The organism is Mycobacterium saskatchewanense, from assembly GCF_010729105.1.
GTDB lineage: Bacteria > Actinomycetota > Actinomycetes > Mycobacteriales > Mycobacteriaceae > Mycobacterium > Mycobacterium saskatchewanense.
Genome location: NZ_AP022573.1, coordinates 1,767,214 through 1,824,884, shown reverse-complemented (window position 1 = coordinate 1,824,884; position 57,671 = coordinate 1,767,214). Strand labels below are relative to the sequence as shown.

The following is a 57,671-nucleotide window of genomic DNA, read 5'->3' as shown; positions in this document are numbered from 1 at the left end:
CTGCGCCACGGCTCCTACTTCCCGGACTGGCTGCTGGAACGCCGCAAACGCGCCGAGCGCGCCCTGACCACCGTGGTGGCCACCTGCTATCTGCTTGGGGTGTCCTATCTGCTTGGGGTGTCGACGCGGCGGATGGACAAACTCGTCGAGACCCTCGGGATCACGTCGCTGTCGAAGTCGCAGGTGTCGGTGATGGCCAAAGAGCTCGACGCCGCCGTGGAAGCCTTCCGGACCCGACCGCTCGATGCCGGTCCCTACACGTTCATGGCTGCTGACGCCCTGGTCCTCAAAGTCCGCGAGGCCGGCCGGGTGGTCAACGTGCACGCCCTGATCGCGACCGGGGTCAACGCCGAGGGCTACCGCGAAATCCTGGGCATTGACGTCACCACCGCCGAGGACGGGGCCGGCTGGTTGACGTTCCTGCGGGCGCTGACCGCCCGCGGTCTGTCCGGAGTTCGACTGGTCACCTCTGACGCCCACGCCGGGCTGGTCAGCGCGATCGGCGCCACCTTGCCCGGAGCGTCGTGGCAGCGGTGTCGTACCCATTACACGACCAATCTGATGGCGGTTACTCCGAAGAGCTCCTGGCCGTGGGTGCGCACCCTGGTGCACTCGGTGTTCGACCAGCCTGACGCCGACTCTGTTGCCGCGCAATACGATCGGGTCATCGACGCACTGGTCGACAAAATGCCCAAGGTGGCCGCGCACTTGGAGGACGCCCGCGACGACCTGCTGGCGTTCACCGCCTTCCCCAAACAGATCTGGCGCCAGATCTGGTCGAACAATCCCCAGGAACGGCTCAACAAAGAGATCCGACGTCGCACCGACGTTGTCGGCATCTTCCCCGATCGCAACGCCCTGATCCGCCTCGTCGGTGCGGTGCTGGCCGAACAACATGACGAATGGGCCGAATCGCGGCGCTACCTCGGACTTGAGGTTCTCAGCAAATCCCGTGTCGACCACACACCATCGACAGAACAGGAGGACACCCCGGCGGCACTGACCGCCTGAACCATTACCTCGAAGAATCACACGACGACGTCGTACACCACGTCCCAGGACTTGACCGGCCATGTCGCCGGGGGCGTGTCCGCAGTCAGGTCACCGACCTGCTGGATCGCATCGTTACGGACATCAACGATGACCCGAACTGCGGCGGCCCCGAAATACCCTCTGACCAGTGCCCCCGGCACGACTCGAACGTGCGACCTAGGGATTAGAAGGCCCTTGCTCTATCCACCTGAGCTACGGAGGCAATGCGCAGGTCAGTCTATCGAACGACACGCCCGGCGAACTTTTCGCAACGCGCCACGCCCGAAATATGTTCCGCCACCGGCCTTACCGGCTATGGTGTGAACCTCGACACACGTACAACAACGGTTGATAAACAGCCGTTCACCGCAACGGAGCGTGTGCCTGACGTCGAGGGGTGGCGTTGCTATGAGCGTGGCCATGAACCTGACTTCGCGATGCTCGCGAGCAGGTATCGAGGCGCTTTTGTCCGATGCCAAGGACACCTACCGGGCCGGCGCGCTGTTGCTGCGCGGCTCCCCGTTCGCGCTCGGCTGGGTCGCCGGCTGGCTCGTCGCCGAGTTCCCACCGCACGTCGTGACCGGGCACGCGCTGTCCCGCGTGGCGCACCCGTCGATCGGACGTGTTGCCAACACATGGGCCGCGCAGCGGGCGGACCACGCGCTCACCGCCGCGCTCGAGGATTCGTTCGGGCCGGATTACCGCGACCAGGTCTCGCACCCGGCCTGCGCCCAGTCCGGATGCGCCCCGCGCGGCGGACTGTTGAACAGGCCCGGGCCGCGCCGCCGCTACGCCGCGCAGACCTCCGACATCCCCTACGGTCCCGGCGGGCGCGAACACCTGCTCGACATCTGGCGCCGCGACGACCTGGCCCCCGGCCGCCGCGCGCCCGTACTCATCCAGGTGCCGGGAGGCGCGTGGGCCGTCAACGACAAACGCCCCCAGGCGTACACGCTGATGAGCCGGATGGTCGAACTCGGTTGGATCTGCGTCTCGATCAACTACAGCAAGAGCCCGCGTTGCGCCTTCCCCACCCACCTCATCGACGTGAAGAGGGCGATCGCCTGGGTACGCGAGAACATCGCCGACTACGGCGGCGACCCCGACTTCATCGCGATCACCGGCGGGTCCGCGGGCGGGCACCTGGCTTCGCTGGCCGGCCTGACCCCGAACGACCCGCAGTTCCAGCCGGGATTCGAGCACGCCGACACGACGGTGCAGGCCGTCGCGCCGTACTACGGCGTGTACGACTTCACCGACTTCGAGAACATGCACGAGCTGATGTTGCCGTTCCTCGAGCATTTCGTGCTGAAGGCCCGCTACGACGACGACCCCGAGCGGTTCAGGGCCGCGTCGCCGATCTCGTACGTGCACAGCGGGGCGCCGCCGTTCTTCGTGCTACACGGCGACAAGGACGAACTGGTGCCCAGCGCCCAGGGCCGGACCTTCTGCGCGGCGCTGCGCGCGGCCGGCGCGCCCACGGTGGCCTTCGCCGAGCTGGCCAACGCCCACCACGCGTTCGACATCACCCCGACCGTCCGCTCGCGGCTGGCGGCCGGTGCGGTCTCCGACTTCCTCGGAGTCGTCTACGGACGCCGCACCACCTCGCTCATGGACGCGTTCTCGCTGGCCGCGGCCCCGGCGAGCTGAGCTCACTGGACGCTCGGCCCAGGGTGTCGGCACCCAAGCCACTGCTTTCACCGGCGCGGCAACCCGACTAGCGTTGTGGTGGCGACTGGACGGGCAGTCCGAGGAGGAGGCTTGATCGACGGTGACAAGGTTGACGCGTCGGAACAACGACCATGACTGAGTCCACCGGCACCATCAAGCTGTCCGACCAGCTCGGGCCGGTCGATTACCTGATGCACCGCGGGGAGGCGAATCCCCGCACGCGCTCGGGAATCATGGCGCTGGAACTGCTCGACTTGACGCCCGATTGGAACCGCTTCCGAACGCGGTTCGAGAACGCCTCCCGGAAGGTGCTGCGGCTACGGCAGAAGGTGGTCGTACCGACGCTGCCGACGGCGTCGCCGCGCTGGGTGGTCGACCCCGACTTCAACCTCGACTTCCATGTGCGGCGGGTGCGCGTCGCCGAGCCCGGCACCCTGCGCGAGGTCTTCGATCTCGCCGAGGTGATCCTGCAGTCCCCGATGGACATCTCCCGGCCGCTGTGGACGGCCACCCTGGTCGAGGGTCTCCCCGAGGGCAGGGCCGCGACGCTGCTGCACGTCAGCCACGCCGTCACCGACGGCGTCGGCGGGGTGGAGATGTTCGCCGAAATCTACGACCTGGAGCGCGAACCGCCGGCCAAGCCGACGCCGCCGCTGCCAATCCCGCAGGATCTGACGCCCAACGATCTCATGCGGCAGGGCCTCAACCGCCTGCCCATCGCCATCGTCAACGGCGTCGTCGGCGCGGTGGCCGGCGCGGTGTCGGTGGCCGGGCGGGCCGTGCTGGAGCCGGCATCGACGGCGTCGGGCATCGTCAGCTACGCCCTGTCCGGGATGCGGGTGATGAACCGGGCCGCCGAGCCGTCCCCGCTGCTGCGCCGGCGCAGCCTCGCCACCCGCACGGAGGCGATCGACATCCCGCTCTCCGACCTGCACAGGGCCGCGAAGGCGGGCGGCGGATCGATCAACGACGCCTACCTCGCGGGCTTGTGCGGCGCGCTGCGGCGCTACCACGAGGCCTGGGGCGTGCCGATCAGCACGCTGCCCATGGCGGTCCCGGTGAACCTGCGCGCCGACGCGGACACCGCCGGCGGCAACCGGTTCACCGGCGTCAACCTCGCGGCGCCGGTGGGCACCGTCGACCCGGTCTCGCGGATGAAGAAGATCCGTGCGCAGATGACGCAGCGCCGCGACGAGCCGGCGATGAACATCATCGGCTCCATCGCGCCGGTGCTGAGCGTCCTGCCGACCGCGATCCTCGAGGGCATCACCGGCTCGGTGATCGGCTCGGACGTGCAGGCCAGCAACGTCCCGGTGTACCCGGGAGACACCTACATCGCCGGTGCAAAAGTGCTGCGCCAGTACGGCATCGGCCCACTGCCCGGCGTGGCGATGATGGTGGTGCTGATCTCGCGCGGCGGCTGGTGCACCATCACCGTGCGCTACGACCGGGCGGCCGTGCGCAACGAGCCGCTGTTCGCCCAGTGCCTGCTCGACGGCTTCGACGAGATCCTGGCGCTCGCCGGCGACCCGCCACCCCGCGCAGTGCCCGCTTCGTTCAGCGAACCGGCTACCTCGACGCGGCCGGCGGCGGGCTCATGAGCGCCTCAGAAGAAAGCGCCCGCGAAACGACCAACCAGTCAACGGATATGCGGCTGCCCGGCTCGGTGGCCGAGATCATGGCCAGTCCGCCCGGACCCCAAATCGGGGCCTTCTTCGACCTCGACGGAACGCTGGTGGCCGGCTTCACCGCCGTCATCCTCACCCAGGAGCGCCTCCTGCGCCGCGACATGGGTGTGGGCGAGCTACTCAGCATGATTCAGGCCGGCCTGAGCCACACGCTCGGGCGCATCGAGTTCGAAGACCTGATCGGCAAGGCCGCCGCGGCGCTGGCCGGACGGCTGATCGACGACCTGGAGGAGATCGGCGAGCGGTTGTTCGTCCAGCGGATCGAGTCGCGCATCTACCCCGAGATGCGCGAACTGGTGCGCGCGCATGTCGCGCGCGGACACACCGTCGTCCTGAGCTCGTCGGCGCTGACCATCCAGGTCAACCCGGTGGCGCGATTCCTCGGCATCTCCAACATGCTCACCAACAAGTTCGAGACCACCGAGGACGGGCTGCTCACCGGCGGGGTGGAGAAGCCGATCCTGTGGGGACCGGGGAAGGCCGCCGCGGTGCAGCGATTCGCCGCCGAGCACGGCATCGACCTCAAGGACAGCTACTTCTACGCCGACGGCGACGAGGACGTCGCGCTGATGTACCTGGTCGGCAATCCCCGGCCGACCAACCCCGAGGGCAAGATGGCCGCCGTCGCCAGGCGCCGCGGCTGGCCGATCCTGAGGTTCAACAGCCGCGGACCCGTGGGCCTGCGCCGGCAACTGCGGACGCTGGCCGGTTTCGGTTCGCTCTTCCCGGTCGCGGCCGGCGCGGTCGGGATCGGCGTCCTGACCCGCAGCCGGCGCCGCGGCGTCAACTTCTTCACCTCCACGTTCTCGCAGATGCTGCTGGCGACGACCGGCGTGAACCTCAACGTCATCGGCAGAGAGAACCTCACCGCGCAGCGCCCCGCGGTCTTCATCTTCAACCACCGCAACCAGGTCGACCCGGTGATCACCGGCGCCCTCGTGCGCGACAACTGGACCGCGGTGGGCAAGAAGGAACTGGCCAAGGATCCGATCATGGGCACGATCGGCAAGGCGATGGACGCCGCGTTCATCGATCGCGACGATCCGGTCGCCGCGGTGGAGTCGCTGCACCAGGTCGAAGAGCTCGCCCGAAAGGGGCTGTCGATCGTGATCGCCCCGGAGGGCACCCGGATCGACACCACCGAGGTGGGGCCGTTCAAGAAGGGCGCGTTCCGAATCGCGATGGCGGTCGGGATCCCGATCGTGCCGATCGTCATCCGCAACGCGGAAATTGTCGCGGCCCGCAACTCGACCACGATCAACCCCGGCACCGTCGACGTCGCCGTCTTCCCGCCCATCTCGGTGCAGGACTGGACGCTCGAGGACCTGCCCGAACGCATCGCCGCGGTCCGCCAGCTGTATCTGGACACGCTGGCCAACTGGCCCGTCGACGCGCTGCCCGAGGTGAACCTGTACGCCGAGAAGAAGGCGGCGGCCAAAGCCAAGGGCCAGAAGACGCCCGCGAAGAAGGCTGCCCCCAAGAAGGCACCGGCCAAGGCGGCCGCCAAGGCCCCGGCGAAGAAGGTCACGCCGAAAACAGCGCCAGCCCAGGCCGACCTGCCCAGTGCCGAGTCGGCGGGCTCGCCGCCATGACCCAGCCGGCCGCGGACACCAGCGCAGTCCTGACCGCCCAAGACTCGCTGGTGTTGGCGTCCATGACCTCGCCGGTCGAAAAAGAGTTGGTGACGGCCTGGTTGGCCCGGCAACGCGCCGCCAACCCGGCGGCGCATTTCGACGTGATCGAGCTGCCGCAGCCCGACGCGCCGCCCGCGGTGCTGACTGCGCTGGCGGCGCAGTTCGAATCCGGGGACGACCGCTCGATCGTCCCGGTGCGGGTGTTCTGGCTGCCGCCCGCGGACCGGGGCCGGGTCGCCAAGGTGGCCGGGCTGCTGCCCGGGCGTGACCCCTACCACCCCAACGAGCGGCGGCAGCGACAGATCCTGCGCAGCGCCCCGTACCGTGCCCGGGTGGTGGCCGGCGAGTCCGCCAAGGTGTCTGAACTCCGCCAGCAGTGGCGCGACACCACCGTCGGGCAGGAGAAGAGCGACTTCGCCCAGTTCGTCATCCGCCGCGCCATCCTGGCGATCGAACGCGTCGAGTATCGAATCCTGGGGCCGCAGTACAAGTCCCCGCGGCTGGTGAAGCCGGAAATTTTGGCATCGGCCCGGTTTCGCGCCGGCCTCAAGAAGATTCCCGGCGCCACCGTCGAAGAGGCCGGGCGGATGCTCGACGAGCTCTCCACCGGCTGGAGCCGGGTGTCCGTCGACCTGGTCGGCGTCCTGGGCAGGGCGCTCAGCCGCGGATTCGACCCCGAATTCGACTACGACGAATACCAGGTCGCGGCGATGCGCGCCGCCCTGGAGACGCACCCGGCCGTGCTGCTGTTCTCCCACCGGTCCTACATCGACGGCGCGGTGCTGCCGGTGGCGATGCAGGAGAACCGGCTCCCGCCGGTGCACGTGTTCGCGGGCATCAACCTGTCGTTCGGGGCGATGGGACCGCTGCTGCGCCGTTCCGGCGTCATCTTCATTCGCCGCAACATCGGCGACAACGCGCTCTACAAGTACGTCCTGCGCGAGTACGTCGGCTACATCGTCGAGAAGCGGTTCAACCTGAGCTGGTCCATCGAGGGCACCCGGTCGCGCACCGGAAAGATGTTGCCGCCCAAGCTCGGTCTGTTGGCCTATGTGGCCGACGCCTACCTGGACGGCCGCAGCGAAGACATCCTCTTGCAGCCGGTGTCGATCAGTTTCGACCAGTTACACGAGACCGCCGAGTACGCCGCGTACGCCCGCGGCGGGGAAAAGACTCCCGAGGGCCTCGGCTGGCTGTACAACTTCATCCGGGCGCAGGGGGAGCGCAACTACGGCAAGATCTATGTCCGCTTCCCCGAGGCGGTCTCGATGCGCCAATACCTCGGTCCACCGCACGGCTCGTTGGTCCATGATCCTGACGCCAAAAAGCTTGCGCTGCAGAAGATGTCGTTCGAGGTGGCTTGGCGGATCCTGCAGTCGACGCCGGTCACGGCCACCGGTTTGGTGTGCGCGCTGCTGTTGACCACCCGCGGCGCGGCGTTGACGCTCGGTCAGCTGCACCACACCTTGCAGGACTCGCTGGACTACCTCGAGCGCAAACAGATCCCGATGTCGACGAGCGCGCTGCGGCTCCGTACGCGCGAGGGCGTGCGCGCGGCGGTCGACACCCTGTCCAACGAGCACCCGATCACCCGCGTCGACGGCGGCCGGGAACCGGTGTGGCTGATCGGGCCCGACGAGGAACACGCCGCGGCGTTCTACCGGAACTCGGTCATCCACGCCTTCCTCGAGACCTCCATCGTCGAGCTGGCTCTGGCGCACGCCAAACGGGCCGGCGGTGACCGCATGGAGGCGTTCTGGTCCCAGGCCATGCGGCTGCGCGATCTGCTGAAATTCGACTTCTACTTCGCCGACTCGGCGGCGTTCCGCGCCAACGTCGCCGAAGAAATGGCGTGGCACGACGATTGGGAGGCGCACGTCACCGCCGGCGGCGACGAGATCGAGGGGCTGCTGCTCGCCAAGCGTCCGCTCATGGCAGACGCGATGTTGCGCGTGTTCTTCGAGGCTTACGAGATCGTCGCCGACGTCTTGCGTGATGCGGCGGCGGATGTCAGCCAGAAGGAGCTCACGAAGGCGGCACTCGGCGTCGGCCGGCAATACGTGGCACAGACCCGGGTGCGCAGCAGCGAATCCGTGTCGACGCTACTGTTCACCACCGCCTATCAGGTGGTGGCCGACCAAGACCTGATCGCGCCCGGGCCCGGCCTGCCCGAGCGGCGCGCCGCCTTCCGTCGGGAGTTGCGCGACATCCTGCGCGACTGTGACTACGTGGGCAAGCTCGCCCGCGCCCAGTTCGTCGCCCGCGAGGCCGAGGCGCGACGGAGCCGACCGGACGGCCAGGCTCCGTAGTTGCCGCTCGCCGCCCATACCCTGGGTGCATGACCGTTACCCGGCCCGTCGGTGAGAACGCTGACCGGGCCATCGAAACGGCGCCGACCGGGCGCCGCGCGCCCGTATGGCCGCTGCTGCTCGGCGTCGCGATCCTCGCCGGCTGCACGGCGGCCGGCGTCGGGGCGCTGTCGCTGGCCGACGCGCTGACCGCCACCGGCCTGCCCGACCCGGGACCGGCCACCACCCTGGGGCTGCCGTTCGTCCGCGCGGCGGGGGAGATCGCGGCGGTCCTGGCGGTCGGGTCGTTCCTCTTCGCGGCGTTCCTGACACCGCCGCAACGCAGCGGCGTCCTCGACGCCGGCGGGTACCGAGCGCTTCGCGTGGGCACGGTGGCGTCGGGGGCGTGGGCGGTGTGCGCCGCCCTGCTGGTCCCGCTGACCGTGTCCGACGTCTCGGGCCAGCGCCTGAGCGATCACCTCAACCCGGTGCAAATCTGGTCGCTGGCCGGCCTGATCAACACCGCCTCAGCCTGGCGCTGGACCGCGGTGCTGGCCGCCGTGGTCACGCTGGCCAGCCTGTCGGTGCTGCGCTGGTCCTGGACGCCGCTGCTGCTCCTGGGATCGCTGGTGACTCTCATTCCGCTCGGGCTGACCGGTCACTCGTCGGCCGGCGGTTCGCACGACCTGGGCACCAACGCCCTGCTGATCCACCTGGTCGCCGCCAGCCTGTGGGCCGGCGGCCTCCTCGCACTGCTCGCGCATGCGCTGCGCGGCGGCGACCACCTCGGCCTGGCGGCCCGGCGATTTTCCGCGCTCGCACTGTGGTGCTGGGTCGCGATGGCGCTCAGCGGCGTCGTCAACGCACTGGTGCGCGTGGTGCCGTCGGACCTGCTGACCACCGACTACGGCCGGCTCGTGGTGGCCAAGCTCGCCGCGCTGTGCGCGCTCGGCGTGCTCGGCTGGCGCCAGCGGCGCACCGCGGTGGCCGGGTTGCAAACCAACCCGGGACGCGCCGCCGCACGACGCGCCCTCGTCCGGCTCGCGCTGACCGAGGCGGCGTTATTCGGCGTCACGTTCGGCGTCGCCGTCGGGCTGGGCCGCACGCCACCGCCACCGCCTCGCAACCGGTTGCCGTCGATCCCCGAGGCGGAGATCGGATACGACTTCGACGGACCGCCGACCGTGGCCCGCATCCTCTTCGACTGGCGCTTCGACCTGATCTTCGGCACGGCCGCGATCGTCTTTGCCGTGCTCTACGTGGCGGCGGTCGTACGGCTGCGCCGCCGCGGCGACAGTTGGCCGCGGGGCCGGATCCTGGCCTGGCTGCTCGGCTGCTTCGCGTTGCTGTTCGTGACGTCGTCGGGCGTCGGCCGCTACATGCCGGCGATGTTCAGCGTGCACATGGTCGCCCACATGGGGCTTTCGATGCTCGTCCCGATCCTGTTGGTGCTCGGCGCCCCGGTCAGCCTGGCGCTGCGGGCCCTGCCGGCCGCCGGCCGTGACGACCCGCCCGGGATGCGCGAATGGCTGCTGGCCGCACTGCACAGCCGGTACTCGAGATTCGTCACGAACCCGGTGGTGGCCACCGTGCTGTTCGTCTCCGGGTTCTACGGGCTGTACCTCTCGAACCTCTTCGACACCGCGGTCAGCAGCCACGCCGGACACGTGGCGATGAACGTGCACTTCCTGCTCAGCGGCTACGTGTTCTATTGGATCGTGATCGGGGTCGACCCCACACCGCGGCCCATCCCGCCGCTGGCCAAGGTGGGCGTCGTGTTCGCGTCCCTGCCGCTGCACGCGTTCTTCGGGGTGGTGCTGATGGGCACCCGGAAGGTGCTCGGCGCCGACTATTACCGGTCGCTCGGATTGAGCTGGCACACCGACCTGCTCGGCGACCAGCGCTTGGGCGGCGGCATCGCCTGGGCGGCGGGGGAGGTGCCGCTGGTCATCGTGATGCTCGCGCTGCTGGTGCAGTGGGCGCGCAGCGACGAGCGGACCGCCCGGCGGCTCGACCGCGCCGCCGACCGCGACGACGACGCCGAGCTGGCGGCCTACAACGCGATGCTGGCCGAGCTGGCGCGCCGGGAGACATCTGGTCCCACCGCAGGCCAACCCAACGGGAATCCGCGAGCGTAACGCCACCGCGCTTTCGGCGACCGATTCTCGCGGCGACGTTACGCCCGCGGTTCCGCGATCCATCCACAGTCGCGGGTTTCTGCACAGGCTTCGAGCGTCCTGACCACGATCCGGTTCGGTTTGTCGGTGGTCTGGCGCCCAATGGGCACCAGACACATGCAACACGAAAGGAATGAGTCCATGTTCGAAACCCCGCTTACCGTCGTCGGCCACATCGTCACCAACCCCGAGCGCCGGCAGGTCGGCAACCAGGAGGTCATGAAGTTCCGGGTGGCCAGCAATTCCCGACGACGCACCGCCGACGGCGGCTGGGAGCCGGGCAACTCCCTGTTCATCAACGTGAGTTGCTGGGGGAGGCTGGTCACCGGAGTGGGTGCGGCGTTGGGCAAGGGCGCCCCGGTGATCGTGGTGGGCCACGTCTACACGAGCGAGTATGAGGACCGCGACGGCAATCGTCGGTCGTCTCTGGAGATGCGCGCCACGTCGGTGGGGCCGGATGTCTCCCGCGCGATCGTGCGCATCGAGAAGCCCGGCTACACGGGTCCCTCCCCGGAGGAGGCTCCCACCCGGACGGTCCCCGCAACGTCCGACGCCGGCGCTGACGAGGGGTCGGGCGGCGAGGCCGACCCCACTCAGGCCGCTCGGCTGCCACTGTCGGCTTAGGCGCTGGCCCGGCACCCCCGCGGTGGTGCCTAGGATGGTCCGCGAGATCACTCTGCAGACCAGAAAGGCGATACCGCGGCATGGCTGAGTTCATCTACACGATGAAGAAGGTCCGCAAGGCGCACGGCGACAAGGTGATCCTGGACGACGTCACGTTGAGCTTCTACCCGGGCGCGAAGATCGGCGTCGTCGGCCCCAACGGTGCCGGCAAGTCGAGCGTCTTGCGGATCATGGCCGGATTGGACAAGCCGAACAACGGCGAGGCCTTTCTGGCGACGGGTGCCACTGTCGGCATCCTGCAACAGGAACCGCCGCTGAACGAGGAGAAAACCGTTCGCGGCAACGTGGAGGAGGGCCTGGGCGACATCAAGGTGAAGCTGGACCGCTTCAACGAGGTCGCCGAGCTGATGGCCACGGACTACTCCGACGAGTTGATGGAGGAAATGGGCCGACTCCAGGAGGAGCTCGATCACGCCGAAGCGTGGGACGTCGACTCGCAGCTCGAGCAGGCGATGGACGCGCTGCGCTGCCCGCCACCCGACGAGCCGGTGAAAAACCTGTCCGGCGGTGAGCGCCGCCGGGTGGCCCTGTGCAAGCTGCTGCTGTCCAAGCCCGACCTGCTGCTGCTCGACGAGCCGACCAACCACCTGGACGCCGAAAGCGTGCAATGGCTCGAACAGCACCTGGCCGCCTACCCGGGCGCCGTGCTGGCGGTCACCCACGACCGCTACTTCCTGGACAACGTCGCCCAGTGGATCCTCGAGCTCGACCGCGGCCGCGCCTACCCCTACGAGGGCAACTACTCCACCTACCTGGAGAAAAAGGCCGAGCGGCTGTCGGTGCAGGGCCGCAAGGACGCCAAGCTGCAGAAGCGGCTGGCCGAGGAACTGGCCTGGGTGCGGTCCGGCGCCAAGGCGCGCCAGGCCAAGAGTAAGGCGCGCCTGCAGCGCTACGAAGAGATGGCCGCCGAGGCGGAGAAGACGCGCAAGCTTGACTTCGAGGAAATTCAGATTCCCGTCGGGCCCCGACTGGGCAACGTGGTCGTGGAGGTCGAACACCTCGACAAGGGCTACGGCGGACGCACTCTGATCAAGGACCTGTCGTTCACCCTGCCGCGCAACGGCATCGTGGGCGTCATCGGCCCCAACGGGGTGGGCAAGACCACCCTGTTCAAGACCATCGTCGGGCTCGAACAGCCGGACAGCGGCACGGTCAAGGTGGGGGAGACCGTCAAGCTCAGCTACGTCGACCAGGCGCGCGCAGGCATCGACCCCAAGAAGACGGTGTGGGAGGTGGTCTCGGACGGGCTCGACTACATCCAGGTCGGCCAAACCGAGGTGCCCTCGCGGGCCTACGTGTCGGCGTTCGGGTTCAAGGGCCCCGACCAGCAGAAGCCGGCCGGCGTGCTCTCAGGCGGCGAGCGCAACCGGCTCAACCTGGCGTTGACGCTCAAGCAGGGCGGCAACCTGATCCTGCTGGACGAGCCCACCAACGACCTGGATGTCGAGACGCTGAGTTCGCTGGAGAACGCCCTGGTGAACTTTCCGGGCTGCGCGGTGGTCATCTCGCACGACCGCTGGTTCCTCGACCGGACCTGCACGCACATCCTGGCCTGGGAGGGCGACGACGACAACGAGGCCAAGTGGTTCTGGTTCGAGGGCAACTTCGGGGCATACGAGGAGAACAAGGTCGAACGGCTCGGAGCCGAAGCCGCGCGTCCGCACAGAGTCACCCACCGGAAGCTGACACGAGACTAAGGTCAGCTGTGCCGCGCTCCGCGAACGCCGTGGAGTGTCGGCGGATGGGGCAGCGTCGCACCGTCGTGAGTTGGGAGCAGTCGGCATGACGATCGATCCGGGGGCTAAGCAGGATCTCAAGCCGTGGACCGCTTTCAGTCACTTCGAGGACATTCCCGAGTGGATCTCGAACGCCTACATCGAGAGCTACCGCGGTCCGCACAGTGACGAGCCCGGCACCGCGACCGGACCCGTCGATCTGACGGTCCCCGCCACCATCGTGAGTCCCGGGATGCTGGGCGCGCACTATCGGCTCGGCGAGCGCCGCCCCGCCGGTGAAAGCCGTGTCGCCGTCTACGCCCCGGACGACCCCGCCGGGTTCGGGCCCGCTTTGCAGGTCGTCACCGATCACGGTGGCATGTTGATGGACTCCGTCACCGTGCTGCTGCACCGGCTCGGCGTCGCCTACGCCGCGATCATGACCCCGGTCTTCGATGTGCGGCGCGATCCGGCGGGCGATCTGCAGAGCGTCGAACCGAAGCCGGCGGACGCGTCGCAATACGTCGGCGAGGCGTGGATCCACGTGCAGCTGGAGCCTTCCGTCGACAGCAAGGGCCTCGTCGAGGTCGAGCGCCTGCTGCCCAAGGTGCTGTCCGACGTGCAGCAGGTCGCCAGCGACGCGTCGACACTGATCTCCACCCTGTGCGACCTGGCCTCGGAGGTCGAGGCCAATGCCGGCGGGCGCTTCTCGGCGCCCGACCGCGACGACGTCGCCGGGCTCCTGCGCTGGCTGGCCGACGGCAACTTCCTCCTGCTGGGCTACCAGCGTTGCCGCGTGCACGACGGTCTGGTGTCCGGCGACGGATCACCGGGCCTGGGCGTACTGCGTACCCGCGCCGGTTCGCGGCCCCGGCTGACCGACGACGACAAGCTGCTGGTGCTGGCGCAGTCGGTGGTGGGCAGCTACCTGCGCTACGGCGCGTACCCGTATGTCGTCGCGGTTCGCGACGACGTCGGCGGTGACGACGGCGTCATTGAGCACCGGTTCGTCGGGCTCTTCACCGTCGCCGCCATGAACGCCGATGTGCTTGAGATTCCGACGATTTCGCGGCGGGTCCGCGAGGCGCTGACGATGGCCGAGAGCGACCCGATTCACCCCGGGCAGCTGTTGCTCGACGTCATCCAGACCGTCCCGCGCTCGGAGCTGTTCACGCTCAGCGCCGAACGGCTGTTGAAGATGGCCAAAGCGGTGGTGGACCTGGGATCGCAGCGGCACGCGCTGTTGTTCCTGCGCGCCGACCGGCTGCAGTATTTCGTCTCCTGCCTGGTCTACCTGCCCCGCGACCGCTACACCACCCAGGTGCGGCTGCAGATCGAGGACATCCTCGTTCGCGAATTCGGCGGTACCCGACTGGAATTCACCGCCCGTGTGAGCGAATCACCTTGGGCTCTCATGCATTTCATGGTCCGCCTGCCCGAGGATGCGGACGCGGTCGATGTCTCCGAAGGCAACCGGCTCCGGATTCAGGGTCTGCTGAGCGAGGCGGCGCGCACCTGGACCGACCGGCTGATCGGCGCGGCCGCCGACCTTCCGGACGGCTCGGTCTCCCACACCGATGCCGAGCACTATGCCGCCGCCTTCTCTGAGGTCTACAAGCAGGCCGTCACTCCCGGCGAGGCCATCGATCACATCGCGATCATCAAACGGCTGCAGGACGATTCGGTCAAGCTGGTGTTCTCCGACCGGGCCGAGGAGGGGGCCGCCCAGCTGACCTGGTTCCTCGGCGGCCGAGCCGCCTCGCTGAGCCAGCTGCTGCCCATGCTGCAGAGCATGGGCGTCGTGGTGCTCGAGGAGCGGCCATTCACGGTCACCCGCGCGGACGGGCTGTCAGTGTGGATCTACCAGTTCAAGATCCAGCCCCACCCCACCATCCCGGCAGCGTCGACGGCCGAGGAACGCGAGTCGACCGCCCAGCGTTTCGCCGACGCGGTCACCGCCATCTGGCAGGGCCGCGTCGAGGTCGACCGGTTCAACGAACTGGTCATGCGCGCGCGGCTGACGTGGCAGCAGGTGGTGCTCCTGCGGGCGTACGCGAAATACCTTCGGCAGGCAGGCTTTCCGTACAGCCAGTCGTACATCGAGTCGGTGCTCAACGAGCACCCAAGGACCGCCCGGTCACTGGTCACGCTGTTCGAGGCCCTCTTCGACCCCGAACGGTCGTCCACGAGCCGCGACGCGCAGGCCGCCGCTACGGCGGTCGCGCAGGACATCGACGCGCTGGTGAGTCTGGACACCGACCGCATCCTGCGCGCGTTCGCGTCGCTGGTGCAGGCCACGTTGCGCACCAATTACTTTGTGACGCGCGAGGGTTCGGCCCGCCGCCGCAATGTCTTGGCGCTCAAGCTCGACGCACAGCTCGTCGACGAGCTGCCGCTGCCGCGCCCGAAGTACGAGATTTTCGTCTACTCCCCGCGGGTGGAGGGCGTGCACCTGAGGTTCGGTCCGGTGGCGCGGGGCGGCCTGCGCTGGTCGGACCGCCGCGACGACTTCCGCACCGAGATCCTGGGCCTGGTCAAGGCGCAGGCGGTGAAGAACGCCGTCATCGTGCCGGTCGGGGCCAAGGGCGGTTTCGTCGTCAAGCGACCGCCGCTGGCCACCGGCGACCAGGCCGCGGACCGCGACGCCACCCGCGCCGAGGGCGTCGCGTGCTATCAGCTGTTCATCTCCGGGCTGCTCGACGTGACCGACAACGTCGACCACGGCACCGGGAAGGTCAGCCCGCCGCCCGGCGTGGTGCGGCGCGACGGCGACGACGCCTACCTGGTGGTGGCTGCGGACAAGGGCACCGCGACGTTCTCCGACATCGCCAACGACGTCGCGAAGTCCTACGGCTTCTGGCTGGGTGACGCGTTCGCGTCCGGCGGATCGGTCGGCTACGACCACAAGGCCATGGGCATCACCGCCAAGGGCGCGTGGGAGGCCGTCAAACGGCACTTCCGCGAAATGGGCGTGGACACCCAGACCGAGGACTTCACCGTCGTGGGCATCGGCGACATGAGCGGCGACGTGTTCGGCAACGGCATGCTGCTGAGCGAGCACATCAGGCTGATCGCCGCGTTCGACCACCGGCACATCTTCCTCGACCCCAATCCCGATGCCGCCGCGTCGTGGGCGGAACGCCGGCGCATGTTCGACCTGCCGCGGTCCAGCTGGGACGATTACGACAAGTCGTTGATCAGCGAGGGCGGCGGGGTCTACAGCCGCGAACACAAGGCCATCCCGGTCAGCCCTCAGGTTCGCGACGCGCTCGGCATCGACGACGACGTGAGCGACATGTCCCCGCCCAACCTGATCAAGGCGATCCTGCAGGCGCCGGTGGACCTGCTCTTCAACGGCGGCATCGGCACCTACATCAAGGCCGAATCGGAGTCCGACGCCGACGTCGGCGACCGCGCCAACGACCCGGTGCGCGTCAACGCACATCAGGTGCGCGCCAAGGTGATCGGCGAAGGCGGGAACCTGGGCGTCACGGCGCTGGGCCGCGTCGAGTTCGACCTGTCGGGCGGGCGGATCAACACCGACGCGATGGACAACTCGGCGGGGGTGGACTGCTCGGACCACGAGGTCAACATCAAGATCCTGATCGACTCGCTGGTGACCGCCGGGAAAGTGCGGGCCGACGAACGCAAAGCGTTGCTGGAGTCGATGACCGACGAGGTTTCCACGTTGGTACTCACCGACAACGAGGAGCAGAACGACCTGATCGGCACCAGTCGCGCCAACGCGGCCAGCCTGTTGCCCGTGCATGCGCGGCTGATCCAGAACCTGGTCGACGAACGCGGGCTCAACCGCGAACTGGAAGCCCTGCCGACGGAGAAGGAGATCCACCGGCGCTCGGAGGCCGGCATCGGCCTGACCTCGCCGGAGCTGTCCACGCTGATGGCGCACGTCAAGCTGGGGCTCAAAGAGGAGATGCTCGGCACCGAGCTGCCCGAACAAGACGTCTTCGCCTCCCGGATACCGCTCTACTTCCCGACCCCGCTACGGGAGCGGTTCACCCCCGAGATCCGCAACCACCAGCTACGCCGCGAAATCGTCACCACCATGCTCATCAACGATCTGGTGGACACCGCCGGCATCAGCTACGCCTTCCGGATCACCGAGGACGTCGGGGTGAAGTCGGTCGATGCGGTGCGCACCTACGTCGCCACCGACGCGATATTCGGGGTCGGGGACATCTGGCGCCGGATCCGCGCGGCGAACCTGCCTGTCGCCGTGTCGGACCGGCTCACGCTGGACACCCGGCGGCTGATCGACCGGGCCGGCCGCTGGCTGCTCAACTACCGCCCCCAGCCGCTCGCGGTCGGCGCCGAGATCAACCGGTTCGCCGCCAAGGTAGGGGATTTGACGCCGCGGATGTCGCAGTGGCTGCGCGGTGACGACAAGGCCATCGTCGAGAAGGAGGCGGCGGAGTTCGCGTCGCAGGGCGCGCCCGAAGACCTGGCCTACACTATCGCCGCCGGCCTCTACCGCTTCAGCCTGCTGGACATCATCGACGTCGGCGACATCACCGAGATAGACGCCGCCGAGGTGGCGGACACCTATTTCGCCCTGATGGACCGGCTCGGCACCGACAGCCTGTTGACCGCGGTTTCCGAGCTGCCCCGTAACGACCGCTGGCATTCGTTGGCGCGCTTGGCGATTCGCGACGATATCTACGCCTCGCTGCGCTCCTTGTGTTTCGACGTGCTCGCCGTGGGGGAGCCCGACGAAAGCGGCGAGCAGAAGATCGCCGAATGGGAGCACATCAGCGCGTCCCGCGTGGAGCGTGCCCGCCGCACGCTGTTGGAGATCCAGGAGAGCGGTGAGAAGGACCTCGCGACGTTGTCGGTGGCGGCGCGCCAGATCCGGCGCATGACCCGCACCAGTGGACGGGGGTCGTCGAGTTGAGCGCCGGCTTCGTCGCCCCGGTGCCCGTCCGGTGGTCCGACATCGACATGTATCAGCACGTCAACCACGCGACCATGGTGACCATCCTGGAAGAGGCGCGCGTGCCCTTTCTGCGCGAGCCGTTCGCCGCGGACATCACCACCATCGGCCTGCTGATCGCGGACGTCCGGGTCACCTATAAGGATCAGCTGCGGCTGGTCGATTCGCCGCTGCAGGTGACCATCTGGACCAAGCGGCTGCGGGCGGTCGACTTCACGCTGGGCTACGAGGTGCGGTCCGTCCTCGCCGACCCGGATTCGAAACCGGCCGTCATCGCGGAATCGCAACTGGCCGCCGTCCATATCGAGGAGCAGCGGCTGGTGCGGCTCAGCCCCCAGCATCGGGAGTATCTGCAACGGTGGATCCGGTAACCGAGCGCGGGCTGTGGGTCGGCCCGGAAGCCAGGGCCGCCCACCGCGGCGATCTGGCGGCCTTCGTCGACAACGCGCTGCGGATGGACGACTCCGCCGTCATCCGGCTGCGCACGCGGTCCGACGGGTTACTGACGGCCTGGGTCGCAACGGGTTTCGACGTGCTCGCCAGCCGGGTGGTGGGCGGCACGGTCCGCCCCGGCGACATGACGGTGGCCGCGGAGGCGCTGGCGCGCGGCCTGTCCGCGATGGACGCCTCCGGCTACGTCGATCCGGGGTTCGCCATGGACTCCGCGTGGCGAGGCGCGCTGCCCCCGGAATCCGGCTTCACCTACCTCGACGACGTCCCCGCGCGGGTGCTGCTCGACCTGGCGCAGCAGGGCGGCCGACTTGCCAAGGAGCACAGCGGCGCCCATGGCCCTCCCGTCTCGCTGCTGGACCAGGAGGTCGTCCAGGTCAGCTCGGCCGACGCCAGCGTGGGACTGCCCCTGCGGTGCGTGTTCGCCTTGACCGCAATGGGTTTCCTGCCGCAGTCGCCCGAAGGCGCCGACGAGATCATCCGCGTCCGGATATCGCCGACGTGGCTGCGGGTCGACGCGCGCTTCGGCTCGGTGTACCGGCGGCGCGGCGATCCGGCGCTGCTCCTGAGCTGATCGGCAACGGCGTGTCAAAAAGCGAGGCGCAGAAGGTCTTCGGCGTTGCGATGGGCGATGCGGTGGCGGTCGTCGTCCCCGATCGGAAGCTGCTCGAGAAAGCTGCGGGTCCCGTCCAACGTGAGGTACGGGTAGTCCACGGACCAAATCAGTTGGTCAAGACCGACTGTCCGTGCGATGAAGTCGAATTGGGCCGGATAGAACATTCCGCTGGGGGTGATCCACACGTGCTGGAGGTAGGCGTCGGAAATGGTCGTGGCCAAGCCGGTGACGTGTGGCGGCATGACGTCGTCGAGCCGCGGTAGATAGAACGGCACCATTTCGCCCCAGTGGCCGCTGACGATCTGCAACTGCGGGAAGCGCTCGAACGCTCTGGACAGGATCAGGCGCAGCACATGGATGCCGGCTCCGTGGTGCCAGCCCCACCCCCCCAAGCGAGACTTGCGCCGTGACCTCCGGGGCAAAGCCGCCGTAATAGGCGCTTTGCACCGCCGGGATCGGATGAAAGGGGTGCATGTACAACGGGATCCGAAGGTCGTTGAGCTTCTGAAGCACGGGGGCATAGCGCGGGTGGTCGAGGAAATCGGCGCCCGGCCGTCCCACAATGAGGACGCCGCAGAGTCGTAGATCGTTGACCGCGCGGTCAAGCTCGTCGACGGCGCCCTGCGGCGCCTGCCAGGGCAACAGGGCGAATCCGCCGAACCGGTCGGGATATTGGGCGACGGCGCCAGTTCGTCGTCACACCGCAGACCATGAACAGCACCGTGAGCCGACTGGGCGCGTCTACGCCAAAGCTGACGTCGATATGGTCGCGCTCGACGAGCAACTGGCCGCCGATCTCGCGCCGGCCGACTTGCGCGCGTTGCGGCACGGGTTGGCCCGCGTCACCGCATTGGCCGACGGGGCTTCCCAGGCGCAGCCGGATAAAGAATCACGTTGAGTCGTGGGCTGCGGCCCGGCGATCAGGTGCCGTACATCAACCACAGCGGGAGAACGGCGTTGAGGTAGTCCATGAACTTCTTGAGGCCCACCCGGAACTGCCCGTAGCCGAAGGGATCTTCCGCGTACTCCGGGAAAGCGATGCCGAGGCCGAACAGGCCGGGAGCGATGATTCCGTTGATGCGGTTGTAACCCAGCTCGCCCCACTGCGGCGTCGCGGGGAGTTTCCTGCGCTCGAAGCCGACGGTGTAGACGACGCGGTCGCACTCGTCGAGCTTCGCCGCGAAGTCCGGGCTGGAGACCCAGCACCTCTCCAATCGGTCCGGGTACACCCCGTCGATGTTCTCGCGAGCCCATTGCGCCGCTCGGCCCTTGAGGCCGGTGTCGTCGAAGAGGATCCAATCATCCAGGTAGACGGCGTATTTGAGGGGGCTGCGGTAGAAGTTGATCACTTTGGCGACCGGTTGGTGCAGGAGGTTGGGCAGGACGATCATCGACGAGTGCGACGAGCCGAAGACCGCCACCGTCGCACCGTCCAGCGGCTGCTCCGCGAGCCTTTCTGGATCGAGGGCGATCTCCACGGGGATCTCGGTCAAGTGCGGATACGAGAGCCGCTTGGGGACGGCGCCGACGGCCAACACCACGTTCTTCGAAAGGAGTTCTCGCAGCTCGGTTTCGATTCGCCACCGCCGTCTCTCCAGGAAGAGGGCGGTCGCCGTCGTCTCGTGGATGTGCACCCGTTCGCGCAGGTGCCCGGTGACCCACGCGAGGGGCTCCGCCACCAGGGCCAGGGCGCACGTCTCGTCGGGGTCGATCTCCCGCAGCGGCATGGGCGGCGCCTCGTCGAACCTGAACGCCGCCGAGCCCTGCAGGAAGCTCAGGAAGGTCCCGGCGATGGTGTTGCTCGACACCGACCGCCACTTCCGGCCGAGGTCGCCCGCCGCGAAGGCGGGGTCTATCCAGGCGATCTCGTCGGGGGCGATCCCGCGATCGAGGAGCCTGCCCACCGCCGCGATTCCCGCGGGACCCGCCCCGACCACCGCCCACTCATAGGGTGTCACGTAATTACATATAGAGCAGCGGGCGGCGAAGCGCTTGCCACGTGGTCCCGCCTAGACCAGCCAGGCCGCGGCGTCCGGGGGAAGTTCGCCGTCGCTCAGCGGCGCGCTGGCTGCGATCACCTCGCCCGGCGGGAGCGGGATCGGGTGGGTGCCCGCGTTCAGCGCGCAGACGAGACCGCCGCCGCGCCGCCGGAACACCAACGCGCCGGCCGGTGCGGCCAGCCAGTCGATCTCGCCGCCGTCGAATTCCGGCCTCTCCCTGTGCAATTGGATGATGCGCCGGAAGAAGGACAGCGTCGAGCCGGCGTCGGCATCCTGCTTTTCGATGGTGAGCGCCGCCCATTCGGGGGGCATCGGCAGCCAGGTGTCGGGGTTGGCCGAGAAGCCGAAGGGCGGCTCGTCGCCCGACCAGGGGAGCGGAACCCGGCAGCCGTCGCGGCCGCGTTCGGTGTGCCCCGAGCGCTCCCACGTGGGGTCCTGCAGCACCTCGTCGGGCAGGTCGACGTCGGCCAGGCCCAACTCCTCGCCGTTGTAGATGAACACCGCGCCCGGCAGGGCGAGCATCACCATGGCCATGGCCCGCGCCCGGCGCAGCCCGACCTCGCCGCCGCCGTACCGGGTGACCTCCCGGCCCACGTCGTGGTTGGACAGCGTCCAGGTCGGGGTGGCGTCGACGATCGCGGCGGCCGCCAGCGAGTTCTGGACCGCGTCGTGGATCTCGTCGGCGTCGAAGTCGGTTCGGGTGAGGCGGAAATTGAACCCCAGGTGCAGCTCGTCGGGCCGCAGATACTCGGCCCACCGATGATTGTCGGTGACCCACACCTCGCCGACGGTCACCGCGCCCGGGTAGTCGTTGACGACCGCGCGGATGTCGCGGTGGATGGCGTGCACGTTCGGGTTGTTGAAGCGCGGGTCATCGTCGGTGTGGCGCAGCACCGTGCTGTCGTCCGTCGAGTCCGGCAGGCCCGCCGGCTTGGCCATTCCGTGCGCCACGTCGATGCGAAACCCGTCGACGCCACGCTCCAGCCAGAACCGCAGCGTCTTCTCGAAGTCGTCGAACACCTCGGGGTTGTCCCAGTTGAGGTCGGGCTGCTCGGTGTCGAAGAGGTGCAGGTACCACTGGCCGGGGTTGCCGTCGGGCTCGATCACGCGCGTCCAGGCGGGGCCGCCGAACACCGACTCCCAGTTGTTCGGCGGCAGCTCCCCGCGAGGGCCCCGCCCGTCTCGGAAGAAGTAGCGGTCACGCGCCTCCGTGCCGGGTCCCGCGGCCAGCGCCGCCTGGAACCAGGGGTGTTGGGAACTGGTGTGGTTGGGGACCACGTCCATGGTGACCTTGATGCCCCGCTCGTGCGCCGCGGCGACCAGCCGCTCGAACGCGGCCAGCCCCCCGAAGAGCGGGTCGATGTCACGCGGGTCGGCGACGTCATAGCCGTGGTCGGCCATCGGCGACACCGTGACCGGATTGATCCAGATGGCGTCGACGCCGAGCCGTTCCAGGTAGTCCAGCCCGCCGGCCAAACCGTCCAGGTCGCCGACGCCGTCGCCGTCGCTGTCGGCGAACGACCGCGGATAGACCTGGTAGAACACGGCGTCCGACCACCACGCCATCGGGTCCGCCATCACAGGGCCGCGTTCACGAGGGAGTGGGCGGCCATCTCGAGGTAGTCGAGCAGCTGGCGCCGGTGCTCGTCGTCGAGGGTCTGCGAGTCGATCGAGGCGACCGCGGTGTGCATGCACCGCAGCCAGGCGTCGCGCTCGAGTGGGGTGATCCGGAAGGGCATGTGGCGCATCCTCAGCCGCGGATGCCCGCGCTGGTCGGAGTAGGTCCGCGGGCCGCCCCAGTACTGCTCGAGGAACATGCGGAGCCGGTCTTCGGCGCCCGCGAGGTCGTCCTCGGGGTAGATCCTGCGCAATATCTCGTCCTCGGCGACTTGCGTGTAGAAGCGGGACACGATCGCGTTGAAGGTTTCGGCGCCGCCGACGGCGTCGTAGAAAGTCACTTGATCCATCGCCCTCCATTGTGGTGCATGGCCCGGGCGGCAAACCGCGGCGGGCCGAAGCTGTGCCGGGTGTTCACCGTTTCGACACGGCGCGCACCAGCAATAGGCGTGCGGTCGGCGGCGAATCATGGTGGACTGTCCCCGGAGGATCTATGGCGCAGGGCAAGAGACGCCGCACCCACCGCAGTACCGGTGCCGCGGCAGGGTTAACCGGGCCCCCAACCGCGTCGTCCCTGCACAGCTTCGAGAGTCATCCCCGCGCCGACACGCACCCGCTTACCCGCAGCGACACCGCCTCAATCTGGAGTCGCCGACGGGTGCTGCTGCTGAATTCCACCTACGAGCCGCTGACCGCGCTCCCGATGCGGCGCGCGATCGTCATGGTGATCTGCGGCAAGGCCGACGTGGTGCACCACGACCCGGCCGGGCCCGTGATCCATTCGGCGAGCAAGTCCATCGTCGTGCCGTCGGTGATCCAGCTGCGGACGTATGTCCGGGTGCCCTACCGCGCCCGCGTCCCGATGACCCGCGCCGCGCTCATGCACCGCGACCGATTCTGCTGCGCCTACTGCGGGGCCAAGGCCGACACGATCGACCACGTGGTGCCGCGCAGCCGCGGGGGCGACCACTCGTGGGAGAACTGCGTCGCGTGCTGCTCGACCTGCAACCACCGCAAGGGCGACAAGCTGCTCGCCGAGCTCGGCTGGGCGCTGCGCCGCACGCCGCTGCCCCCGACCGGGCAGCACTGGCGACTGCTGTCGACGGTCAAGGAGCTCGATCCCGCGTGGGCCCGGTATCTCGGCGAAGGCGCCGCATAAGCCGATCACGTGTATCGGTGAAGCATCCCGTGGGATACCGTTTGCGTCGTGAGCATGCTGGAGATCCACCTGTACTTGATCGGCATACCGTTGCTGCTGGTGGTCGTGCTTTCGGTGCTGATCTGGTCCCGCAAGGGGCCGCACCCCGCGACCTACAAGCTGGGCGAGAAGTGGACACACCCGCCGATCCTCTGGGCCGCGGTCGATGAGGACGTCTGCCATGGCCACGGGGGACACGGCAAGTCGGAGTTTTCGGTGGGAGGTGGCGCCAGTGGCAAGTGGTGACGTAGCGACAATCGACCCGGCGGAACTGCCCCCGGGCTCGGTGATCACGACCAGCGGCCGGATCTCGGGGGTCACCGAGCCCGGCGAGCTGTCCGTGCACTACCCCTTCCCGATCAAGGACCTGGTGGCCATCGACGACGCCCTGAAGTATGGGTCGCGGGCCTCGCATGCGCGGTTCGCCGTGTACCTGGGCGACCTCGGCGCCGACACCGCCGCACGCGCGCGCGAGCTGCTGGCCAGGGTTCCCACGCCGGACGACGCCGTGCTGCTCGCCGTCTCGCCCGACCAGCGCGCCATCGAGGTCGTCTACGGGTCGGCAGTCCGCGGACGCGGCGCCGAATCGGCCGCGCCGCTCGGGGTGGCCGCCGCGTCGGCGTCCTTCGAGCGCGGTGACCTGGTCGACGGGCTGGTCAGCGCCATCCGCGTCATGAGCGCGGCGATCTCCCCGGCGTAGTTTCCGCGGCCTGGATTTCGGGGGCGCCACCGTCGCGGGCGTCTCGATGAGGCGCTGATGGCGCGGAGGGCGTCGAGCCGGGCCCGCCCGCTACTCGGTGCTGTCGAACTTGCGCGCCCGCAGCGACCGCTTCACCCCGGCCTGCCCCTCGAGCACCAGGCGCCGCAATGCCGGCGGCACCTCCGAATCGGGCGCGGACAGGAACTCGTCCGCCGCTGCGACGGCTTCGTCGCTGATATCCCAGTGCGGATACAGGCCGATCACCACCGTTTGGGCGACCTCACTGGATCGCCGCGTCCAGACGCCGGGAATCGCCTCGAAGTAGCGGCCGGTGAATGGCTTGAGCAGCTCGTGCTGACCGGGCGCCGCGATGCCCGCGATGATCGCCCGCGCGGTGGTGTTGGGCAAGGTGTCGTCCTCGACCACCGTGGCCCACGCCTGCTCCTTGACCGCCAGTTGTGGGCGCGCCGCCGCGGCCTGAGCACCGTGCCGCTTGCCCGCGGCGGTCGGGTCGCGCTCCACCTCGGCATCGATGAACGGTGTCGCGGCCCCGTCGGCGTCGATGTGTCCGGCGGTGGCCAGCGCGGTGACGATGCGCCACCGCAGGTCGGTGTCGATCACCAGCCCGGCCAGCCCCGACTCCGCGGGATCGTGGTCGAGGAGGTCGGCGAGCATCACAACATGGCGGGTCGAGAGCACCGACGAGCACAGGGTGTTGACGAACGCGAGCTGGTGATCGGATCCGGGCTCCGCCCCGCGCGCCAACTCCAGTAGCCGATCGGCGAATTCCGGCCAACCGCGCTCGCGGGCCCAGCCGGGCTCGGCGTAGGAACCCAGCGCGGTCTGCGCCTGAAGCAGCAGCCGCTGCGCCACGCCGACCTCGGTCTCGGCCTGCACCCCGCCCGACACCAGCGCGACGAAGTCGCGGGCCCGGAGCTCGGCCGCGCGGGTCATCTCCCACGCCGCCGACCACACCAGCGTGCGCGGCAGCGGCTCGGCGATGTCGGCGATGCGCCGCAGCGCGGTCCGCAGCGACTGCGGATCCAGCCGCAGTGAGCAATACGTGAAGTCGTCGTCGTTGACCAGCACCAGCTGCCCACGCGAAACTCCAGTCAGCGCGGGCACTTCCGTGACAGGTCCCTCGACGTCGAGTTCCTCGCGGTGCACCCGCACGAGCTTGCCGGCCGCGTCGTCGTCGTAGATGCCGACCGCAAGCCGATGCACGCGCGTCTCACCGGCACCCGGCTCCGCGCCGCCCTGCGTCACCGTGAACCGGGTGAACTTGCCCTCGGTGTCGACGTCGAACTCGGGGCGCAGCGTGTTCAGCCCGGTGGTCTTCAGCCACTGCTGCCCCCAGTCGGACAAATCGCGCCCGGACGCCTTCTCGAGCGCGGCGACCAGGTCGTCGAACGTGGCGTTGCCGAACGCGTGGGTGCGGAAGTAGTCCCGCAGGCCGGCCAGGAAGTGCTCCAGCCCGACGTAGGCCACCAACTGCTTGAGCACCGACGCGCCCTTGGCATACGTGATGCCGTCGAAGTTGACCTCGACCGCGGCCAGGTCGGGAATGTCGGCGGCGATCGGATGGGTGGACGGCAGCTGGTCCTGGCGGTACGCCCACGACTTCTCGACCGTCGCGAAAGTCGTCCATGCCTCGGTGAATTCGGTCGCCTCGGCCTGGCACAAGACCGACGCGAAGGTCGCGAAAGACTCGTTGAGCCACAGGTCGTCCCACCACGTCATGGTGACCAGGTCGCCGAACCACATGTGCGCCATCTCGTGCAGCACGGTCTCGGCGCGCCGCTCGTACGACGCGCGGGTGACCTTGCTGCGGAACACGTAGTCCTCGAGGAAGGTCACCGCGCCCGCGTTTTCCATAGCTCCGGCGTTGAACTCGGGGACGAACAGCTGGTCGTACTTGCCGAACGCGTACGGCAGTCCAAAGTTCTTGTGGTAGAACCCGAATCCCTGCTTGGTCTGGGTGAAGAGCCGCTCGGCGTCCATGAACGGGGCCAGCGAGGCCCGGCAGTAGATGCCCAGCGGGATCTCGCCGTGCTCGTCGGTGTAGGTGTCCAGCCACCTCTCGTACGGCCCGGCGATCAGCGCCACCAGGTAGGTGCTCATCCGCGGTGTGGTGGCAAAGGTGTGCACGGCGGCCCCGTCCGCCTGGGAGACCGACACGGTGGCGCCGTTGGAGACGACCTTCCAGTGCCTGGGCGCGGTCACCGTGACGTCGAACGTCGCCTTGAGGTCGGGCTGGTCGAAGCAGGCGAACATCCGCTTCGCGTCGGCGGTTTCGAACTGCGAGTACAGGTAGGTCTCGTTGTCCACCGGGTCGACGAACAGGTGCAGTCCCTCCCCGGTGTTGGAGTAGCGGCAGTCGGCTTCGACGACGAGGACGTTGTGCTCCTCGAGCCCGCGCAGCGGGATGCCGGTCGATTCGTCGTATTCGGACACGTCGAGCTCGCGGCCATTGAGCGTGGCGCTGCGCACGGTGTCGGCGGAGAGGTCGACCATCGTGTCGGCGCCGGGGAGCGCGTCGAAGGTGACGGTCGTCTTCGACCGGAACGTTCGCCTGCCCGGGGCGCCACTGCCGTCAGTGACGTCGAGGTCGATCCGGTAGCTGTCGACGGTGATCAGGGCGGCGCGCTCGACGGCCTGGTCCCGGGTGAGGTTAGGAAGGGCCACGCGTCCAACTTACGTGCTGGGTCCGCGCGGTTCTCGCGCACAGTGGGAACACCTGCGGGAAGCCTACGGTTGTGCTGGACGGTGTCTTGACCGACGAAAGGACTGCGCTATGCCCGAGAACGCTACCGGGAAAAACCAAGCCGACTTCTGGTTCGATCCGCTGTGCCCGTGGTGCTGGATCACGTCGCGCTGGATCCTCGAGGTCGAGAAGGTCCGCGACATCGAGGTGCACTTCCACGTGATGAGCCTGGCGATCCTCAACGAGAACCGAGAAGGCCTGCCCGACAAGTACCGGGAAATGATGAAGCACGCCTGGGGGCCCGTGCGTGTGGCCATCGCGGCCGAGCAGGCCCACGGCGCCGGTGTCCTGGCGCCCCTGTACACCGCCATGGGCACCCGGATCCACAACGAGGACAACAAGAACCTCGAGGAGGTCATCAAGTTGTCGCTCGCCGACGCCGGACTGCCCGCGGAGCTGGCCGAGGCCGCGCACAGCGAGGCCTACGACGACGCGCTGCGTAAGAGCCACCACGCGGGCATGGACGCGGTCGGCGACGACGTCGGCACCCCGACCATCCATGTCAACGGTGTGGCGTTCTTCGGTCCGGTCATCTCGAAGATCCCGCGGGGCGAGGAAGCGGGCAAGCTGTGGGACGCCTCGGTGACCTTCGCGTCGTACCCGCACTTCTTCGAGCTCAAGCGGACCCGCACCGAGCCGCCGCAGTTCGACTGACTCGGCGGGGGCGGTCCGCGGCATGCAAGGATGTCGGGCATGCGCGTCTACCTGGGTTCAGACCACGCCGGATACGAGCTCAAGCAGCAGATCATCGAGCACCTGAAGCAATCCGGGCACGAGCCCATCGATTGCGGCGCGTTCGGCTATGACCCCGAGGACGATTACCCGGCTTTCTGCATCGACGCGGCCACCCGCACGGTGGCCGACCCCGAGAGCCTCGGCATCGTGCTGGGTGGATCGGGCAACGGGGAGCAGATCGCGGCGAACAAGGTGCCGGGGGCCCGCTGCGCGCTGGCTTGGAGCGTCGAGACGGCGAGCTTGGCCAGGCAGCACAACAACGCGCAGCTGATCGGAATCGGTGGTCGCATGCACACCGTCGAGGAGGCGCTGTCCTTCGTGGACGCGTTCCTCACCACACCGTGGTCGAAAGCCGAACGGCATCAACGCCGTATCGACATCCTCAGCGAATACGAGCGCACGCACCGGGCGCCGCCGGTCCCCGGCGCCCCGGCCTGACCCATGCCCGAAGGGCATACGCTGCACCGGCTGGCCCGGCTGCACCAGCGCCGGTTCTCCGGCGCACCGGTCGCGGTCTCCAGCCCGCAGGGCCGCTTCGCCAGCGACGCGGTGGACGGCCGGGTGCTGCTGCGCACCAGCGCCTGGGGCAAGCACCTCTTCCACCACTACGCCGGCGGGCCGATCGTGCACGTGCACCTCGGTCTCTACGGCGCCTTCACCGAGTGGCCCCGCGAGGACGGTGCGGTGCTCCCGGAACCCGTCGGGCAGGTGCGGATGCGGATGGTCGGTGCCGACCACGGCACCGACCTACGCGGCCCGACGGTGTGCGAAGTCGTCGACGAGGCGCAGGTCAGCGACGTGCTGGCCCGGTTGGGTCCCGACCCGCTGCGTCGCGATGCCGACCCGTCGTGGGCTTGGACGCGAATTGCAAAGTCCCGCAGGCCGATTGGCGCGCTGCTGATGGACCAGGCCGTCATCGCCGGCGTGGGCAATGTGTACCGCAGCGAGTTGCTGTTCCGCCATCGAATCGACCCGTACCGGCCGGGCCGGGGGATCGGCGAAGCGGAGTTCGGCGCGGCCTGGACCGATCTGGTCGCGCTGATGAAGGTCGGCTTGCGGCGCGGCAAGATCGTTGTGGTCGAGCCCGAACACGATCACGGCCCGCCGTCATACCGCCCGGGACGGCCCCGTACCTACGTGTACCGGCGCGCCGGCGAGCCGTGCCGGGTGTGCGGGGGGCCGGTCAGCACCGCGGTGTTGGAGGGCCGCAACGTGTTCTGGTGCCCGACCTGCCAGAAGTGACCGAAGTCACCGCCGGCCAGCCCCCGGTAATGGCTGGTGCACGCTTCCCAGGAAACTGCCAGCAAGAAACGCTGACGTCTATTGTTTGATCGCGGTGGGCGTGCGGGTAGTAGTAACCACCGTGACAACTATTTCTCGTTTAGCTGCAACGTTTTTCGCCATAGTTATTGGTCTTGGGGTGGTCGGAGCCGGGCTAGCAACCGAAGCCCGGGCGCAGCCGGGTCCGTTTCCGCAATGGTGCCCCGGCGACTTCTGGGATCCCGGCTGGGGCGACAACTGGGACGGGGGGCACTGCCACGACAATTGGCGTGGACCGGGCCCCAACCCACACCCGGAACCGTTCCGAGGGCCAGGCGGCCCGGGCGGTCCCGGCGGTCCGGGATGGCATCGCTGATCCACTCGCATCGACACGCGCCGCACCCTGCCGACGTCGTTCGGCAGGGTGCGGCGCGGTGAGCGTCGGGCGTGGAAGTTTGGCCGGCGTTCCCGACGGGGTACCGACACCTCTGTGATGACGCTTCCACGTTTAGCCGCAACAGCGGTCGCAATCGGCGGACTGGGATTGGCGGGCTTGGGCATCGCAACTCAGGCGCAAGCGCAGCCGGGTCCCTTCCCGCAATGGTGCCCCGGCGAGTTCTGGGACCCGGGTTGGGGGAACAACTGGGACTGGAACAGCTGCCATGACTGGCGCGGGGGCCCGCCGCCACCACCGGGATGGGGTGGTCCACCGCCACCGCCGGGTGGTCCCTGGGGTCCGCCGCCGCCACCGGGTGGCCCGTGGGGCCCGCCCGGACCGCCACCGCCCGGCTGGCATCCCTGATCCCGTCCACGCGACCGAACGCGCCCTGCCATCCGGCAGGGCGCTTATTCGGGGGCCACTCCCAGCGCCGCATACACCTCGCTGCTGAGGGCGACGCTGCGCGGGTCCGCGTTGGCCTTGGTGGCGTCGAAACGGTTCATCACGTACGCGTAGCCGATCCGGTGCTCCAAGTCGACGAACCCGAATGAGCCGCCCAGGCCGCCGTGCCCGAAGATGCCCGGGTTGGGCCCGTTGACGCACCGCTGGTTGAGCATGTAGCCCAAGCCCCACCCGTGGTCGGCGACCCTGGGACCGAGCACCAGGTCGGGCTCGAATCCGCCCTGGCATACCCGCACGAGATCCATGTGCTCGCGGCTGAGCAGCTTCTCCTGGGCGAGCGCGTTGTAGAACGTCGCCAGCCCCAGCGCCGAGACCTGGCCGTTGGTGCCCGGGAACTCGAGTTGGCGCCACAGTTGCAGGTCGTGGGAGCTGAGCTCGTCGTCGCCCGCGAATCCCATCGAGACCGCGAGCCCGGCCTTGGGGTGCTCGTCGAGGCTGGTCGGATAGCCGGGGGCCTGGGCGTCGGCCAGCAGGTCCCGGGCATGCGGCTTGTTCACCCGGTCGGCGCAGCGGCGCTGCTCGGCCGCGGACAGCCCGATGTGGACGTCGGCGCCGATCGGTTCGGCGATCTCGGTGCGCAGGTAGTGCCCGACCGTTCGACCCGTGACGCGGCGGAAGACCTCGCCGAGGATGAAGCCGAACGTGGTCATGTGGTAGCCCTGGGCGGTGTTCGGCCGCCACCAGGGCTCGGCGGCGGCCAGCTGCTCGCAGACGAAATCCCAGTCGGCGACGTCTTCCCAGCGCATCCGCCTGTTCGGCCCGATGACCCCGGACCGGTGGCCCATGACCATGGCCAGGGTGATGCCTTCCTTACCGGCCTGCCCGAATTCGGGCCAATAGCGTGCCACCGGCGCGTGCAGGTCCACCTCGCCGCGATCGGCCAACTGGTGAATGCAGGTGGCCGTCAGCGCCTTCGTGCCGGAGAGCACGGTGGTGAGGGTGTCCTGACGCCAGGGACGGGTGCGGGCCGCGTCGGCGCTCCCGCCCCACAGGTTGACCACGAGGGCGCCGTCCACCCATACCGCGACCGCCGCGCCGACCTCCCGGCGGAGCGCGAAGTTGCGCTCGAATGCCTTACGCACACCGGCGAACTCGGATGCGCATGAGCCGTGGATCGTGGTGCTCGTCTCCGCGGTTGTTCGGGCGTCGTTCATGGCGCCTTTCTATCGAGCAGACACTTAGCTCCGAGCGGGCGACGGGAATCGAACCCGCGTAGCTAGTTTGGAAGACTAGGGCTCTACCATTGAGCTACGCCCGCATGTGTTAGTCGAGCGTGACTGTAGCTGGCGGCGAAGATCAAATCTAATCGACGCGGTCTCGTGATCGCCCCGTGAGGTCCTCGCGGTCGCGGCAAAGCCGGTGGCCAGCCCGGTACCGGGGCGCCGTAGGATCGCGAGGTCAGCGCGGGGTGTAGCGCAGCTTGGTAGCGCATCCGCTTTGGGAGCGGAAGGCCGCAGGTTCAAATCCTGTCACCCCGACCAGCACTGCACCGCAGATGCGGCCATCAGAACCGACCACCGAGGAGCACACCCGTGAAGAGCAGCGTCGAGCAGTTGAGCCCCACCAGGGTGCGGATCAACGTGGAGGTGCCGTTCGTCGAACTCGAGCCCGAGTTCAAGAGGGCCTACAAGGAGCTCGCCAAGCAGGTGCGGCTGCCCGGCTTCCGGCCCGGCAAGGCGCCCGCGAAGTTGCTGGAGGCCCGGATCGGGCGGGAGGCGATGCTCGACCAGGTCGTCAACGAGGCGCTGCCCGCCCGGTACGGACAGGCCGTCGCCGAATCGGCGGTCCACCCGATCGGTCAGCCCGACATCGAGGTCACCAACAAGGAGTACGGACAGGACCTCGCTTTCACCGCCGAGGTGGACATCCGCCCGAAGATCATCTTCCCGCCGCTGAGCGAGCTGCAGGTCACCGTGGACCCAATCGAGGTCGGGGACGACGACGTCGAGGCCGAATTGCAGTCCCTGCGGGAGCGGTTCGGCACCCTCACCGGCGTCGACCGGCCGGTCGCCGACGGTGACTTCGTCTCTATCGACCTGTCCGCGACCGTCGACGGCGAGGAGGTGCCCGGCGCGGCCGCGCAGGGGTTGTCCCACGAGGTCGGCTCCGGCCGCCTCATCGCGGGCCTCGACGAGGCGCTCATCGGGTTGTCCGTCGACGAGTCGCGTGAGTTCACCGCGAAGCTCGCGACCGGTGAACACGCCGGCCAGGACGCCCAGGTGACGGTCACGGTCAAATCGATCAAGCAACGCGAACTGCCGGAGCCTGACGACGAATTCGCCCAGCTCGCAAGCGAGTTCGACACCATTGACGAGCTGCGGGCCAGCCTGCGCGATCAGGTGGCGCGGGTCAAGCGCGCCGAACAGGCCGAGCAGATCCGCGACGCGACGCTCGAGGCCCTGCTCGAACGGGTGGAGGTGCCCGTGCCCGAGGCCGTCGTGCAGGCCCAGGTCGAAGGCACGCTGCACAACGCGCTGCACAGCTTCGACCACGACGAGGGCAAGTTCGAAGAGGCGCTCGCCGGCCAGGGCAAGTCGCGGGAGGACCTCGAGACCGAGGCGCGCGCGGCCGCGGAAGCCGACGTCAAGCGTCAGCTGCTGCTCGACTCGCTGGCCGACGAGCTTCAGGTCCAGGTCGGCCAGGACGACCTGACGGAACGATTGGTGATGACGTCTCGGCAGTACGGCATCGAGCCGCAGCAGCTCTTCGGCTACCTGCAGGAGAACAACCAGCTGGCGGCCATGTACAGCGACGTGCGGCGCGGCCTGGCCATCGCCGCAGCGGTCGAGTCGGCCACCGTCACCGACACCGCCGGCAACACGATTGACACGAGCGAGTTCTTCGGCAAGCGCCCCAAGGTCGACGAGGCCGAGCCGGTGGGTGAGACAGACGACGAGGCCAACGAGGCCGACGAGGCAAGCGCCGCGGACGACGCAGCGGAGACTCACGCCGACGCGGCGGAATGACGCGCCGTGACGCTGTGAGCGAACGAGCCCACTTCAGAGCAAGCGCGGACCGCCAAACCAGGGCTCGGTTGGTTAGGGTCGGTGCATACGGAACTTCGAGAAAGCAGGTAACCCAGTCGTGACTGACATGCGTTCGCCCTCGCAGGGGCTCACCCTCACGGACTCGGTCTATGAGCGCTTGTTGTCCGAGCGCATCATCTTCCTGGGTTCGGAGGTCAACGACGAGGTCGCCAATCGGCTGTGCGCGCAGATCCTGTTGCTCGCCGCCGAGGACGCCGAGAAAGACATCTCGCTGTACATCAACTCGCCGGGCGGATCGATCAGCGCCGGCATGGCGATCTACGACACCATGGTGCTCGCGCCATGCGACATCGCCACCTACGCGATGGGCATGGCCGCGTCGATGGGCGAGTTCCTCCTCGCGGCGGGCACCAAGGGCAAGCGCTACGCGCTGCCGCACGCCCGCATCCTGATGCACCAGCCGCTGGGCGGGGTGACCGGCAGCGCGGCCGACATCGCCATCCAGGCCGAGCAGTTCCACGTCATCAAGAAGGAGATGTTCCGGCTCAACGCCGAGTTCACCGGGCAATCGATCGAACGCATCGAGGCCGACTCCGACCGCGACCGCTGGTTCACCGCCCCGGAGGCCCTGGAATACGGGTTCGTCGACCACATCATCACCCGCGCCGCCCACATCACCAACGGAGAAGCCCAGTGAACCCTCTCGACCCTCGGACCCAGCCCCAGGCGCGTTACATCCTGCCGTCGTTCATCGAGCACTCGAGCTTCGGCGTCAAGGAGTCCAACCCCTACAACAAGCTGTTCGAGGAGCGCATCATCTTCCTGGGCGTCCAGGTGGATGACGCCTCGGCGAACGACATCATGGCGCAGTTGCTCGTGCTGGAGTCGCTGGACCCCGACCGCGACATCACCATGTACATCAACTCGCCCGGCGGCGGGTTCACCTCGCTGATGGCGATTTACGACACCATGCAGTACGTGCGCGCCGATATCCAGACGGTGTGTCTGGGGCAGGCCGCCTCGGCCGCGGCGGTGCTGCTGGCCGCGGGCACACCGGGCAAGCGGATGGCGCTGCCCAACGCGCGGGTGCTGATCCACCAGCCGTCGCTGTCGGGGGTCATCCAGGGCCAGTTCTCCGACCTGGAGATCCAGGCCGCCGAGATCGAGCGGATGCGCACGTTGATGGAGACGACGCTGGCCCGCCACACCGGCAAGGACGCCGCGACGATCCGCAAGGACACCGACCGGGACAAGATCCTGACCGCCGACGAGGCCAAGGACTACGGGATCATCGACACCGTTCTCGAGTACCGGAAGCTGTCGGCGCAAACGGCGTAGCCGGTTGACGCCGGTTGACGGCGCCTCTTTCGCCGAGCGTGAACCCACGGCGGGTTTTCGCCGGCAGATTCATACGGTCAGTGCAACATCCCTAGTTTTGGAGGTTGCAATGCCGACTGGATATCGGGCTCCGCGGGAGTTGCGCTGGCTGTTTTTTGATCTCGTCTGCTCGGGGACGTCGGTGTGGGAGGCCGAACGGCAGCTGGGCGTGTCGCGCAACGTCGGGGCAGCGTGGTGGCGCAAGGCTGGGGCAATGAAGGTGCAGATTGGCGGACGGGGTCGACGTGGTCTACTCCAACCGGGCAACATGTCGTTGCCCGGTGGTCGAGGTCATCGGCTCAGTGTCGAAGAACGTGTCGAGATCATGCGTGCGCGCGATGCCGGCCTCAGTGACGCCGAGATCGCTGAGCGGCTCGACCGCGACCGATCCACGATCTACCGCGAGACGCGGCGTAATCGCAACGCCGACGGGGATTACCACGCCCTGATGGCTCATGCGCGGGCCGCTGAGAAGGCTCGCCGGCCGAAGAATTTCAAGCTCATTGACAACCCGTTATGCGCAGCGATCGAGGCCTGGATGGACCAGGGGTGGAGCCCGAAACTGATCGCTGATGTGTTGGCCCGCGATCATCGCGATGACAAGCTGGCAACAGTGAGCCACGAAACCATCTACCAATGCCTGTATGTGCAGACCCGTGGCAGTCTGCGCGCTGATCTGCACCGGTGTTTGTCCACTAAGCGGTCGGCCCGCAAGTCGCGCGGTCACGTCGATAGCCGCAGCGGGGTCTACAGCAGCGGTGAGGAGTTCACCATCGCCGAGCGGTCGCCGAAGCCGAAGACCGGGCGGTTCCCGGGCATTGGGAAGGTGATCTGATCGTCGGCCCGAACAACAGCGCTATTGGCACCCTGGTCGAACGCACGACCCGGTTCACCTTGCTGCTGCACCTGCCTGGCGACCACACCGCTGAGACCGTATCTACCGCGATGATCGCCGCGATGAGCCAATTGCCCGAGCATCTACGCCGTTCGATCACCTGGGATCGCGGCTCGGAGATGGCCCGCTGGAAAGACATCCACCTCCAGCTAAAAACTCCGGTGTATTTCTGCAATCCGCATTCGCCCTGGCAGCGCGGCACCAACGAGAACACCAACCGGCTGCTGCGGTTCTGGTTCGAAAAGGGCAGCGATCTCAGCGGCTACACCCCAGCCGACCTCAAACGCATCCAAGACACCCTTAACCGACGACCTCGACCCACCCTCGACCTCGACACGCCAGCTCAGCGGCTGGCAGCCCTCCTCGAGCAGGCAGCCTGAACACCCTGTTGCACTAACCACTTGACTTTGAGGCCTGATTTATCGTCGCAGTTTCACGCTCGGCGTGACGGAATTCGGCGCGTCCGCCTGGTCAACGTGGGAGTGCATGCGGCCTCGGCCGGATAACGACCGCGACACGCCAAAGACACGCAATGCGCGTCTTACGCGAGTGCCGGGCGCCGTCTGGCTATATGTTCAGACGGACAGACATGAACTCCACGAATACCAAGCACGCGATTCGGCGTGAATGGTCGCGTCTGGCCCGATCTAGCGGGTAGCGTCGTGGGATACACGCGGCAGAGCAAGACGAACGGCGAACAAGGAAGTAGGCCCTGAAGCACCATGGCGCGCATCGGAGACGGCGGTGACCTGCTGAAGTGCTCGTTCTGCGGGAAGAGCCAAAAGCAGGTCAAGAAACTCATTGCTGGCCCCGGTGTGTACATCTGTGATGAGTGCATCGACCTCTGCAACGAGATCATCGAAGAGGAGCTGGCCGACGCCGACGACGTCAAACTGGACGAGCTTCCCAAGCCGGTCGAGATCCGCGATTTCCTCGAGGGATACGTCATCGGGCAGGACACCGCCAAGCGCACCTTGGCGGTTGCGGTCTACAACCACTACAAGCGGATCCAGGCCGGCGAGAAGAGCCGCGACTCCCGCCACGAGCCGGTCGAGCTGACGAAGTCCAACATCCTGATGCTGGGACCGACCGGCTGTGGCAAGACCTACCTGGCCCAGACGCTCGCCAAGATGCTGAACGTGCCGTTCGCCATCGCCGACGCCACCGCGCTGACGGAGGCCGGTTACGTGGGTGAGGACGTCGAGAACATCTTGCTCAAGCTGATTCAGGCCGCCGACTACGACGTCAAGCGCGCCGAGACCGGCATCATCTACATCGACGAGGTCGACAAGATCGCGCGCAAGAGCGAGAACCCGTCGATCACCCGCGACGTCTCCGGCGAGGGTGTTCAGCAGGCGCTGCTGAAGATCCTGGAGGGCACCCAGGCGTCGGTGCCCCCGCAGGGCGGTCGCAAGCACCCGCACCAGGAATTCATCCAGATCGACACCACAAACGTGCTGTTCATCGTCGCGGGTGCGTTCGCCGGCCTGGAGAAGATCATCTACGAGCGCGTCGGCAAGCGCGGCCTGGGCTTCGGCGCGGAGGTCCGCTCCAAGGCCGAGATCGACACCACGGACCACTTCGCCGAGGTCATGCCCGAGGACCTGATCAAGTTCGGGCTGATCCCCGAGTTCATCGGCCGCCTGCCGGTCGTCGCCTCGGTGACCAACCTGGACAAGGAATCCCTGGTGAAGATCCTGTCCGAGCCGAAGAACGCGCTGGTCAAGCAGTACACCCGCCTCTTCGAGATGGACGCTGTCGAGCTGGAGTTCACCGAGGACGCGCTGGAAGCCATCGCCGACCAGGCGATCCACCGCGGCACCGGCGCCCGGGGCTTGCGCGCCATCATGGAAGAGGTCCTGCTGCCCGTCATGTACGACATCCCGAGCCGCGACGACGTTGCCAAGGTCGTCGTGACCAAGGAGACGGTGCAGGACAACGTGCTCCCAACGATCGTGCCGCGCAAGCCCTCTCGCGCCGAGCGTCGCGACAAGACCGCGTAACGCCACCGTCGTCGAAGGGGCCAGGCACTGACCCCGTGGCCGGATGGATCGTCGTCGCGGCCGGATACCTCGTGGGCCTTCGCTCGCCTGGCGCGATCGCCGCGGCCGGCTTCGTCCTGTGTTTGTTGGCGATGCCCGAGACGGCGGCTTGCGGCGCCCGACCCGCGGACGTGACCAACGCCACACTTTTGGAACCTACCCGTGAGTACGCCGCGCTGACATCGGTGTTGAGTGCAAACTCACTGCGTGGGAGGCCTTTGAGATGGCTATGCACGCTAACAAACGGTGCCATAATTGGTACCGCCAGTGACATCAAGCCGTGATGGCCGGTGAGTTTTCGCCGGCGCGTAACCTGAAGCTACGCGGAGTGCCTGTCCGGTTAACAAGTGGAGGGCTGAGACGTGGATCCGAACGGCACCGGCGCCGGGTCGAATTCTCACGAGTCGAATTCTCGCAATGGAGCCTCGAATAACGGGTCCAGCCGTCAGCGCATCGAGCAGGTGGTCATCCGATTCGCCGGCGACTCCGGCGACGGCATGCAGCTCACCGGTGACCGGTTCACCTCCGAGGCAGCACTATTCGGCAACGACCTGGCGACGCAGCCGAACTATCCCGCCGAGATCCGCGCTCCGGCAGGCACACTGCCCGGCGTCTCCTCGTTTCAGATCCAGATCGCCGATTACGACATCCTGACCGCCGGTGACCGGCCCGACGTCCTCGTCGCGATGAACCCGGCCGCGCTGAAGGCCAACATCGGCGACCTGCCACGCGGCGGGATGGTCATCGTGAACTCCGACGAGTTCACCAAGCGCAACCTGACGAAGGTCGGTTACGTCACCAACCCCCTCGAGTCCGACGAGTTGTCCGAGTACGTCGTGCATTCCGTCGCGATGACCACACTGACGCTCGGGGCCGTCGAGGCGATCGGCGCCTCGAAGAAGGACGGCCAGCGCGCCAAGAACATGTTCGCCCTAGGCCTGCTGTCCTGGATGTACGGACGGCCGATCGAGACCAGCGAGCGGTTCATCCGGGAGAAGTTCGCCCGCAAGCCCGACGTCGCGGAGGCTAACGTGCTGGCCCTCAAGGCGGGCTGGAACTACGGCGAGACGACCGAGGCTTTCGGCACCACCTACGAGGTCTCCCGGGCGAGCCTGCCGGCGGGCGAATACCGCCAGATCTCGGGCAACACCGCGCTGGCCTATGGGATCGTCGCCGCCGGTCAGCTCGCCGGCATCCAGGTCGTGCTGGGCAGTTACCCGATCACACCGGCCTCGGACATCCTGCACGAGCTGTCCAAGCACAAGAACTTCAACGTGATCACCTTCCAGGCCGAGGACGAGATCGGCGGCATCTGCGCCGCGATCGGCGCCTCCTACGGCGGCGCCCTCGGCGTCACCAGCACGTCCGGACCCGGCCTCTCGCTGAAGTCCGAGGCGCTGGGCCTCGCGGTGATGACCGAGCTGCCGCTGCTGGTCATCGACGTCCAGCGGGGCGGTCCTTCGACCGGCCTGCCGACCAAGACCGAGCAGGCCGACCTGCTGCAGGCGCTGTACGGCCGCAACGGCGAGTCGCCGGTGGCGGTGCTGGCGCCCCGGTCGCCGTCCGACTGCTTCGAGACCGCCATCGAGGCGGTGCGCATCGCGGTGTCGTACCACACGCCGGTGATCGTGTTGTCCGACGGCGCCATCGCCAACGGCTCGGAGCCGTGGCGCATCCCGGACGTCGGCACGCTCAACCCCATCAAGCACACGTTCGCCAAGCCGGACGAGCCCTTCCAGCCGTACAACCGCGACCCCGAGACGCTGGCCCGCCAGTTCGCGGTCCCGGGCACGCCGGGCCTGGAGCACCGCATCGGTGGGCTGGAGGCGGCGAACGGGTCGGGCAACATCTCCTACGAGCCGGTCAACCACGACCTCATGGTTCGGCTGCGGCAGGCCAAGATCGACGGCATCGACGTTCCGGACCTGGAAGTCGACGACCCGACCGGGGACGCCGAGCTGCTGCTGATCGGTTGGGGCAGCTCGTACGGGCCGATCGGGGAGGCGTGCCGGCGGGCGCGCCGCAGGGGCGTCAAGGTCGCGCACGCACACCTGCGGCACCTCAGCCCGTTCCCGGCGAACCTCGGCGACGTCCTGCGGCGTTACCCCCAGGTGGTGGCGCCGGAGATGAACCTCGGCCAGCTGGCGTTGCTGCTGCGGGGCAAGTACCTCGTCGACGTGCAATCGGTCACCAAGGTCCAGGGCGTCGCCTTCCTCGCCGACGAGATCGGGCGCCTCATCCGCGCCGCGCTGGCCGGGACGCTGGCCGAGATCGAAGAAGACAAGACCATGGTCGCCCGGATGTCGGCGGCAACGGTGGGAGCGGGAGCTAGCGAATGACCGACCTGATGGGCAATCTGGCGGGCGCAGATCTCGGGCTGGCGCCCGGGGGCGACAACCGTCGACTGACCAAGAACGACGGCGTGCCCACGACCGACCAGCCACAGAAGGCCAAGGACTTCACCAGCGACCAGGAGGTGCGCTGGTGCCCGGGCTGCGGTGATTACGTCATCCTCAACACCATCCGTAACTTCCTGCCCGAGCTGGGCCTGCGCCGCGAGAACATCGTCTTCATCAGCGGCATCGGCTGCTCGAGCCGGTTCCCCTACTACCTCGAGACCTACGGCTTCCACTCCATCCACGGCCGCGCGCCGGCCATCGCGACGGGACTGGCGCTGGCCCGCGAGGACCTGTCGGTGTGGGTGGTCACCGGTGACGGCGACGCGTTGTCCATCGGCGGCAATCACCTGATCCACGCGCTGCGCCGCAACGTCAACATCACGATCCTGTTGTTCAACAACCGCATCTACGGGCTGACCAAGGGGCAGTACTCGCCCACCTCGGAGGTGGGCAAGGTCACCAAGTCGACTCCGATGGGATCGCTGGACCAGCCGTTCAACCCGGTGTCGCTGGCGCTGGGCGCCGAGGCGACCTTCGTCGGCCGCGCGCTCGATTCGGACCGCAACGGGCTGTCTGAGGTATTGCGGGCCGCCGCCGAGCACCGCGGTGCGGCGGTGGTCGAAATCCTGCAGGACTGCCCGATTTTCAACGACGGCTCGTTCGACGCCCTGCGCAAGGAGGGCGCCGAGGAGCGCGTGATCAACGTCCGTGACGGCGAGCCGATCGTCTTCGGCGCCGACGGCGAGTACTGCGTGGTGAAGTCCGGCTTCGGCCTGGACGTCGCCAAGACCGCCGACGTGGCGGTCGACGAGATCGTGGTCCACGACGCGCACGCCGAGGACTCGGCGTATGCCTTCGCGCTGTCGCGGCTGTCGGACCAGAACCTCGAGCACACGGTGCTTGGCATCTTCCGCAACGTCAGCCGGCCCACTTACGACGACGCGGCCCGCTCGCAGGTCCGCACCGCGCGGGCGTCGAGCCCGTTCGACACCGGCGCCCTGCAATCACTGTTGCGTGGGCGCGACACCTGGACCGTCGACTGAAGGTGGCTGAGCTGATGCCCGACGCAGTTTCACTGGCCGGGGTGGTTCTCGCCGGCGGCGCATCGCGGCGCATGGGCCGCGACAAGGCCAGCATGCCAGTCCCCGGGTCCTCCGGCGGGGCCGGCGCCACCACCATGGTCGAGCAGGTGGTCGCCGTCCTGAGGCAGCGCTGTGAGCCGGTGCTGGTGATGGCCGCCCAGGGCCAGCCGCTGCCCCCGGTGCAAGCCCAGATCGTGCGCGACGAGCTACGTGGCCTCGGGCCGCTGGCAGCCACCGCCCGGGCGTTGCGGACGGCCGCCGAGGCCGGCGCCGGGTTCGCCTTCGTCTGCGCCGTCGACATGCCCTTCCTGGCCGCCGATCTCATCGACGAGCTGACCCGCATGGCCGTCGAGACGGGCGCCGAGGTCGTCTTGCCGTGGGACGGGCAGGATCACTACCTGGCCGCGGTGTACCGGACCGATCTGGCCGACCGCGCGGACGCGCTGGTTGCCGCCGGGGAGCGCAAGATGCGCGCCCTGGTCGATAGTTCGGACGCTCAGCGCATCGTGACTTCGGACTCGCGGTCGCTGACCAATGTCAACACCGAGTCGGACCTGCGAGCGCTGACCCCGTCGCGGGTCTGAACCGGCCGAGCGTGCAGGTAGCTTCGCGCTCGGCGAACGTCTCGAAGAAAACTCCTATCCGTTAAGCATGTGTAAGTTCCTGCGCCGGAATTATTCGATAATCACTGATTCTCAATTATCGCGTCAGGCCGGTATTGCGTCGCACCATAAACCGGTCGTGATCTGTAATGCACTGGCGCGGCGCACATCCCCGCCTGACCGGGGATTGCACGGGCCGGCTGCCCACTGAGCGGCTGGTTGGGCGGTCCGCCGTCTTGTGGCAAATCTCAATGACGAAATGTGGTGGCTTTCGCCGGCTGCCGAAGGCCGGATCTCGTGGCACAACCGCGGTCGCCGATCATCAACATCCAGACTGCCAAAAGCATTGCTCACCAATATCTTTGGCTGAAACGTTTTGGCGCCGTGGCAGACCCGGGCGTGATGGGAGACGCGCCACCCCCGTGGTCGGGAAAGGTTTGCTGAGCAAGACATTTCGCAGCGTTGCCGCGGCAACAACACGCGACGGCGTGTCAGTCACGGCCGCGCCGCCTCATGCGCTAAAGTGCCCGGCCCGCAGCGTCGGGAGCGAGCGTCGACTGCACCAAACCGTGCGATGTGTGACCGCAAATGTCGTGGCCCAGCTCACAAAATGTGCGTGATTCGGCTCACGATTGGGTTGCGATTTCGACGGATGGGCACGTGGCGGAATCCTCGCCCTGACCTGCGCCGACAAATGCGGGATGGCGCCGTGACCGAGACGTTATCGAACCGAGATATCCGCTTTCCGAAGATGACGAACGCTGCCGGGTCTCGTACGGTCCCTGTTAGCCCGAAACGGGTTACCGATTAGTTAAACAAAATTGAATCCACGGACCCGCGTGTGTGCGGGGCTGCGGACGGCGAAAGTCCGACCGCGGCCGGTGGGCGATAGCCCGCCGGGCATTCAGGCCCCCGCTGTCGTGCCCGAACGAGACGGCCCGGCCCAGAGCACCCATTCCGCAATACCAAGCACCTTCAGCCCACGCCCGTGGGCTTGCTTTGGCGCGCGCGCACCGCGAAAGGAAGAAATTTGAAGAACGTCCGCAAGACGCTCATCCTCGCCGCGATCTCAGGCACGTTGGTGACGGCGCCCGCCGCCACCGCGACTGCGGAGCCGATGGGCATTGACCCGAACGTTCCCCCCGCCGAGGCCGTCCCCGACGCGCCCCCGCCGCCGGCTCCGGACGCCCCGGCGCCCGCTCCCGTGGGCTTCGACCCGAACGTGCCGCCGCCGCCCGCGGTCCCCGACGCCCTGGCGCCGGTCGACGCTCCGCCGCCCCCGGCCCCCGTGGGCTTCGACCCGAACGTTCCGCCGCCGCCGGGACCTGACGTGCCGCCGCCGGCGCCGGTGGGCTTCGACCCGAACGTGCCGCCGCCGCCGGCCCCGGATGCCCCGCCGCCGCCCCCCGTCCACAGGGCGTACAGCGTGAACTGGGACGCCATCGCGCAGTGTGAGTCGGGCGGTAACTGGTCGATCAGCACCGGCAACGGCTTCTCGGGTGGGCTGCAGTTCACCTCGAGCACCTGGCGCGCCAACGGCGGGTCGGGATCGCCGTCCGGCGCCAGCCGTGACGAGCAGATCCGGGTCGCCGAGAACGTCCTGCACAGCCAGGGCATCGGCGCGTGGCCGGTCTGCGGCCGCCGCGGCTGACCGCCGTCGCGCACATATAAGGAATGCCGGGCCTTCGGGCCCGGCATTCCTCGTCTCCAGCGGCCGCTGCACCTTCGGGTAGCGTCGGGGCCCGTGACCGTTACGCCGCGTGAATACGACCTCGTGCTCTATGGCGCCACCGGCTTCGTCGGCAAGCTCACCGCCGAATACCTCGCCACCGCGGCGGGCGACGCTCGGATAGCGCTGGCCGGCAGGTCGACGGACCGGTTGCGCGCCATCCGTGACGGACTCGGCGAGCCCGCGCGGTCCTGGGGCCTGCTGGCCGCCGACGCCGCATCGCCGTCGACGCTGAACGAGATGGCCACCCGCGCCCAGGTCGTGGTCACGACGGTCGGGCCCTACACCCGCTACGGGCTGCCGCTGGTCGCCGCGTGCGCGGCGGCCGGCACCGACTACGCCGACCTCACCGGTGAACCGCCGTTCATGCGCGACAGCATCGACACCTATCACAAGCAGGCCGCCGACACCGGGGCCCGCATCGTCCACGCGTGCGGCTTCGACTCCGTGCCCTCGGATCTGACCGTCTATGCGCTGTACCGGGCGGCGCGTCACGACGGGGCGGGCGAGCTGGGCGACACCGACTTCGTCGTCCGCTCCCTGCGCGGCGGGTTGTCCGGCGGCACCATCGCGTCGCTGCTGGAGGTGCTCGACGCCGCCTCCGGCGACCCGGACGTGCGCCGGCAGCTGAACGACCCCTATACCTTGAGCACCGATCGCGCCGCCGAACCTGAACTCGGCCGTCAGCCCGACCTGCCCTGGCGCCGCGGCCGCCAGATCGCGCCGGAACTGAGCGGCTTGTGGACGGGCGGCTTCATGATGGCGCCGGCCAACACCCGAATCGTGCGCCGCAGCAACGCGTTGATGGGCTGGCCATACGGACGGGGGTTCCGATACACCGAAAGCATGAGCCTCGGATCGTCGCCCCTGGCGCCGTTGGCATCCGCCGTCCTCAGCGGCGTCGGCAACGCGACGATGGGGTTGGGCGGCCGCTACTTCCGGCTGCTGCCGCGCCAGCTGGTGGAACGCGTCGTCCCGAAGCCCGGCACCGGGCCCAGCGCGGCGGCCCGCGACCGCGGCTTCTACCGGATCGAGACGTACACCACCACGACCACCGGCGCGCGCTACGTGGCGCGCATGGAGCAGCGGGGCGACCCCGGTTACAAGGCCACCTCGGTGCTGCTGGGGGAGTGCGGTCTGGCCCTCGCGCTGGACCGCGACAAACTCTCCGATCTGCGCGGCGTGCTGACGCCGGCGGCCGCGATGGGTGACGCGCTGCTGGCCCGGTTCCCGGCCGCCGGCGTGTCGTTGCAGGTCGACCGGTTGGGCGGGTGACCCGCGTCGCTCCCTAGAATTGACCGGTGACCGACAGCCGCTCCGCCGCCGACCTGCCCAAGTCGTGGGACCCCGGCGCCATGGAGGGGCCGATCTACCAGGGCTGGGTGGATGCCGGCTACTTCACGGCGGACCCCACAAGCCCCAAGCCCGGGTACTCGATCGTCCTGCCGCCGCCGAATGTGACCGGCAGCCTGCACATGGGTCATGCGCTGGAACACACCATGATGGACGCCCTGACCCGCCGCAAGCGCATGCAGGGCTACGAGGTGTTGTGGCAGCCGGGCATGGATCACGCCGGCATCGCGACGCAGAGCGTCGTCGAAAAGCAGCTCGCGGTCGACGGCAAGACCAAAGAGGAGTTCGGTCGGGAGCTGTTCGTCGAGAAGGTCTGGGACTGGAAGCGCGAGTCCGGCGGGGCCATCAGCGGCCAGATGCGCCGCCTCGGTGACGGCGTCGACTGGAGCCGCGACCGGTTCACCATGGACGAGGGCCTGTCGCGGGCGGTGCGCACCATCTTCAAGCGGCTCTACGACGCCGGGCTGATCTACCGCGCCGAGCGGCTGGTCAACTGGTCGCCCGTGCTCGAAACCGCGCTCTCCGACATCGAAGTCAACTACGAAGAGGTCGAGGGCGAGCTGGTGTCGTTCCGATACGGCTCGCTGGACGACTCCCAGCCCCACATCGTGGTCGCCACCACCCGAGTCGAAACGATGCTGGGCGATTCCGCGATCGCCGTGCACCCCGACGACGAGCGCTACCGCCACCTGGTGGGCAGCACCCTGCCCCACCCGTTCCTCGACCGGCGGCTCGTCATCGTCGCCGACAAGCACGTCGACCCCGAATTCGGCACGGGCGCGGTCAAAGTCACGCCCGCGCACGATCCCAACGACTTCGAGATCGGGTTGCGCCACCAGCTGCCGATGATCTCGATCATGGACACCAAGGGCAGGATCGCCAACACCGGAACGCAATTCGACGGGATGGATCGCTTCGAGGCGCGCGTCGCGGTGCGTGAAGCCCTTGCCGCGCAAGGACGGATCGTCGAGGAGAAGCGCCCCTACCTGCACAGCGTCGGGCACTCCGAGCGCAGCGGCGAGCCGATCGAGCCGCGGCTGTCGCTGCAGTGGTGGGTGCGCGTGGAGTCGTTGGCCAAGGCCGCCGGTGACGCGGTGCGCAACGGCGACACCGTAATTCACCCGGCCAGCATGGAGCCACGCTGGTTCGCCTGGGTCGACGACATGCACGATTGGTGCATCTCGCGGCAGCTGTGGTGGGGTCACCGGATCCCGATCTGGTACGGGCCCGACGGCGAACAGGTCTGCGTCGGGCCCGACGAGACGCCGCCGGAGGGCTGGGAGCAGGATCCCGACGTGCTGGACACCTGGTTCTCCTCAGGGCTGTGGCCGTTTTCCACGCTGGGCTGGCCGGCGCAGACTCCGGAGCTGGAAAAGTTTTACCCGACAAGCGTTTTGGTGACGGGCTACGACATCCTGTTCTTCTGGGTGGCGCGGATGATGATGTTCGGCACCTTCGTCGGCGACGACGACGCCATCACGCTCGGCGGCCGCCGGGGCCCCCAGGTTCCGTTCACCGACGTCTTCCTGCACGGGCTGATCCGGGACGAGTCCGGCCGCAAGATGAGCAAGTCCAAGGGCAACGTGGTCGACCCGCTGGACTGGATGGACACGTTCGGGGCCGACGCCCTGCGTTTCACGCTGGCCCGCGGCGCCAGCCCCGGCGGTGACCTGGCGATCGGGGAGGACCACGTCCGGGCGTCCCGCAACTTCTGCACCAAGCTGTTCAATGCCACGCGGTATGCGCTGCTGAACGGCGCCGCCCTGCAGGAGCTTCCGTCGTCGGATCAACTGACCGATGCCGATCGCTGGATTTTGGGACGCCTGGAAGAGGTTCGAGCCGAGGTTGATTCGGCCCTGGACGCCTACGAGTTCAGCCGGGCCTGCGAGGCGCTCTACCACTTCGCGTGGGACGAATTCTGCGACTGGTACGTGGAATTGGCCAAGACGCAGCTGTCCGAGGAGGGCGCCCACACCACCGCAGTGCTGGCGGCGGTGCTCGACACGATGCTACGCCTGCTGCACCCCGTGATCCCGTTCCTGACGGAGTCGCTGTGGCGGGCGCTGACGAACCGGGAGTCGCTGGTCGTCGCCGACTGGCCGAAACCGTCGGGTGTGTCACTGGATCCGGTTGCCGCGCAGCGGATCAGTGACATGCAGAGGCTGGTCACCGAGGTCCGGCGGTTCCGCAGCGAACAGGGCCTGGCCGACCGGCAGAAGGTGCCGGCCCGGCTGGGCGGTGTCGACGGCGCCGGGCTGAGCGCCCAAGTCGCCGCCGTCACCTCGCTGGCGTGGCTCACCGCGCCGGGTGACGACTTCCAGCCGTCGGTGTCGTTGGAGGTGCGGCTGGGGCCCGACTCGAACAGCACCGTCGTCGTCGAGCTCGACACGTCGGGCACCATCGACGTCGCCGCCGAGCGCCGCCGCCTGGAAAAAGACCTGGCCGCAGCGCAGAAGGAGCTGACCTCGACCGCCGCCAAGCTGGGCAACGCCGACTTCCTGGCCAAGGCCCCCGAACATGTGGTCGCCAAGATTCGGGACCGGCAGCGGCTCGCGCAGGACGAGACGGACCGGATCACGGCCAGGCTGGCTGCCCTGAAATGAGCGATTCGCCCGAGTGGGGGCCGGACATCCAGCCCGAAGACCCCCACGTCGATGTCGCGCCCACCCCCGACGAGATCGCGGCACTGTGGCAGGTCGAACACCTACTGGACCAGCGCTGGCCGGAAACCCGGATCGAGCCGAGCCTGACCCGCATCAGCGCGCTGATGGACTTGCTGGGCTCGCCGCAGCTCGGCTACCCCTCGATTCACATCACCGGCACCAACGGAAAGACCTCGGTGGCGCGGATGGTCGACGCCCTGGTGACCGCGCTGGGGCGGCGCACCGGCCGAACCACCAGCCCCCACCTGCAATCGGCGGTCGAGCGCATCTCGATCGACTCCAAACCGATCAGCCCCGCTCAGTACGTGGCGACGTACCGGGAGATCGAGCCGTTCGTGCAGATGGTCGACGCGCAGTCGCAGGCTGAGGGCGGACCGGCGATGAGCAAATTCGAGGTGCTCACCGGGATGGCGTTCGCCGCGTTCGCCGACGCGCCCGTCGACGTCGCCGTCGTCGAGGTCGGGATGGGCGGGCGCTGGGACGCCACCAACGTAGTCGGCGCGCCGGTTGCGGTCATCACCCCGATCGCCATCGATCACGTGGAGTACCTCGGGGATGACATCGCCGGCATCGCCGGCGAGAAGGCCGGCATCATCGCCAAGGCGCCCGAGGGCGCGCCGGACACCGTCGCGGTAATCGGACGCCAGGTGCCCGAGGCGATGGAGGTGCTGTTGGCGCAGTCCGTGCGCGCCGACGCCGCCGTCGCCCGCGAGGATTCCGAGTTCGCGGTCCTGGGCCGTCAGGTCGCCATCGGGGGGCAGGTCCTGCAGCTGCAGGGGCTCGGCGGGGTGTACTCCGACATCTTCCTGCCGCTGCACGGCGAGCACCAGGCGCACAACGCCGTCGTGGCACTCGCGGCGGTCGAGGCGTTCTTCGGCGCCGGCGCGCAGCGTCAGCTCGACGTCGACGCCGTCCGGGCGGGTTTCGCCGCCGTCACCAGCCCCGGCCGGATGGAGCGCATGCGCAGCGCCCCAACGGTTTTCATCGACGCTGCGCACAACCCGGCGGGGGCGGCCGCGCTGGCGCAGACGCTGACCGACGAATTCGACTTCCGCTTCCTGGTCGGCGTGATCGGCGTGCTTGCCGACAAGGACTTCGGCGGCATCCTCGCCGCACTGGAGCCCGTGTTCGACCAGGTCGTCGTGACCCACAACGGGTCGCCGCGGGCGCTGGACGTCGAGTCGCTCGCGCTGGCGGCGCAGGAGCGGTTCGGGCCCGACCGGGTCGCCACCGCCGAGAACCTGCGCGACGCGATCGACGTCGCGACGGCGCTGGTCGACGACGCGCTGCGGGATGGATTGGTCGAGGGGGAGGCCGAGGCGTTCTCTGGCACCGGGATCGTCATCACCGGCTCGGTCGTCACCGCCGGCGCCGCACGCACCCTGTTCGGTCGTGATCCGGAATGAGCGAGCAGGACCCGGCGCCGGCGGGCGACCCGTGGAAGAGCTTCGGCGCGGTGATGGCCGCGACGCTGGTCCTCGAGGCGATCGTGGTGCTGCTGGCGATTCCCGTGGTCGGCGCGGTCGGCGGTGGCCTCACGTCGGCCTCGCTGGCCTACCTGGTCGGCCTGGCCACGCTGCTGATCCTGCTCGCCGGGCTGCAACGGCGACCCTGGGCGATCTGGGTCAACCTCGGCGTCCAGATCCCGCTGCTCGCCGGCTTCGCGGTGTACCCGGGGGTGGGCTTCGTCGGCGTCCTCTTCACCGGGCTGTGGGCCCTCATCGCGTACTTTCGCGCCGAGGTGCGGCGGCGGGAGGCCGGACGCGGGAAGGCCCAGCCGCCCGGCTAACGCGCGGTTATTTCTGTACGCTGTGCGCCGTGACCGAACGGACCCTCGTACTGATCAAGCCCGACGGCGTCGAACGGCGCCTGATCGGGGGGATCCTCAGCCGCATCGAGCAAAAGGGCCTGACCATCGCGGCGCTGGAGCTTCGGCACGTCGCCGAAGACCTGGCCGCCCAGCACTATGCCGAACACGAGGGCAAGCCCTTTTTCGGTTCGCTGCTGGAATTCATCACCTCCGGGCCGGTGGTCGCGGCCATCGTGGAGGGGCCGCGGGCGATTGCCGCGTTCCGTCAGCTCGCCGGCGGCACCGATCCGGTCGAAAAGGCGTCGCCGGGCACGATTCGTGGCGATTTCGGGCTGGAGACGCAGTTCAACCTGGTGCATGGGTCGGATTCGACCGACTCGGCGAAGCGCGAGATCGCGCTCTGGTTTCCCAACAGTTAGCTCGGCCGACCGAACCGCCCCGCTCAGGTGCGAGTAGGTCCGTGAAGTGATATGGGATACTGACTGCGGGTGAACGTCGCCGGACCGGCTTCGGACACCCGAATGAAGACTTGGACAAGCGCGACCATCGGCATCGGTCGGTGTTGCGCCGCATGTCAGGCCGGCATTCAGTACGGCGCCGAGTGGGTTCTTCCGAGCCGCTCGGGGCGAGACCATCACAAGCCCGGGAGAAGCGACCCGGGCGCATAGCGAAGCCCTCGCGTGGCCGCGTCGAAAGGACGCGCCCGGGGGCTAAAGGAGAGTACGTGGTAGACGGTGCACCCCCTACAGAGCCGACACAAGAGCCGACCGGGCACGAGGATCTGCCTGACCGCCTGAGGGTCCATCAGCTGGCCCGAGCGCTGGGCAGCACCAACAAAGAGGTGTTGGACGCCCTCGTCTCGCTCGACGGCCGGACCCGCAACGTGCAATCCGGCGTGGACCGCGAGGACGCGCTTCGCGTGCGCGACCTCATCTTCGCCAAACCGCTGCCGAACATCCCGGGCTTCAGCAGCGCGCCGGCCCCCGTCGTCGCCAGGCCCGTATCCCGACCGCCGGCGGAGAGCCCCGGCGAACCTCCGCAGTACATGCCGCTATTCGTGGCGCCCCAGCCGATCGAGAAGGACCGGGGCGGCGCCGGCGACGCGTCCGACATCGACACCGACTATGACTCCGAGGACGCCGACACCGACGACGACGAGGAACAGGCCGACAGGCCGGCCAACCGCCGCCGGCGCCGGGGTCGCCGCGGCCGGGGCCGCGGGCGCGGCGAGCAGGGCGGGCCCGACGGCCAGGACGCCGGCGAGGACGACGCCGAGTCCGACTCGGACGACGAGGATTCCGAGGACTCCGACGATTCGGACGCCGGTGATGAGGAGGGCGGCTCGTCGGAGGGCGCCACCCGCCGGCGCCGCCGCCGGCGGCGCCGCAAATCCGGGTCGGCTGACGACAACGACGAAACATCGTCGCCAGACGACCCGCCCAACACGGTGGTGCACGAGCGGCCGCCGCGCTCGGGCAAGGGCGGTGGGGCCGACGGGAACGGCTCGTCGAACGCCGAGATCAAGGGCATCGACGGCTCGACGCGGCTGGAGGCCAAGCGGCAGCGGCGCCGGGACGGGCGCGACGCCGGGCGGCGACGCCCACCGGTACTGACCGAGGCCGAGTTCCTGGCGCGCCGTGAGGCCGTCGAACGGGTCATGGTGGTGCGCGACCGGATCCGCACCGAACCGCCGCACCCGGGCTCCCGGTACACCCAGATCGCGGTGCTCGAGGACGGCATCGTCGTCGAGCACTTCGTGACGTCCGCCGCTTCCGCGTCCCTGGTGGGCAACATCTACCTCGGCATCGTGCAGAACGTGCTGCCATCGATGGAGGCGGCGTTCGTCGACATCGGCCGCGGCCGCAACGGGGTGCTGTACGCCGGCGAGGTCAACTGGGAGGCCGCGGGGCTGGGCGGATCCGACCGCAAGATCGAGCAGGCCCTCAAGCCGGGCGACTACGTCGTGGTCCAGGTCAGCAAGGATCCGGTCGGGCACAAGGGCGCCCGGCTGACCACGCAGGTTTCGCTGGCCGGCCGCTACCTGGTGTACGTGCCGGGCGCGTCGTCCACCGGGATCAGCCGCAAGCTGCCCGACACCGAGCGGCAGCGGCTCAAGGAGATCCTGCGCGAGGTGGTCCCGTCGGACGCCGGGGTGATCATCCGCACCGCCTCCGAGGGCGTCAAAGAGGACGACATCCGCGGCGACGTCACCCGTCTGCAGGAGCGTTGGAAGCAGATCGAGGCCAAGGCGCGCGAGATCAAGGAGAAGGCGGCCGGCGCCGCGGTGGCGCTCTACGAAGAGCCGGACGTGTTGGTCAAGGTCATCCGCGACCTGTTCAACGAGGACTTCGCCGGCCTCATCGTCTCGGGCGACGAGGCGTGGAACACGATCACCGAATATGTGAATTCGGTTGCGCCCGATCTAGTTTCGAAGCTGAACAAGTACGAGACGGCCGACTCTTCCGAGGGCATCCCGGCCCCTGACGTGTTCGCGGTGCATCGCATCGACGAGCAACTGGCCAAGGCGATGGACCGCAAGGTTTGGCTGCCATCGGGCGGCACGCTGGTGATCGACCGCACCGAGGCGATGACGGTGATCGACGTCAACACCGGCAAGTTCACCGGCTCCGGGGGCAACCTCGAGCAGACGGTCACCAAGAACAACCTCGAGGCGGCCGAGGAGATCGTTCGCCAGCTGCGACTGCGCGACATCGGCGGGATCGTCGTCATCGACTTCATCGACATGGTGCTCGAGTCGAACCGTGACCTGGTGTTGCGCCGCCTGACCGAGGCACTGGCCCGCGACCGCACCCGCCATCAGGTGTCCGAGGTGACCTCGCTGGGCCTGGTGCAGCTGACTCGCAAGCGGCTCGGAACCGGGCTGATCGAGGCGTTCTCGACCGCGTGCCCCAACTGCGGCGGCCGCGGCGTCCTGCTGCACGCCGACCCCGTCGAATCGACCTCGTCGAACGGGCGCAAGGCCGAGTCCGGCGGCCGCCGCGGCCGGCGGTCGAAGAAGGGCCGGTCCGACGAGACCGCCGAACAGCCCACCGTGGCCAAGGTGCCCGCGCACGCCCCCGGTGAGCATCCGATGTTCAAGGCGATGGCGGCGGGTAACGGGCGCGACGACGAGGAGTCCGACGAGACCGGCGAGGCGGGCGAGTCCGCCGACACCGACGAGCGGACGCTCGCGGGCGCGACCGCCGGACGGGAGGACTTCGGCGGCGTCGGCGACACCGAAGACATCGAGGACAGCGACGAGGACGAGCTCGACGACGAAGACGAGCTCGACGACGAGGAAGACCTCGGTGACGACGACGAGGATGTCGGGCTGGATGACGACGACAACGACGACGACGACACCGACGACAGCGATGACGACGACGACAGCGATGACGACGACGACAGCGATGACGACGACGACACCGATGACGACGACAGCGATGACGACGACGACAACGAGGACGAGGACGACTTCGACGGCTCCGAGGACTCCGACGTGGGCGGCCCCCGCGGTGCCGTCGAGGTGCAGTCGATGTTCGGGCGTCCCCGCCGGCGGCGCGCCGCCGGCCGGCCGGCCGGCCCGCCCATCCACGCCGACTGAGCCGTTGGGGCCGGATCCAGCCGATTTGAGGGTCGGTTTGACCCTGTCGACGCTGGTCACGTACCCTTGGACAGTTGTCGCCAGGCCGGGCCCGAAAGCCTTGGCCGGCGAACGGCGGGATTCCCGGCAGACGCCGCGGCCCCGCGCTGAGATCCACACCAGGACCCACCACGAGGAAGCCGGTGGTCCGCGCGCGAAGCGCGGGCGAACGGCGAAGCAGAAGGCAGGAGCAACGATGGCGACCTACGCAATCGTCAAGACGGGCGGCAAGCAGTACAAGGTCGCCGTCGGGGACGTCGTCAAGGTCGAGAAGCTCGACTCCGAGCCCGGTTCGAGCGTGTCGCTGCCGGTCGCGCTGGTGGTGGACGGCGCCAACGTCACCACCGACGCCGGGACGCTGGCCAACGTCGCCGTCACGGGTGAGGTCCTTGAACACACCAAGGGCCCCAAGATCCGCATTCACAAGTTCCGCAACAAGACCGGCTACCACAAGCGTCAGGGCCACCGTCAGCGGCTGACGGTCCTGAAGGTCACCGGAATCAAGTAGCAAAGGCGACAGACATGGCACACAAGAAGGGCGCTTCGAGCTCGCGCAATGGTCGCGATTCCGCCGCTCAGCGGCTCGGCGTCAAGCGGTTCGGCGGCCAGCTCGTGAAGGCCGGCGAGATCATCGTCCGCCAGCGCGGCACCAAGTTTCACCCCGGCGTGAACGTCGGACGCGGCGGCGACGACACGCTGTTCGCCAAGGAGACCGGCGCCGTCGAATTCGGCGTCAAGCGCGGGCGCAAGACCGTCAGCATCGTCGCGGCCGACTGATCTCTTCCGGGGCCGACGCCCGGCTCGCATCGTCGCCGGGCGGTACCTGAGAGGACCCTGCGATGCCCCGGTTTATCGACCGCGTCACCATCCACGCGCGCGCGGGTTCGGGCGGTAATGGTTGCGCGTCGGTCCATCGCGAGAAGTTCAAGCCGCTCGGCGGCCCCGACGGCGGCAACGGTGGCCGCGGCGGCAGCGTCGTCCTGGTCGTCGACCCGCAGGTGCACACCCTGTTGGACTTCCACTTCCGCCCGCACGTCACCGCTCCGTCGGGCAAGCAGGGCATGGGCAACAACCGCGACGGCGCCGCCGGCGCGGACCTGGAGGTGAAGGTTCCCGACGGCACCGTCGTTCTCGACGGGAACGGCCGGCTGCTGGCGGACCTGGTCGGTCCCGGCACCCGCTTCGAGGCCGCGGCGGGCGGCCGCGGCGGCCTGGGCAACGCGGCGCTGGCGTCGCGCGCCCGCAAGGCGCCCGGTTTCGCCCTGCTCGGCGAGGAGGGCGAGGCCCGCGACCTCACGCTGGAACTCAAGACCGTGGCCGACGTCGGCCTGATCGGGTTCCCGTCCGCCGGAAAGTCGTCGCTGGTGTCCGCCATCTCCGCGGCCAAGCCGAAGATCGCCGACTACCCGTTCACTACGCTGGCTCCCAACCTGGGTGTGGTCTCGGCGGGCGAGCACACCTTCACCGTCGCGGATGTCCCCGGCCTGATTCCCGGCGCCTCGCAGGGCCGCGGGCTGGGCCTGGATTTCCTGCGGCACATCGAGCGCTGCGCCGTGCTCGTGCACGTGGTCGACTGCGCCACCGCCGAACCGGGCCGCGATCCGATTTCCGACATCGCCGCCCTGGAGGCCGAACTCGCCGCCTATACGCCCACCCTGCAGGGCGACGCGGCCCTGGGCGACCTCGCCGAGCGGCCCCGGGCGGTGGTGTTGAACAAGATCGACGTCCCGGAGGCGCGCGAGCTCGCCGAATTCGTGCGTGACGAGATCGCCGAGCGCGGCTGGCCGGTGTTCCTGGTGTCGACCGTCTCCCGGGAAGGGTTGCAGCCGTTGATCTTCGGGCTGTGGCGGATGGTGTCGGAGTACAACGCCGCGCTGCCGCCGGTCGTGCCGCGCCGGCCGGTGATCCGCCCGGTGCCCGTCGACAACAGCGGCTTTTCCGTCGAGCCCGATGGGCAGGGCGGTTTCGTGGTCAGCGGCGCCCGCCCCGAGCGCTGGGTCCGGCAGACCGCCTTCGAAAACGACGAAGCGGTTGGGTATCTCGCCGACCGGCTCGCGCGCCTGGGCGTCGAGGATGAGCTGTTGCGACTGGGCGCCGAGCCCGGCTGCGCGGTGACCATCGGCGACATGACCTTCGACTGGGAACCGCAGACACCCGCGGGGCAACATGTCGCCATGTCCGGACGAGGCACCGATGTGCGGCTCGAGCAGAGCGAGCGGGTGGGAGCCGCCGAGCGCAAGGCCGCCCGCCGTCAGCGCCGCGAACGCGCGGGCGAATCCGATGGCACCCCGTGAGCGCACACCGTGAGGCCATCCGAACCGCGCGCAGCCTCGTCGTCAAGGTCGGCACGAACGCGCTGACCACGCCGTCCGGCATGTTTGAGGCCGGCCGGCTGGCCGGCCTGGCCGATGCGATCGAGGCGCGCATGAAGGCGGGCACCGACGTGGTGATCGTGTCCTCGGGGGCCATCGCCGCCGGCATGGAGCCGCTCGGATTGTCCCGTCGCCCCAAGGATCTGGCGACCAAGCAGGCGGCCGCCAGCGTCGGACAGGTGGCGCTGGTGAACTCGTGGAGCGCGGCGTTCGCCCGGTACGGCCGCACGGTCGGGCAGGTCCTGCTGACCGCCCACGACATCTCCATGCGGGCCCAGCACACCAACGCGCAACGCACGCTGGACCGGCTGCGCGCGCTGCACGCGGTGGCGATCGTCAACGAGAACGACACGGTGGCCACCAACGAGATCCGGTTCGGCGACAACGATCGGCTTTCCGCGCTGGTGGCCCACCTGGTGGGCGCCGAGGCGCTGGTGCTGCTCTCCGACATCGACGGGCTCTACGACGCCGATCCGCGAAAGACAAAGGGCGCCAGGTTCATTCCCGAGGTGTCCGGGACGGCGGACCTCGACGGGGTGGTCGCCGGGCCCGGCAGCGCGCTGGGCACCGGGGGCATGGCGTCGAAGATGTCGTCGGCGCTGCTGGCGGCCGACGCAGGGGTGCCGGTGCTGCTGGCCGCCGCCGACGACGCCGCGACGGCGCTCACCGACGCCTCGTCGGGCACGGTGTTCGCCGCGCGCCCCGCCCGCATGTCGGCGCGCCGGTTCTGGGTGCGCTACGCCGCCGAGTCGGCCGGCTCGCTCACCCTGGACGCCGGGGCGGTGCGTGCCGTCGTGCAGCAACGCCGTTCGCTGCTGGCCGCGGGCATCACCGCGGTGGCCGGCCGGTTCTACGGCGGCGACGTCGTCGAGTTGCGCGGGCCGGACGCGGCGATGGTGGCCCGTGGGGTGGTCGCCTATGACGCCGCCGAACTCGCCTCGATGATGGGCCGGTCGACCTCCGAGCTGCCCGGGGAGCTGCGCCGGCCCGCGGTGCACGCCGACGACCTGGTGGTCGTCCAAGCGGCCTAGATGAACGGGTTGCTGTTGTCCTGCCATGCGGCGGATTCGGGGCGCGGCCCGAAACGCCGGGCGTAGTCCTCGTGCATCTTCGCTTGTTTCTTGTTCTTGATCACGTCGACCAGGTTCGGATCGAGGCCGTGCTGCGCCAGCCGGTGTCGGCGCCAGACCTTGTTCAACGCGAGCGAGATCAGTAGGGCCCAGATATAGAGCGGCAACGTCATCTCGGTGTGCACGTAGAGCGAAGCGGGAAGCAGCCAGAACGGCGCGAGAACGAACAGCGGTGGTATGGCCCAACGGATCATGTGGCGGCGCACGGCTCCGTCGCCCGCCAGGTCGTGGGCGACCCAGTCGCGCATCGAGGCGGGCAGGCATCGACCGTACGAATAGGTGATGTACTGCCAGATGTTGGGTTTGTTGCTCGTCATGGGGCTCCCTCGGGGCGGGCGGTTTTCAGCACTGTAATGCGCCCGCTGCCAAGGCGGCCGCGTTGATGCGGGTGAGCACCTGGTGCAGGTGCTGAAGTTCGTCCAGGCCGACGCCCAGACGCGCGACCACTGCGGGCGGAATCTTCAGCGCGCGCCGACGCAGGGCGGTGCCGCCGTCGGTGAGTCTGACGTCGGTGGAACGCTCATCGACCATGCTTCGCGTACGGGTGATCAGGCCGAGCCCCTCCAGGCGCTTGAGCATTGGCGACAGAGTGGCCGGATCCATCTGCAATGTGGTGGCAATGTGCTTGACCGACAGAGGTTTCCGCTGCCCGGCTGCTGACTTTTGGTGGTCCCAGAGCGTCAACATCACCAGATACTGGGGGTGGGTCAGCCCCAACGGCTCCAGTAGCGGCCGGTAGACCGCGAGGACGGCGCGGTTGGTCACGCTCAGCGCGAAACAGACCTGCTGTTCGAGGGAGAGCGGGTCGAGCTGCGATGCGGCCGGCGGAGCCATATTCGCATCGTAATCCTAATAGTTAGGGTACTAACTATGTTGCTCATCACACCGGCCGCACGGCCCACCGGCTTCATCGCGCTGAGGCATTCTTGAGATATAGTGCCCCCCAGACGATTTCGGCCAAAGTGGCGGCGAGTTCCGCGTCGTACTCTGGCGGACTCCCCGGCAGGTTCTGCTGGCAGGCCCGCTCCACCATCCAGGTGAGCGCGCTGGCGGTGGTGGCGGCGGGCAGTTGGGGGCGGATGGTGCCGTCGGCCTGGCCGTCCTCGACGATCCGGGTCAAGCGATCCGAGATCGCGGTCAGCAGGTCGCGATAGGTCTGCGCGGTCCCGGGGTCGTAGGCGGCCATCTCGTTGAGGGCCACGAGCACCGGTTGATGCCGCCGATAGGTCTCGATGATGCCGGCCATGGCGGCGCGGACGTCGCCCGGATCTTGCCGCCCGGCCACCCCCCACCAGCGTTCGGCGCCGGCGGCCAGGTCGCCGAACACCTGCCTGGCGAGCCGCCGTAGCAGGTGACCCTTGTCCTCGAAATAGATGTAGAAGCTGGCCCGTGAGATGCCCGCCTCGGTCGACAGCCGGTCGACGCTGAGCTCGGTGAAGCTGGCGCCGTTGCGCATCAACCGCTCGGTGGCATCCAGCAGCCGGCGCTCCAGTTCCTCGCGCCGCT

Annotated in this window: 46 protein-coding genes, 3 tRNA genes and 2 pseudogenes (2 of these 51 only partly in view); 38 read left to right on the top strand and 13 right to left on the bottom strand. The window is 68.5% G+C overall.

Going from position 1 to position 57,671, the window contains the following annotated elements:
* Positions 1–1,011, top strand: the 3' portion of a protein-coding gene (locus tag G6N56_RS08380; RefSeq protein WP_085254945.1) for an IS256 family transposase. Its footprint begins 243 nt before the window's first position; the window shows 1,011 of its 1,254 coding nt (coding positions 244–1,254); the start codon falls outside the window, past its left edge; the stop codon is at positions 1,009–1,011.
* Between the two features lie 17 nt (positions 1,012–1,028).
* Here the strand turns inward: G6N56_RS08380 and G6N56_RS08375 are convergent, their stop codons facing one another.
* Both G6N56_RS08375 and G6N56_RS08370 read right to left on the bottom strand, forming a co-directional pair.
* Positions 1,029–1,193, bottom strand: coding sequence for a hypothetical protein (locus tag G6N56_RS08375; RefSeq protein WP_158090707.1), 165 nt, complete (start codon positions 1,191–1,193; stop codon positions 1,029–1,031).
* Positions 1,182–1,255 (bottom strand) — tRNA-Arg (locus G6N56_RS08370). The genes G6N56_RS08375 and G6N56_RS08370 overlap by 12 nt, the downstream gene beginning before the upstream one ends.
* A gap of 185 nt (positions 1,256–1,440) precedes the next feature.
* Between G6N56_RS08370 and lipQ the strand changes: the two genes are divergently transcribed.
* The 10 genes from lipQ (at position 1,441) to G6N56_RS08320 (ending at position 18,864) form a co-directional block, all read left to right on the top strand.
* A complete protein-coding gene (lipQ, locus tag G6N56_RS08365; RefSeq protein WP_085254946.1) occupies positions 1,441–2,682 on the top strand; it encodes an esterase LipQ in 1,242 nt (413 codons plus the stop codon).
* A 152-nt stretch (positions 2,683–2,834) separates the two neighbouring features.
* Entirely contained in the window at positions 2,835–4,304 is a 1,470-nt protein-coding gene (locus G6N56_RS08360; protein ID WP_085254947.1) for a WS/DGAT/MGAT family O-acyltransferase, read from the top strand.
* Positions 4,301–5,983: an HAD-IB family hydrolase/lysophospholipid acyltransferase family protein gene (locus G6N56_RS08355; RefSeq protein ID WP_085254948.1), complete on the top strand. Its 1,683-nt coding sequence runs from the start codon at positions 4,301–4,303 to the stop codon at positions 5,981–5,983. The genes G6N56_RS08360 and G6N56_RS08355 overlap by 4 nt, the downstream gene beginning before the upstream one ends.
* A complete protein-coding gene (locus G6N56_RS08350; protein ID WP_085254949.1) occupies positions 5,980–8,334 on the top strand; it encodes a glycerol-3-phosphate 1-O-acyltransferase in 2,355 nt (784 codons plus the stop codon). Before G6N56_RS08355 ends, G6N56_RS08350 begins: the two co-directional genes overlap by 4 nt.
* Before the next feature lie 29 nt (positions 8,335–8,363).
* Positions 8,364–10,451, top strand: coding sequence for a bifunctional copper resistance protein CopD/cytochrome c oxidase assembly protein (locus tag G6N56_RS08345; protein WP_085254950.1), 2,088 nt, complete (start codon positions 8,364–8,366; stop codon positions 10,449–10,451).
* Positions 10,452–10,631: 180 nt separating this feature from the next.
* Positions 10,632–11,114, top strand: coding sequence for a single-stranded DNA-binding protein (locus G6N56_RS08340; protein WP_085254986.1), 483 nt, complete (start codon positions 10,632–10,634; stop codon positions 11,112–11,114).
* Positions 11,115–11,194: 80 nt separating this feature from the next.
* Positions 11,195–12,871 carry an energy-dependent translational throttle protein EttA gene (gene ettA, locus G6N56_RS08335; protein ID WP_085254951.1) on the top strand — a complete coding sequence of 559 codons (1,677 nt, stop codon included), beginning with the start codon at positions 11,195–11,197 and terminating at the stop codon, positions 12,869–12,871.
* Positions 12,872–12,956: 85 nt separating this feature from the next.
* A complete protein-coding gene (locus G6N56_RS08330; RefSeq protein WP_085254952.1) occupies positions 12,957–17,801 on the top strand; it encodes an NAD-glutamate dehydrogenase in 4,845 nt (1,614 codons plus the stop codon).
* Positions 17,798–18,211: an acyl-CoA thioesterase gene (locus tag G6N56_RS08325; RefSeq protein WP_085254953.1), complete on the top strand. Its 414-nt coding sequence runs from the start codon at positions 17,798–17,800 to the stop codon at positions 18,209–18,211. Before G6N56_RS08330 ends, G6N56_RS08325 begins: the two co-directional genes overlap by 4 nt.
* Positions 18,199–18,864: a DUF8185 domain-containing protein gene (locus G6N56_RS08320; protein ID WP_085254954.1), complete on the top strand. Its 666-nt coding sequence runs from the start codon at positions 18,199–18,201 to the stop codon at positions 18,862–18,864. Before G6N56_RS08325 ends, G6N56_RS08320 begins: the two co-directional genes overlap by 13 nt.
* Before the next feature lie 14 nt (positions 18,865–18,878).
* On the opposite strand, the gene G6N56_RS28960 is transcribed toward G6N56_RS08320, so the two are convergent.
* Entirely contained in the window at positions 18,879–19,427 is a 549-nt protein-coding gene (locus G6N56_RS28960) for an amidohydrolase family protein (protein WP_264019727.1), read from the bottom strand.
* Positions 19,396–19,578 (bottom strand): annotated as a pseudogene (locus G6N56_RS29740) (amidohydrolase family protein); the annotation flags it as partial. The gene G6N56_RS28960 and the pseudogene G6N56_RS29740, both read right to left, overlap by 32 nt.
* A gap of 91 nt (positions 19,579–19,669) precedes the next feature.
* On the opposite strand from G6N56_RS29740, the gene G6N56_RS29440 reads away from it, so the two are divergent.
* On the top strand, positions 19,670–19,804 hold the full coding sequence (locus G6N56_RS29440; protein WP_264019728.1) for a hypothetical protein: 135 nt from the start codon (positions 19,670–19,672) through the stop codon (positions 19,802–19,804).
* Between the two features lie 22 nt (positions 19,805–19,826).
* On the opposite strand, the gene G6N56_RS08310 is transcribed toward G6N56_RS29440, so the two are convergent.
* The 3 genes from G6N56_RS08310 to G6N56_RS08300 form a co-directional block, all read right to left on the bottom strand.
* Positions 19,827–20,843: an FAD/NAD(P)-binding protein gene (locus tag G6N56_RS08310; RefSeq protein ID WP_085254988.1), complete on the bottom strand. Its 1,017-nt coding sequence runs from the start codon at positions 20,841–20,843 to the stop codon at positions 19,827–19,829.
* A 72-nt stretch (positions 20,844–20,915) separates the two neighbouring features.
* Complete coding sequence (locus G6N56_RS08305; protein WP_085254987.1) at positions 20,916–22,484, bottom strand: glycoside hydrolase family 13 protein; 1,569 nt, start codon at positions 22,482–22,484, stop codon at positions 20,916–20,918.
* Positions 22,484–22,873 (bottom strand): globin, encoded by a 390-nt coding sequence (locus tag G6N56_RS08300; RefSeq protein WP_085254955.1) that lies wholly within the window; start codon positions 22,871–22,873, stop codon positions 22,484–22,486. Before G6N56_RS08300 ends, G6N56_RS08305 begins: the two co-directional genes overlap by 1 nt.
* Before the next feature lie 143 nt (positions 22,874–23,016).
* On the opposite strand from G6N56_RS08300, the gene G6N56_RS08295 reads away from it, so the two are divergent.
* Genes G6N56_RS08295 through G6N56_RS08285 form a run of 3 tightly spaced genes read left to right on the top strand, consistent with a single transcriptional unit; the run spans position 23,017 to position 24,421 of the window.
* Complete coding sequence (locus G6N56_RS08295) at positions 23,017–23,682, top strand: HNH endonuclease (RefSeq protein ID WP_085254956.1); 666 nt, start codon at positions 23,017–23,019, stop codon at positions 23,680–23,682.
* Between the two features lie 57 nt (positions 23,683–23,739).
* Positions 23,740–23,967, top strand: a complete 228-nt coding sequence (gene ctaJ, locus G6N56_RS08290) for an aa3-type cytochrome oxidase subunit CtaJ (RefSeq protein ID WP_085254989.1) — start codon at positions 23,740–23,742, stop codon at positions 23,965–23,967.
* Positions 23,954–24,421, top strand: coding sequence for a DUF5130 domain-containing protein (locus tag G6N56_RS08285; RefSeq protein ID WP_085254957.1), 468 nt, complete (start codon positions 23,954–23,956; stop codon positions 24,419–24,421). The genes ctaJ and G6N56_RS08285 overlap by 14 nt, the downstream gene beginning before the upstream one ends.
* Before the next feature lie 90 nt (positions 24,422–24,511).
* Here the strand turns inward: G6N56_RS08285 and pepN are convergent, their stop codons facing one another.
* Positions 24,512–27,106, bottom strand: a complete 2,595-nt coding sequence (gene pepN / locus G6N56_RS08280; RefSeq protein WP_085254958.1) for an aminopeptidase N — start codon at positions 27,104–27,106, stop codon at positions 24,512–24,514.
* Between the two features lie 109 nt (positions 27,107–27,215).
* On the opposite strand from pepN, the gene G6N56_RS08275 reads away from it, so the two are divergent.
* From G6N56_RS08275 to G6N56_RS08265, 3 genes are read left to right on the top strand one after another with little or no spacing between them, the layout of a single operon-like run.
* The gene (locus G6N56_RS08275; protein ID WP_085254959.1) at positions 27,216–27,839 is read left to right on the top strand and encodes an Rv2466c family mycothiol-dependent reductase; all 624 of its coding nucleotides are present in this window, start codon (positions 27,216–27,218) and stop codon (positions 27,837–27,839) included.
* Positions 27,840–27,878: 39 nt separating this feature from the next.
* Complete coding sequence (locus G6N56_RS08270) at positions 27,879–28,358, top strand: ribose-5-phosphate isomerase (protein WP_085254990.1); 480 nt, start codon at positions 27,879–27,881, stop codon at positions 28,356–28,358.
* A gap of 3 nt (positions 28,359–28,361) precedes the next feature.
* Positions 28,362–29,162 (top strand): Fpg/Nei family DNA glycosylase, encoded by an 801-nt coding sequence (locus tag G6N56_RS08265; RefSeq protein WP_085254960.1) that lies wholly within the window; start codon positions 28,362–28,364, stop codon positions 29,160–29,162.
* Between the two features lie 864 nt (positions 29,163–30,026).
* On the opposite strand, the gene G6N56_RS08255 is transcribed toward G6N56_RS08265, so the two are convergent.
* Both G6N56_RS08255 and G6N56_RS08250 read right to left on the bottom strand, forming a co-directional pair.
* Positions 30,027–31,235 (bottom strand): serine hydrolase domain-containing protein, encoded by a 1,209-nt coding sequence (locus G6N56_RS08255; RefSeq protein WP_085254963.1) that lies wholly within the window; start codon positions 31,233–31,235, stop codon positions 30,027–30,029.
* A 33-nt stretch (positions 31,236–31,268) separates the two neighbouring features.
* A tRNA-Gly gene (locus tag G6N56_RS08250) sits at positions 31,269–31,339 on the bottom strand.
* Positions 31,340–31,485: 146 nt separating this feature from the next.
* Between G6N56_RS08250 and G6N56_RS08245 the strand changes: the two genes are divergently transcribed.
* From G6N56_RS08245 to proB, 20 genes and pseudogenes are all read left to right on the top strand, one after another.
* Positions 31,486–31,562 (top strand) — tRNA-Pro (locus G6N56_RS08245).
* 51 nt (positions 31,563–31,613) lie between these two features.
* Positions 31,614–33,047 carry a trigger factor gene (gene tig, locus G6N56_RS08240; protein ID WP_085254964.1) on the top strand — a complete coding sequence of 478 codons (1,434 nt, stop codon included), beginning with the start codon at positions 31,614–31,616 and terminating at the stop codon, positions 33,045–33,047.
* 127 nt (positions 33,048–33,174) lie between these two features.
* A complete protein-coding gene (clpP1, locus tag G6N56_RS08235; RefSeq protein WP_085254965.1) occupies positions 33,175–33,765 on the top strand; it encodes an ATP-dependent CLP protease proteolytic subunit ClpP1 in 591 nt (196 codons plus the stop codon).
* Complete coding sequence (gene clpP2, locus G6N56_RS08230; protein ID WP_085254966.1) at positions 33,762–34,406, top strand: ATP-dependent CLP protease proteolytic subunit ClpP2; 645 nt, start codon at positions 33,762–33,764, stop codon at positions 34,404–34,406. Before clpP1 ends, clpP2 begins: the two co-directional genes overlap by 4 nt.
* A 109-nt stretch (positions 34,407–34,515) precedes the next feature.
* Positions 34,516–35,720 (top strand): annotated as a pseudogene (locus G6N56_RS08225) (IS30 family transposase).
* Between the two features lie 342 nt (positions 35,721–36,062).
* The gene (gene clpX / locus G6N56_RS08220; protein ID WP_085257131.1) at positions 36,063–37,343 is read left to right on the top strand and encodes an ATP-dependent Clp protease ATP-binding subunit ClpX; all 1,281 of its coding nucleotides are present in this window, start codon (positions 36,063–36,065) and stop codon (positions 37,341–37,343) included.
* A 401-nt stretch (positions 37,344–37,744) separates the two neighbouring features.
* Entirely contained in the window at positions 37,745–39,721 is a 1,977-nt protein-coding gene (locus G6N56_RS08215; protein WP_085257132.1) for a 2-oxoacid:acceptor oxidoreductase subunit alpha, read from the top strand.
* Complete coding sequence (locus G6N56_RS08210; protein WP_085257133.1) at positions 39,718–40,824, top strand: 2-oxoacid:ferredoxin oxidoreductase subunit beta; 1,107 nt, start codon at positions 39,718–39,720, stop codon at positions 40,822–40,824. Before G6N56_RS08215 ends, G6N56_RS08210 begins: the two co-directional genes overlap by 4 nt.
* Positions 40,825–40,838: 14 nt before the next feature.
* Positions 40,839–41,447 carry a molybdenum cofactor guanylyltransferase gene (mobA, locus tag G6N56_RS08205; RefSeq protein ID WP_085257134.1) on the top strand — a complete coding sequence of 203 codons (609 nt, stop codon included), beginning with the start codon at positions 40,839–40,841 and terminating at the stop codon, positions 41,445–41,447.
* A gap of 1,048 nt (positions 41,448–42,495) precedes the next feature.
* Positions 42,496–43,116: a transglycosylase family protein gene (locus G6N56_RS08200; RefSeq protein ID WP_163645096.1), complete on the top strand. Its 621-nt coding sequence runs from the start codon at positions 42,496–42,498 to the stop codon at positions 43,114–43,116.
* A 93-nt stretch (positions 43,117–43,209) separates the two neighbouring features.
* Positions 43,210–44,469 (top strand): saccharopine dehydrogenase family protein, encoded by a 1,260-nt coding sequence (locus G6N56_RS08195; protein ID WP_085258013.1) that lies wholly within the window; start codon positions 43,210–43,212, stop codon positions 44,467–44,469.
* Positions 44,470–44,495: 26 nt separating this feature from the next.
* A complete protein-coding gene (locus G6N56_RS08190) occupies positions 44,496–47,150 on the top strand; it encodes a valine--tRNA ligase (protein ID WP_085258012.1) in 2,655 nt (884 codons plus the stop codon).
* Positions 47,147–48,616 carry a bifunctional tetrahydrofolate synthase/dihydrofolate synthase gene (folC, locus tag G6N56_RS08185; protein WP_085258011.1) on the top strand — a complete coding sequence of 490 codons (1,470 nt, stop codon included), beginning with the start codon at positions 47,147–47,149 and terminating at the stop codon, positions 48,614–48,616. The genes G6N56_RS08190 and folC overlap by 4 nt, the downstream gene beginning before the upstream one ends.
* Positions 48,613–48,999, top strand: a complete 387-nt coding sequence (locus G6N56_RS08180; protein ID WP_085258010.1) for a DUF4233 domain-containing protein — start codon at positions 48,613–48,615, stop codon at positions 48,997–48,999. Before folC ends, G6N56_RS08180 begins: the two co-directional genes overlap by 4 nt.
* A 29-nt stretch (positions 49,000–49,028) precedes the next feature.
* Positions 49,029–49,439 (top strand): nucleoside-diphosphate kinase, encoded by a 411-nt coding sequence (gene ndk, locus G6N56_RS08175; RefSeq protein WP_085258009.1) that lies wholly within the window; start codon positions 49,029–49,031, stop codon positions 49,437–49,439.
* A gap of 305 nt (positions 49,440–49,744) precedes the next feature.
* The gene (locus G6N56_RS08170) at positions 49,745–52,624 is read left to right on the top strand and encodes a ribonuclease E (protein ID WP_085258008.1); all 2,880 of its coding nucleotides are present in this window, start codon (positions 49,745–49,747) and stop codon (positions 52,622–52,624) included.
* A 235-nt stretch (positions 52,625–52,859) separates the two neighbouring features.
* Positions 52,860–53,171, top strand: coding sequence for a 50S ribosomal protein L21 (gene rplU, locus G6N56_RS08165; protein ID WP_085258007.1), 312 nt, complete (start codon positions 52,860–52,862; stop codon positions 53,169–53,171).
* Positions 53,172–53,185: 14 nt separating this feature from the next.
* Positions 53,186–53,440 carry a 50S ribosomal protein L27 gene (rpmA, locus tag G6N56_RS08160; RefSeq protein ID WP_085258006.1) on the top strand — a complete coding sequence of 85 codons (255 nt, stop codon included), beginning with the start codon at positions 53,186–53,188 and terminating at the stop codon, positions 53,438–53,440.
* Between the two features lie 62 nt (positions 53,441–53,502).
* Positions 53,503–54,957, top strand: coding sequence for a GTPase ObgE (obgE, locus tag G6N56_RS08155; RefSeq protein ID WP_085258005.1), 1,455 nt, complete (start codon positions 53,503–53,505; stop codon positions 54,955–54,957).
* Positions 54,954–56,066: a glutamate 5-kinase gene (gene proB / locus G6N56_RS08150; RefSeq protein ID WP_085258004.1), complete on the top strand. Its 1,113-nt coding sequence runs from the start codon at positions 54,954–54,956 to the stop codon at positions 56,064–56,066. The genes obgE and proB overlap by 4 nt, the downstream gene beginning before the upstream one ends.
* Here proB and G6N56_RS08145 read toward each other — a convergent pair.
* The 3 genes from G6N56_RS08145 to G6N56_RS08135 form a co-directional block, all read right to left on the bottom strand.
* Entirely contained in the window at positions 56,063–56,482 is a 420-nt protein-coding gene (locus G6N56_RS08145; RefSeq protein WP_085258003.1) for a DUF5313 domain-containing protein, read from the bottom strand. The genes proB and G6N56_RS08145 overlap by 4 nt on opposite strands.
* Positions 56,483–56,507: 25 nt before the next feature.
* Positions 56,508–56,999, bottom strand: coding sequence for a MarR family winged helix-turn-helix transcriptional regulator (locus tag G6N56_RS08140; protein ID WP_085258002.1), 492 nt, complete (start codon positions 56,997–56,999; stop codon positions 56,508–56,510).
* Positions 57,000–57,072: 73 nt separating this feature from the next.
* A protein-coding gene (locus G6N56_RS08135; RefSeq protein ID WP_085258001.1) for a TetR/AcrR family transcriptional regulator crosses the window boundary here: on the bottom strand, positions 57,073–57,671 show its 3' portion. Its footprint extends 52 nt past the window's final position; the window shows 599 of its 651 coding nt (coding positions 53–651); its start codon lies beyond the right edge, outside the window; its stop codon occupies positions 57,073–57,075.

Bases quoted from the DNA above. Each gene is read 5' to 3' on its own strand.
- lipQ (WP_085254946.1), top strand. From the start codon at position 1,441: ATGAGCGTGGCCATGAACCTGACTTCGCGATGCTCGCGAGCAGGTATC.
- G6N56_RS08360 (WP_085254947.1), top strand. From the start codon at position 2,835: ATGACTGAGTCCACCGGCACCATCAAGCTGTCCGACCAGCTCGGGCCG.
- G6N56_RS08355 (WP_085254948.1), top strand. From the start codon at position 4,301: ATGAGCGCCTCAGAAGAAAGCGCCCGCGAAACGACCAACCAGTCAACG.
- G6N56_RS08350 (WP_085254949.1), top strand. From the start codon at position 5,980: ATGACCCAGCCGGCCGCGGACACCAGCGCAGTCCTGACCGCCCAAGAC.
- G6N56_RS08345 (WP_085254950.1), top strand. From the start codon at position 8,364: ATGACCGTTACCCGGCCCGTCGGTGAGAACGCTGACCGGGCCATCGAA.
- G6N56_RS08340 (WP_085254986.1), top strand. From the start codon at position 10,632: ATGTTCGAAACCCCGCTTACCGTCGTCGGCCACATCGTCACCAACCCC.
- ettA (WP_085254951.1), top strand. From the start codon at position 11,195: ATGGCTGAGTTCATCTACACGATGAAGAAGGTCCGCAAGGCGCACGGC.
- G6N56_RS08330 (WP_085254952.1), top strand. From the start codon at position 12,957: ATGACGATCGATCCGGGGGCTAAGCAGGATCTCAAGCCGTGGACCGCT.
- G6N56_RS28960 (WP_264019727.1), bottom strand. From the start codon at position 19,427: ATGCCCCCGTGCTTCAGAAGCTCAACGACCTTCGGATCCCGTTGTACA.
- G6N56_RS29440 (WP_264019728.1), top strand. From the start codon at position 19,670: ATGGTCGCGCTCGACGAGCAACTGGCCGCCGATCTCGCGCCGGCCGAC.
- G6N56_RS08305 (WP_085254987.1), bottom strand. From the start codon at position 22,484: ATGGCGGACCCGATGGCGTGGTGGTCGGACGCCGTGTTCTACCAGGTC.
- G6N56_RS08300 (WP_085254955.1), bottom strand. From the start codon at position 22,873: ATGGATCAAGTGACTTTCTACGACGCCGTCGGCGGCGCCGAAACCTTC.
- G6N56_RS08295 (WP_085254956.1), top strand. From the start codon at position 23,017: ATGGCGCAGGGCAAGAGACGCCGCACCCACCGCAGTACCGGTGCCGCG.
- G6N56_RS08275 (WP_085254959.1), top strand. From the start codon at position 27,216: ATGCCCGAGAACGCTACCGGGAAAAACCAAGCCGACTTCTGGTTCGAT.
- G6N56_RS08270 (WP_085254990.1), top strand. From the start codon at position 27,879: ATGCGCGTCTACCTGGGTTCAGACCACGCCGGATACGAGCTCAAGCAG.
- G6N56_RS08265 (WP_085254960.1), top strand. From the start codon at position 28,362: ATGCCCGAAGGGCATACGCTGCACCGGCTGGCCCGGCTGCACCAGCGC.
- G6N56_RS08255 (WP_085254963.1), bottom strand. From the start codon at position 31,235: ATGAACGACGCCCGAACAACCGCGGAGACGAGCACCACGATCCACGGC.
- clpP1 (WP_085254965.1), top strand. From the start codon at position 33,175: ATGCGTTCGCCCTCGCAGGGGCTCACCCTCACGGACTCGGTCTATGAG.
- clpX (WP_085257131.1), top strand. From the start codon at position 36,063: ATGGCGCGCATCGGAGACGGCGGTGACCTGCTGAAGTGCTCGTTCTGC.
- G6N56_RS08210 (WP_085257133.1), top strand. From the start codon at position 39,718: ATGACCGACCTGATGGGCAATCTGGCGGGCGCAGATCTCGGGCTGGCG.
- mobA (WP_085257134.1), top strand. From the start codon at position 40,839: ATGCCCGACGCAGTTTCACTGGCCGGGGTGGTTCTCGCCGGCGGCGCA.
- folC (WP_085258011.1), top strand. From the start codon at position 47,147: ATGAGCGATTCGCCCGAGTGGGGGCCGGACATCCAGCCCGAAGACCCC.
- G6N56_RS08180 (WP_085258010.1), top strand. From the start codon at position 48,613: ATGAGCGAGCAGGACCCGGCGCCGGCGGGCGACCCGTGGAAGAGCTTC.
- rplU (WP_085258007.1), top strand. From the start codon at position 52,860: ATGGCGACCTACGCAATCGTCAAGACGGGCGGCAAGCAGTACAAGGTC.
- rpmA (WP_085258006.1), top strand. From the start codon at position 53,186: ATGGCACACAAGAAGGGCGCTTCGAGCTCGCGCAATGGTCGCGATTCC.
- obgE (WP_085258005.1), top strand. From the start codon at position 53,503: ATGCCCCGGTTTATCGACCGCGTCACCATCCACGCGCGCGCGGGTTCG.
- G6N56_RS08145 (WP_085258003.1), bottom strand. From the start codon at position 56,482: ATGACGAGCAACAAACCCAACATCTGGCAGTACATCACCTATTCGTAC.
- G6N56_RS08140 (WP_085258002.1), bottom strand. From the start codon at position 56,999: ATGGCTCCGCCGGCCGCATCGCAGCTCGACCCGCTCTCCCTCGAACAG.